The sequence below is a fragment of the Streptomyces sp. NPDC005931 genome, from assembly GCF_042871235.1.
Classification (GTDB): Bacteria; Actinomycetota; Actinomycetes; order Streptomycetales; family Streptomycetaceae; genus Streptomyces.
In genome coordinates, this window is the sequence record NZ_JBIAIG010000009.1 from 57,672 (window position 1) to 115,342 (window position 57,671).

The 57,671-nt window shown below is 72.4% G+C and carries 50 protein-coding genes and 1 riboswitch (1 of these 51 only partly in view); of the genes, 10 read left to right on the plus strand and 40 right to left on the minus strand.

Translation table 11 applies throughout. The features are described from left to right. On the plus strand, positions 1-155 hold the final stretch of the coding sequence (locus ACFYOV_RS21185) for a glycoside hydrolase family 18 protein (RefSeq protein ID WP_389089728.1). Its footprint begins 1,102 nt before the window's first position; the window shows 155 of its 1,257 coding nt (coding positions 1,103-1,257); its start codon lies beyond the left edge, outside the window; the stop codon is at positions 153-155. Here ACFYOV_RS21185 and ACFYOV_RS21190 read toward each other — a convergent pair. The 3 genes from ACFYOV_RS21190 to ACFYOV_RS21200 all read right to left on the minus strand — a co-directional run bounded on the left by ACFYOV_RS21190 (position 148) and on the right by ACFYOV_RS21200 (position 2,638). Then, complete coding sequence (locus ACFYOV_RS21190; RefSeq protein WP_389089730.1) at positions 148-891, minus strand: TetR/AcrR family transcriptional regulator; 744 nt, start codon at positions 889-891, stop codon at positions 148-150. The genes ACFYOV_RS21185 and ACFYOV_RS21190 overlap by 8 nt on opposite strands. 89 nt (positions 892-980) lie before the next feature. Beyond that, on the minus strand, positions 981-1,121 hold the full coding sequence (locus ACFYOV_RS21195; protein WP_389089731.1) for an SCO1431 family membrane protein: 141 nt from the start codon (positions 1,119-1,121) through the stop codon (positions 981-983). Positions 1,122-1,258: 137 nt separating this feature from the next. Then, entirely contained in the window at positions 1,259-2,638 is a 1,380-nt protein-coding gene (locus tag ACFYOV_RS21200; RefSeq protein ID WP_389089733.1) for a peptidase C39 family protein, read from the minus strand. A gap of 277 nt (positions 2,639-2,915) precedes the next feature. On the opposite strand from ACFYOV_RS21200, the gene ACFYOV_RS21205 reads away from it, so the two are divergent. Together ACFYOV_RS21205 and ACFYOV_RS21210 are read left to right on the plus strand one after the other, a co-directional pair. Next, entirely contained in the window at positions 2,916-3,536 is a 621-nt protein-coding gene (locus ACFYOV_RS21205) for a uridine kinase (protein ID WP_389090014.1), read from the plus strand. A 428-nt stretch (positions 3,537-3,964) separates the two neighbouring features. Beyond that, positions 3,965-5,824 carry an AAA family ATPase gene (locus ACFYOV_RS21210; protein ID WP_389089734.1) on the plus strand — a complete coding sequence of 620 codons (1,860 nt, stop codon included), beginning with the start codon at positions 3,965-3,967 and terminating at the stop codon, positions 5,822-5,824. A gap of 471 nt (positions 5,825-6,295) precedes the next feature. On the opposite strand, the gene ACFYOV_RS21215 is transcribed toward ACFYOV_RS21210, so the two are convergent. From ACFYOV_RS21215 to ACFYOV_RS21255, 9 genes are all read right to left on the minus strand, one after another. After that, positions 6,296-7,450, minus strand: a complete 1,155-nt coding sequence (locus tag ACFYOV_RS21215) for a hemolysin family protein (protein WP_389089736.1) — start codon at positions 7,448-7,450, stop codon at positions 6,296-6,298. Continuing rightward, entirely contained in the window at positions 7,447-8,778 is a 1,332-nt protein-coding gene (locus ACFYOV_RS21220) for a hemolysin family protein (protein WP_389089737.1), read from the minus strand. Before ACFYOV_RS21220 ends, ACFYOV_RS21215 begins: the two co-directional genes overlap by 4 nt. A 278-nt stretch (positions 8,779-9,056) precedes the next feature. Further along, positions 9,057-9,527: a PH domain-containing protein gene (locus ACFYOV_RS21225; RefSeq protein WP_389089739.1), complete on the minus strand. Its 471-nt coding sequence runs from the start codon at positions 9,525-9,527 to the stop codon at positions 9,057-9,059. Positions 9,528-9,547: 20 nt separating this feature from the next. Next, a complete protein-coding gene (hisG, locus tag ACFYOV_RS21230) occupies positions 9,548-10,411 on the minus strand; it encodes an ATP phosphoribosyltransferase (protein WP_389089740.1) in 864 nt (287 codons plus the stop codon). Positions 10,412-10,466: 55 nt separating this feature from the next. Next, the gene (locus tag ACFYOV_RS21235) at positions 10,467-10,739 is read right to left on the minus strand and encodes a phosphoribosyl-ATP diphosphatase (RefSeq protein ID WP_004990764.1); all 273 of its coding nucleotides are present in this window, start codon (positions 10,737-10,739) and stop codon (positions 10,467-10,469) included. 34 nt (positions 10,740-10,773) lie between these two features. After that, a complete protein-coding gene (ribH, locus tag ACFYOV_RS21240) occupies positions 10,774-11,259 on the minus strand; it encodes a 6,7-dimethyl-8-ribityllumazine synthase (protein WP_389089741.1) in 486 nt (161 codons plus the stop codon). 20 nt (positions 11,260-11,279) lie between these two features. Next, positions 11,280-12,569: a bifunctional 3,4-dihydroxy-2-butanone-4-phosphate synthase/GTP cyclohydrolase II gene (locus tag ACFYOV_RS21245; RefSeq protein WP_389089743.1), complete on the minus strand. Its 1,290-nt coding sequence runs from the start codon at positions 12,567-12,569 to the stop codon at positions 11,280-11,282. Further along, positions 12,566-13,207: a nicotinamide riboside transporter PnuC gene (locus ACFYOV_RS21250; protein WP_389089744.1), complete on the minus strand. Its 642-nt coding sequence runs from the start codon at positions 13,205-13,207 to the stop codon at positions 12,566-12,568. Before ACFYOV_RS21250 ends, ACFYOV_RS21245 begins: the two co-directional genes overlap by 4 nt. Then, on the minus strand, positions 13,204-13,818 hold the full coding sequence (locus tag ACFYOV_RS21255) for a riboflavin synthase (protein ID WP_389089746.1): 615 nt from the start codon (positions 13,816-13,818) through the stop codon (positions 13,204-13,206). The genes ACFYOV_RS21250 and ACFYOV_RS21255 overlap by 4 nt, the downstream gene beginning before the upstream one ends. A gap of 146 nt (positions 13,819-13,964) precedes the next feature. After that, positions 13,965-14,095, minus strand: a riboswitch (FMN riboswitch). A gap of 229 nt (positions 14,096-14,324) precedes the next feature. Between ACFYOV_RS21255 and ACFYOV_RS21260 the strand changes: the two genes are divergently transcribed. Both ACFYOV_RS21260 and ACFYOV_RS21265 read left to right on the plus strand, forming a co-directional pair. After that, positions 14,325-16,661, plus strand: a complete 2,337-nt coding sequence (locus ACFYOV_RS21260) for a chitinase C-terminal domain-containing protein (protein WP_389089748.1) — start codon at positions 14,325-14,327, stop codon at positions 16,659-16,661. A 322-nt stretch (positions 16,662-16,983) separates the two neighbouring features. Continuing rightward, a complete protein-coding gene (locus ACFYOV_RS21265; protein ID WP_389089749.1) occupies positions 16,984-17,736 on the plus strand; it encodes an SDR family oxidoreductase in 753 nt (250 codons plus the stop codon). A gap of 90 nt (positions 17,737-17,826) precedes the next feature. Here the strand turns inward: ACFYOV_RS21265 and ACFYOV_RS21270 are convergent, their stop codons facing one another. Continuing rightward, a complete protein-coding gene (locus ACFYOV_RS21270; RefSeq protein WP_389089750.1) occupies positions 17,827-19,050 on the minus strand; it encodes an ROK family transcriptional regulator in 1,224 nt (407 codons plus the stop codon). Between the two features lie 128 nt (positions 19,051-19,178). On the opposite strand from ACFYOV_RS21270, the gene ACFYOV_RS21275 reads away from it, so the two are divergent. Then, positions 19,179-20,384 carry an MFS transporter gene (locus tag ACFYOV_RS21275; RefSeq protein WP_389089751.1) on the plus strand — a complete coding sequence of 402 codons (1,206 nt, stop codon included), beginning with the start codon at positions 19,179-19,181 and terminating at the stop codon, positions 20,382-20,384. Here ACFYOV_RS21275 and ACFYOV_RS21280 read toward each other — a convergent pair. Further along, a complete protein-coding gene (locus ACFYOV_RS21280) occupies positions 20,344-20,802 on the minus strand; it encodes an acyl-CoA thioesterase (RefSeq protein ID WP_389089753.1) in 459 nt (152 codons plus the stop codon). The two genes, ACFYOV_RS21275 and ACFYOV_RS21280, sit on opposite strands and share 41 nt — an antisense overlap. Positions 20,803-20,986: 184 nt before the next feature. Between ACFYOV_RS21280 and ACFYOV_RS21285 the strand changes: the two genes are divergently transcribed. Beyond that, on the plus strand, positions 20,987-22,378 hold the full coding sequence (locus ACFYOV_RS21285) for a uracil-xanthine permease family protein (RefSeq protein ID WP_389089754.1): 1,392 nt from the start codon (positions 20,987-20,989) through the stop codon (positions 22,376-22,378). Here the strand turns inward: ACFYOV_RS21285 and ACFYOV_RS21290 are convergent. Further along, entirely contained in the window at positions 22,360-23,484 is a 1,125-nt protein-coding gene (locus ACFYOV_RS21290; RefSeq protein WP_389090015.1) for a glycoside hydrolase family 6 protein, read from the minus strand. The genes ACFYOV_RS21285 and ACFYOV_RS21290 overlap by 19 nt on opposite strands. 173 nt (positions 23,485-23,657) lie before the next feature. Between ACFYOV_RS21290 and ACFYOV_RS21295 the strand changes: the two genes are divergently transcribed. Then, positions 23,658-24,344: a DUF5995 family protein gene (locus ACFYOV_RS21295; RefSeq protein ID WP_389089755.1), complete on the plus strand. Its 687-nt coding sequence runs from the start codon at positions 23,658-23,660 to the stop codon at positions 24,342-24,344. A 289-nt stretch (positions 24,345-24,633) separates the two neighbouring features. Here ACFYOV_RS21295 and ACFYOV_RS21300 read toward each other — a convergent pair whose 3' ends face one another. From ACFYOV_RS21300 to rpe, 9 genes are all read right to left on the minus strand, one after another. Beyond that, positions 24,634-26,331, minus strand: coding sequence for a flavin monoamine oxidase family protein (locus tag ACFYOV_RS21300; RefSeq protein ID WP_389089756.1), 1,698 nt, complete (start codon positions 26,329-26,331; stop codon positions 24,634-24,636). A 49-nt stretch (positions 26,332-26,380) separates the two neighbouring features. Further along, complete coding sequence (locus ACFYOV_RS21305) at positions 26,381-27,169, minus strand: carbon-nitrogen hydrolase family protein (protein WP_389089757.1); 789 nt, start codon at positions 27,167-27,169, stop codon at positions 26,381-26,383. A gap of 303 nt (positions 27,170-27,472) precedes the next feature. Continuing rightward, positions 27,473-28,687 carry an MFS transporter gene (locus ACFYOV_RS21310; protein WP_389089758.1) on the minus strand — a complete coding sequence of 405 codons (1,215 nt, stop codon included), beginning with the start codon at positions 28,685-28,687 and terminating at the stop codon, positions 27,473-27,475. A 176-nt stretch (positions 28,688-28,863) separates the two neighbouring features. Continuing rightward, entirely contained in the window at positions 28,864-29,316 is a 453-nt protein-coding gene (locus ACFYOV_RS21315; RefSeq protein ID WP_095748338.1) for an Lrp/AsnC family transcriptional regulator, read from the minus strand. Between the two features lie 10 nt (positions 29,317-29,326). After that, complete coding sequence (locus ACFYOV_RS21320; RefSeq protein WP_389089760.1) at positions 29,327-30,805, minus strand: amino acid permease; 1,479 nt, start codon at positions 30,803-30,805, stop codon at positions 29,327-29,329. A 534-nt stretch (positions 30,806-31,339) separates the two neighbouring features. Continuing rightward, complete coding sequence (locus ACFYOV_RS21325; protein WP_389089761.1) at positions 31,340-32,782, minus strand: GuaB1 family IMP dehydrogenase-related protein; 1,443 nt, start codon at positions 32,780-32,782, stop codon at positions 31,340-31,342. A 108-nt stretch (positions 32,783-32,890) separates the two neighbouring features. Further along, positions 32,891-33,262, minus strand: coding sequence for a barstar family protein (locus ACFYOV_RS21330; protein WP_389089763.1), 372 nt, complete (start codon positions 33,260-33,262; stop codon positions 32,891-32,893). Between the two features lie 284 nt (positions 33,263-33,546). Further along, positions 33,547-34,590 (minus strand): sugar-binding transcriptional regulator, encoded by a 1,044-nt coding sequence (locus tag ACFYOV_RS21335; RefSeq protein WP_389089765.1) that lies wholly within the window; start codon positions 34,588-34,590, stop codon positions 33,547-33,549. A 78-nt stretch (positions 34,591-34,668) separates the two neighbouring features. Next, a complete protein-coding gene (gene rpe, locus ACFYOV_RS21340; RefSeq protein WP_389089766.1) occupies positions 34,669-35,355 on the minus strand; it encodes a ribulose-phosphate 3-epimerase in 687 nt (228 codons plus the stop codon). A 134-nt stretch (positions 35,356-35,489) separates the two neighbouring features. On the opposite strand from rpe, the gene ACFYOV_RS21345 reads away from it, so the two are divergent. Beyond that, on the plus strand, positions 35,490-37,634 hold the full coding sequence (locus ACFYOV_RS21345) for an MMPL family transporter (RefSeq protein ID WP_389089768.1): 2,145 nt from the start codon (positions 35,490-35,492) through the stop codon (positions 37,632-37,634). On the opposite strand, the gene ACFYOV_RS21350 is transcribed toward ACFYOV_RS21345, so the two are convergent. After that, positions 37,615-39,024, minus strand: a complete 1,410-nt coding sequence (locus tag ACFYOV_RS21350) for an RsmB/NOP family class I SAM-dependent RNA methyltransferase (RefSeq protein WP_389089769.1) — start codon at positions 39,022-39,024, stop codon at positions 37,615-37,617. The genes ACFYOV_RS21345 and ACFYOV_RS21350 overlap by 20 nt on opposite strands. A gap of 78 nt (positions 39,025-39,102) precedes the next feature. Beyond that, complete coding sequence (gene fmt / locus ACFYOV_RS21355) at positions 39,103-40,035, minus strand: methionyl-tRNA formyltransferase (protein WP_389089771.1); 933 nt, start codon at positions 40,033-40,035, stop codon at positions 39,103-39,105. 222 nt (positions 40,036-40,257) lie between these two features. Here fmt and ACFYOV_RS21360 point away from each other — a divergent pair, with 222 nt between their 5' ends. Further along, positions 40,258-40,806 (plus strand): hypothetical protein, encoded by a 549-nt coding sequence (locus ACFYOV_RS21360; protein WP_389089772.1) that lies wholly within the window; start codon positions 40,258-40,260, stop codon positions 40,804-40,806. A gap of 120 nt (positions 40,807-40,926) precedes the next feature. On the opposite strand, the gene ACFYOV_RS21365 is transcribed toward ACFYOV_RS21360, so the two are convergent. The 14 genes from ACFYOV_RS21365 to pyrR all read right to left on the minus strand — a co-directional run bounded on the left by ACFYOV_RS21365 (position 40,927) and on the right by pyrR (position 57,666). Beyond that, complete coding sequence (locus ACFYOV_RS21365) at positions 40,927-43,074, minus strand: primosomal protein N' (RefSeq protein ID WP_389089773.1); 2,148 nt, start codon at positions 43,072-43,074, stop codon at positions 40,927-40,929. Between the two features lie 265 nt (positions 43,075-43,339). Further along, a complete protein-coding gene (gene metK, locus ACFYOV_RS21370; RefSeq protein WP_389089775.1) occupies positions 43,340-44,548 on the minus strand; it encodes a methionine adenosyltransferase in 1,209 nt (402 codons plus the stop codon). Positions 44,549-44,783: 235 nt separating this feature from the next. Then, positions 44,784-45,986 (minus strand): bifunctional phosphopantothenoylcysteine decarboxylase/phosphopantothenate--cysteine ligase CoaBC, encoded by a 1,203-nt coding sequence (gene coaBC, locus ACFYOV_RS21375; protein WP_389089776.1) that lies wholly within the window; start codon positions 45,984-45,986, stop codon positions 44,784-44,786. Positions 45,987-46,116: 130 nt separating this feature from the next. Then, positions 46,117-46,389, minus strand: coding sequence for a DNA-directed RNA polymerase subunit omega (gene rpoZ / locus ACFYOV_RS21380; protein WP_004933985.1), 273 nt, complete (start codon positions 46,387-46,389; stop codon positions 46,117-46,119). Between the two features lie 71 nt (positions 46,390-46,460). Then, entirely contained in the window at positions 46,461-47,018 is a 558-nt protein-coding gene (gene gmk / locus ACFYOV_RS21385) for a guanylate kinase (protein WP_389089778.1), read from the minus strand. A gap of 60 nt (positions 47,019-47,078) precedes the next feature. Next, positions 47,079-47,402, minus strand: coding sequence for an integration host factor (locus ACFYOV_RS21390; protein WP_003977346.1), 324 nt, complete (start codon positions 47,400-47,402; stop codon positions 47,079-47,081). Positions 47,403-47,657: 255 nt separating this feature from the next. After that, positions 47,658-48,503 carry an orotidine-5'-phosphate decarboxylase gene (pyrF, locus tag ACFYOV_RS21395; protein WP_389089779.1) on the minus strand — a complete coding sequence of 282 codons (846 nt, stop codon included), beginning with the start codon at positions 48,501-48,503 and terminating at the stop codon, positions 47,658-47,660. Beyond that, complete coding sequence (locus tag ACFYOV_RS21400) at positions 48,500-49,606, minus strand: quinone-dependent dihydroorotate dehydrogenase (RefSeq protein ID WP_389089781.1); 1,107 nt, start codon at positions 49,604-49,606, stop codon at positions 48,500-48,502. Before ACFYOV_RS21400 ends, pyrF begins: the two co-directional genes overlap by 4 nt. 70 nt (positions 49,607-49,676) lie before the next feature. Further along, a complete protein-coding gene (gene carB, locus ACFYOV_RS21405; protein WP_389089783.1) occupies positions 49,677-52,985 on the minus strand; it encodes a carbamoyl-phosphate synthase large subunit in 3,309 nt (1,102 codons plus the stop codon). Then, positions 52,978-54,132: a glutamine-hydrolyzing carbamoyl-phosphate synthase small subunit gene (carA, locus tag ACFYOV_RS21410; RefSeq protein ID WP_389089784.1), complete on the minus strand. Its 1,155-nt coding sequence runs from the start codon at positions 54,130-54,132 to the stop codon at positions 52,978-52,980. The genes carB and carA overlap by 8 nt, the downstream gene beginning before the upstream one ends. Beyond that, positions 54,129-54,701, minus strand: a complete 573-nt coding sequence (locus tag ACFYOV_RS21415; RefSeq protein ID WP_389089786.1) for a hypothetical protein — start codon at positions 54,699-54,701, stop codon at positions 54,129-54,131. Before ACFYOV_RS21415 ends, carA begins: the two co-directional genes overlap by 4 nt. Next, on the minus strand, positions 54,698-55,984 hold the full coding sequence (locus tag ACFYOV_RS21420) for a dihydroorotase (RefSeq protein ID WP_389089787.1): 1,287 nt from the start codon (positions 55,982-55,984) through the stop codon (positions 54,698-54,700). The genes ACFYOV_RS21415 and ACFYOV_RS21420 overlap by 4 nt, the downstream gene beginning before the upstream one ends. 4 nt (positions 55,985-55,988) lie before the next feature. Further along, a complete protein-coding gene (locus tag ACFYOV_RS21425) occupies positions 55,989-56,969 on the minus strand; it encodes an aspartate carbamoyltransferase catalytic subunit (protein ID WP_389089789.1) in 981 nt (326 codons plus the stop codon). 121 nt (positions 56,970-57,090) lie between these two features. Next, the gene (pyrR, locus tag ACFYOV_RS21430) at positions 57,091-57,666 is read right to left on the minus strand and encodes a bifunctional pyr operon transcriptional regulator/uracil phosphoribosyltransferase PyrR (RefSeq protein WP_389089790.1); all 576 of its coding nucleotides are present in this window, start codon (positions 57,664-57,666) and stop codon (positions 57,091-57,093) included. Positions 57,667-57,671: the final 5 nt, after the last annotated feature.

Sequence of the window (57,671 nt, forward strand, 5' to 3'; positions counted from 1 at the left end):
ACGCCAAGTGCGGCAAAGAATGGTGGAGTTACGACACCCCGTCGACCGTCGCGGACAAGATGACCTACAAGGACCGTCAGGGTCTGGGCGGCACGTTCTTCTGGGAGCTGAGCGGCGACACCGCGAACGGTGAGCTGATCAGGGCGATCAGGTAACGGAACCGGGGGCAGGACGGGGCGGGGGTACCGCGAGGGAGCCTCCGCTCCGCTCGTGCGCTCGGGAACGTCCGCCCGTCTCACACCCGGCGGCGGCCTGCCGCGGGGCCGGGTGGGCGGGGTCCAGTTCCTCTATGGCGCGCATGGCTCCGCCGAGCGTCCTCACCAGCAGATCGCGCATGGCCTCCCGGGGCAGCCCGGGGCGGTCTATCCACGCCAGGGCGGCACCCTCGACGCCGCACACCCAGGAGAGCAGGCCCATGCGGGCCAGGGGCGTGATGTCGCAGCGGCCGTAGGCGCCCTCGGCGATGGTCGCGACGATCGCCTCCCGCACCCCGTCCCGGATGGCGTGCACCTCGGCGTCGAAGCCGACGCCGCCGCTGACGATGGTGCGGTAGGCCGCCTGATTGTGCTCGGCGTAGCGCAGATAACCGTCGATGGTGCGGTGCACCCGCTCCACGGGTGGCAGGTCGACCCCGCTCGCCGCCAGGGTGACCAGATCCGCCACCGAGTCCTGGATGATCGCCAGGTAATAGCCCCGCTTGGAGTGGAAGTAGTAGTAGATCAGCCCCTTGGCGACATGCGCCTGACGCGCGATGTCGTCCATCGAGAGCGCGTCGTAGGACGTATCGGCGAACAACCTCCGCCCGATGGCGATGAGTTCGGCGCGGCGCGCCAGCGAGCGCTCGGTTCCCCTCGCTCGGGGGCGGGCGGCAGGTTGCTGACTGATAGTCAATTTCGACCCTGGTTTCCTGCGGGCGGCGGGACATCCGCAGTATGGCAGGTCACTCCGTGGGGCCGGTCACAGCGGGTGGGCCCGGCGGATCACACCAGACCGAGCTGGGTGACGAGCATCGCGAAGACCACGACGAGGGTCCATCCCATGACGTGTTCCAGGATCTTCGGGCCGTCCTCCCCGGGGCCGCCGGTGCGGACACGGGTGACGGTGGCTGCGTTCGCGGTCATGGCTACTCGCTGGGGTCGGTTGCGGTGGGCTCTGCCTCGGACGCCGTCCACCTTGCCACCGTCTGCGGCATGTGCGGCCGAGAGTTTGGTCACACGCCGTCGGGTCCCGGTGACGGGACCCGACGGCGGGACCGCTCTCAGCGCACGCCGACCGCCGCGAGCGCACGGCGCCGGCGCGCGGTCGAACGCGCGGGGAAGTAGAGGTAGCAGACCCCGCCGGTGCCCGGGACGACCTTGCCCGAGGCGTTGTACCGCTTGGTCCTGAGCCAGATGTTCTCGAACTCGCGCCGCCGGTAGACCCGCCGCACCGCCTCGTTGCTGGGCGAGGCCGGGTCGTTGGCGATCACGTCGCCGTCCCCCGTGAAACCGATCACGGTCATGAGATGGCCGGCGGTGCCGTACCCCGCACCGGTCAGCTCCTCCGCGCGGAAGGACTGGGAGGTGATCACCGGAATGCCCGCCGCGATCAGGGTCTCGACATCAGTGAGCGAGCCGAGCCGGGTGACCACACCCTGGAGGCCGTCGAAAGTGGCCGCGTAGGCCGCGTTGAACGGCCAGTTGCCGCACCCCGCGTACTGGTGGTCGTAGGTGTGGCGGGCGGCGTGGCACACCTGGGGGTCGGCGTAGGACGGGTCGACCCAGGCCAGTTGCTCCTCGGTGAGCCGGCCGCCCCAGTACTCGATGATCATCTGCGAGGAGGTCGGACTGCACCAGGCCTCGCCGCCGTTGTCGTACTCCGGGTACTGGCCCTTGTGGATCTCCTGCGAGTAGCGGGGGACGATCAGCTCCTCGGCGGGACCGGGCCTGGACGCGGGCACGGTGAAGCGGTCGGGGACGTCGGAGCCCATCGCGCCGAGCCGCCACACGGTCGGACTCGCCCCGGTGCCCGGACGGCGGTAGAGGGTCAGGCGCAGCCGGTAGGAGACCAGGCGCAGGCCCGAGGCGGGGTCGTCGACGGCGAGCGTGTCCGTCCATACGGTGCTGCGGCCGTCCCTCTGGTCGTCGACGGAGGTCCGTCGGATGTCCTGGTCGCCGGCCGCCCAGCGGCCCATGACGTACCAGGGCGTGCGGGTCCCGTCGGAATAGGTGGCCTTCAGCTCGACCTGGAGCCAGGTGCCGTCGGGGGTGCGCGCGTTCCAGGAGACGATCGCCTCGGTCGCCGGGACGGTGAGCCGGTGGACCGGGGAGGTCCAGGTGGCGTACTCCCAGGCGGCCGTGCGGCCGGTGTGCGGGTCGGTGTAGTCGGTGGTGCCGACGGCCTTGGCCAGCACCAGGCCCGGGCGTGCGCCGACGACGGCCCGGGTTCCTTCGGCGGTGCCGCCGCGCCAGTCGGCGTACGAGGTCCAGGCGCGGTTGTCGACGAGGCGGGCGGGGGCCGCCCGGCCGGGGGCCGGGGGGTCCGTGGTGTGGGCGCGGCCGCCCGCGGCGGCGGACGCCGGGGTCGCTCCCGACGCGACGGCGGCGGCGACCGCGGCGGCCAGGAGGGTTCTGCGGGACGGCTGTTCGGCTCTGCTCATGGGTGGAAGACCCCCAGGTGTCGGAGTCGGGGCAGGTCCGGTGCACGGTCGGACGAACGCGGGACGCCCACCGGGAGCGGGCGGGCGTGCGCCCACTATGAACGCAGCCGGGTGGCTCCTGCCAGCACCCGGCGGCGTGCCGCGCCGACCAATATGGGACTCGACCAATGGCGGACGCGGGTGGCGGCACCGGCTCCGGCGGCCCGGTCCGGCGGACCGTCGCCGGCAGTCCTAGAGTGCTCCCGAGACAGATGCTCCCCAGCCCCAGGAACCGGCCATTCACGCTCTCGCCTCCCGCATCCGCCGCCTTGCGCCCTCCTGCGGCCCGGTGCGGCTCGTCGGTGTCGACGGACACGCCGGCTCCGGGAAGTCGACGTTCGCCGGGCGGTTGGCCGAGGCGCTGGACGGCGCTCCCGTGCTGCGGCTCGACGACATCGCCAGTCACGACGAGTTGTTCGCGTGGACCGGGCGGCTGCTGGGCGAGGTGATCCGGCCGCTGAGCCGCGGCGAGACCGCGCGCTACTCCGCTTACGACTGGCGGGCCCGCCGTTTCGGGCCGCCGCGCCCGCTGCCGCCCGCCCCGGTGGTGCTCGTGGAGGGCGTCGGCGCGGGGCGGCGGGCGCTGCGCCCGTATCTCGCGCTGCTGCTGTGGATGGACGTGCCGGAGGAGGAGTCCTGGTCCCGTGGGCGCAGACGCGACGGGGAGGAGCAGCGGGAGTTCTGGGACCGCTGGGTCGCGGCGGAGCGCCGGCACTTCGCCGGTGATCCCTCACGCCCCTACGCGCAGCTCCTGGTGCGGCAGTGCGAGACGGGGTATGAGGTGCTCCGCGGACCCGCGGGGACCGCTGGGGCGAACCATGCGATCACGGAGGGTGACGGTCCGTCCGCGGTCGGGTGAAGGCGTGAGGAGCCTCGCCGGCCAACTTCCCGGAGTACTCCAAGTCTGCTTGACCAGGGGCCCGGACAGGACTTACGTTCTCAATGAGCGGCCCGTCGTGGCCGTCGAAGGACACGAAGCCCCCGGTTGTTCCCCCGTGATCGGGGGCTTCGTTCTGCCCTCCTCGCCTTCATCGGGCGCTCTGCGACGCCGGACGCTCACCCTGGGTCACCGTACGCCCGTGCGCCCCCTCGCCTCGCCTCGCCGGACCGCGTGTGCGGCACCCTACGGGGGTCGTGCCGCCGCAGGTACGATGCCCTCGGTGCGACCTTCGGACGCTGCTTCGCGCACCTTGCAACTCCGGCCCGCGGCACGGCGGTTCGACCGAAGACCGCCGTTGGCGAGGGCCGGTCGGCCTACCGACGGGGGCACGGTTCGTGGGGGACGTGATGGACTTCGGCACTGGCCCGGGGGCCCCGGCCGACCTCGCCTGGCTTCGGGGCGTGGACGCGTACACCATGGGCGCCTATCCGCAGGCGGAGGAGGAGTTCCGGACCGCGGTGCGGATCGACCCGGGGATGGCCGACGGCTGGCTCGGGCTGCACGCGCTGCGCGTCGACACGACGAGCGCGTTGTTACGGATGTTCCGGCACCGGGACCGCTTCGGCGAACAGCGCACCCGGCACCGCCGCACCCTCAACTCCTGGTACTGGCTCGGCTGGTGGGTGCAGCCGGTGCTGGAGAGCCCCCGCGATCTGCTGCTGGCGCACGCCTCCCACTGGCTGGACGGCCGCCACGTCCCCGAGCTGGACCGGGCGCTCGCCGGGCTGCCCCCGGTGGACACCGACCGGCAGGTCCGTTTCCTGCACGCCTGCCGTGCCTATCTCGTCAAGGACTGGGAGCAGCTCGTCCGGCACACCGACCCGCTGCTCGACGACCCCGTGCTCGGCATCGAGGCGGGTCTGTTCGGCGGCATGGCGCGAGTGCGGCTGGAGATGTACGGGCAGGCCGAGCCGCTGCTGTCGGCGGCTCTGATGCGGTGCCGCAGCGAGCAGCCGCAGCGCAAGGAGCTGCGCTACTGGCTGGCCCGTGCCCACGAGGGGACGGGCCGCAGTGCCGCCGCGCTTCCCCTGTACCGGGCCGTGCACCGCGTGGACCCGGCGTTCATGGACACCTCGGCCCGGCTCGCCGCGATCGCCGAGGGCGACGGGTACGACGACGGGGCCGACTTCGCCGCGATCACGCTCACGGGTGCCGGGCAGGACGTGATGGACGGCTCCGACACGCTCGACCCGCTGTTCGGCACCGAGGGCCGTGATCTGCGGCTGTCCGAGCCGGAGCCACCGCCCGCGCCCCTGCCGTCGGCCGCCGGCCCGGCGTTCCGGGAGCGGGCGGGCGGGCCGGCCTCGCCGCTGCCGACGGGCCCCACCGACCCGGCCCTTCTGGAGGAGGCGCTCGCCGAACTGGAGCGGATGGTGGGCCTGGAACCGGTGAAGCGCCAGGTCAAGGCGTTGTCGGCGCAGCTGAACATGGCCCGGCTGCGGGCCGGGCAGGGGTTGCCGGTGCAGCCGCCCAAACGGCACTTCGTCTTCTCCGGCCCCTCGGGCACCGGCAAGACCACCGTGGCCCGCATCCTCGGCCGGGTCTTCTACGCCCTGGGTCTGCTCGGCGGGGACCACCTGGTGGAGGCGCAGAGGTCGGACCTGGTCGGCGAGTACCTCGGGCAGACCGCGGTGAAGGCCAACGAGCTGATCGACTCCGCGCTCGGCGGCGTGCTCTTCGTCGACGAGGCCTACTCGCTGTCCAACACCGGCTACGGCAAGGGGGACGCGTACGGCGACGAGGCGCTCCAGGTGCTGCTGAAGCGGGCCGAGGACAACCGGGACCACCTGGTGGTGATCCTGGCCGGCTACCCGGAGGGCATGGACCGGCTGCTCGCCGCCAACCCGGGGCTGTCGTCCCGTTTCACCACCCGCGTCGACTTCCCGTCCTACCGGCCCCTGGAACTCACCGAGATCGGCAGGGTGCTCGCCGCCGAGAACGGTGACATGTGGGACGAGGAGGCGCTGGACGAGCTGCGCTCCATCTCCGGGCACGTGGTCGACCAGGGGTGGATCGACGAGCTGGGCAACGGGCGCTTCCTGCGGACGGTGTACGAGAAGAGCTGCGCGTACCGGGATCTGCGGCTGTCCGGCTTCCCCGGCGCGCTCACCCGCGAGGACCTGGCGACCCTGCGCCTGCCGGACCTGATGCAGGCGTACGGCGAGGTCCTGTCGGGCCGTGGGCCGCAGGACCCGTCCGCGCCCTGACGCCGACCGCCACGGCCGCTGTGGTGCCGGCAGGCCGCGGGCCACAGGATCCGTCGGCGTTGCGGGGCCGGGTCCGAGCGCCGTCGGCACGTAGGCGGAGGGCCACAGGATCCGTCGGCGTCGGGACGGGGTAGGAGGTACGGCCGGCTCCGTGACGCCTTCCCTGCCCAGGACGGGCGCCGGGACCCTGGCCGCCCGGCCCCGGGGCCCCCGTCCGGACCCACGCGCCGCGCCGCACGGCCGATTCGATCCTCCCCCGCCCGCGGCCCCACCGCCCCGGACAGCAACGCTGCCCCGCGGAGACCAGGCGCCGCCAAGGCCCGTTCCTGGGACCGCCGGCCCCGCAGGCACCCACCGAACGCGGTGGCCCCCGTGGCTGGCCTGCCCCGCGGCCCCTCCGAAGCCCGCGCAGGCGATCGGCGGCGGGACCGTCCGGTGGGCCCGTCGGGGGCAGGGCGGCGGGTGTCCGCGTCAGCCGCCGGTCAGTGCCCCTTCCTGTGCACCGCTGCGGGGTTGCGTCGCCCCTTCCTGGGCACCGCTGCGGGGTTCCGTCAGTCTGACGTCCGCCGATCCCTCGCGCCGGGTCCCCGGCCTCGGTTCCGGGGTCCCCCGATGTGCCGGGTCCCGTACCTCACCCACCAGGAGCTCCAGCACGTCCTCCAGCGCCACCAGGCCCAGCACCTTGCCGGACGCGTCGGCCACCTGGGCCAGGTGGGTGGCGGCGCGGCGCATCACGCTCAGGGCGTCGTCCAGCGGAAGCTCGGATCTCAGCGTCGTCATGGGCCGCCAGAGCCGCTGCGGCACCGCACGCTCGGAGTCCTCCAGGTCGAGGACGTCCTTCACGTGCAGGTAACCCATGAAGGCGCCGTTGTCCGCGACGACCGGGAACCGTGAGTACCCCGTGCGGGCGGTGAGCTCCACGATCTGCGCCGGGGTGACCGCGGGACCGACCGTCACCAGTGACTCGCGCCCGAGCAGGACGTCCGTCACCGGGCGGGAGCCCAGCTCCAGCGCGTCCTCGAGGCGCTCGGCCTCCTCGGGGTCGAGCAGACCCGCCTGGCCGGCGTCCTCCACGAGGCGGTTGAGCTGCTCACTGGTGAAGACGGCCTCGACCTCGTCCTTCGGCTCTACGCGGAACAGCCGCAGGACGGCCCGGGCGCAGGCACCGAGCGCCACCGTGACCGGCCGGCACAGCCGGGCGAACCAGACCAGGCCGGGGCTGAGCCACAGCGCGGCCTTCTCAGGGGCCGCCATGGCCAGGTTCTTCGGAAGCATCTCGCCGATGACGAGGTGGCAGAAGACCACCACGGCGAGCGCGATCACATACCCGAGCGGGTGGATCATGCCGTGCGGCAGGTGCACCCACGCGAAGACCGGCTCCAGCAGCCGGGCGACCGTCGGTTCGGCAACCGCGCCGAGCGTCAGCGAGCAGACGGTGATGCCGAACTGGGCGGCGGCCATCATCTGCGGCAGGTGTTCCAGGCCGTACAGGACCTGGCGGGCGCGGGCGGTGCCGAGCGGTTCGATCTGGCTGCGGCGGACCGAGACGAGCGCGAACTCGGCGCCGACGAAGAAACCGTTGGCGAGCACGAGCAGCGCGGCGAAGAGGAGTTGAAGCACGCTCATCCGGCCGCCTCCACGAGAGGCAGCGGCGCCGTCCTGACCAGGCGGACGCGCTCCGCACGGTAGTGGCCGACGCTGCGCACCGACAGCCGCCAGCCGGGCAGTTCGGCGCGGTCGCCGACGGCCGGGATCCGGCCGAGCAGATCGGCGACGAGTCCGGCCACCGTCTCGTAGGGGCCCTCGGGCACCTCCAGGCCGATGCGCAGCAGGGCGTCGACGCGGCAGCTGCCGTCGACGTCCCAGGCGGGGTTGCCGTCCTCCGGCGGGGCCGCGGCGAGTTCGGGGGCGTCCTGTCCGTCGTGCTCGTCGCGGACCTCGCCGACGATCTCCTCGACGATGTCCTCCAGCGTGACGACACCGGCGGTGCCGCCGTACTCGTCGACCACGACCGCGATGGGCTGCTCGCTGCGCAGCCGCGTGAGCAGCGGCCGGACCGGCAGGGTTTCCGGGACGAGCAGCGCCGGGCGGGCGATCCGGCCGACGGGGGTCCGCAGCCGCTCGTGCACGGGCACCGCGAGGGCGTCCTTGAGGTGGGCCATGCCGACGATCTCGTCGATCCGCTCCCGGTAGACCGGGAAGCGGGACAGGCCCGTGGCCCGGGTCAGGTTGACCACGTCCTCGGCGGTCGCGGAGGCCTGGAGGGCGCTGACCTTCACGCGCGGGGTCATGACGTGCTGCGCGGTCAGCTCGCCCAGGGACAGGGTGCGGACGAACAGGTCGGCCGTGTCCTGCTCCAGGGCACCGGCCCGGGCGGAGTGCCGGGCCAGGGAGACGAGTTCGCCGGGGGTGCGGGCGGAGGCCAGTTCCTCGGTGGGCTCCAGGCCCAGGGCGCGCACCAGGCGGTTGGCCACGGTGTTCAGCCCGGCGATGACCGGGCGGAACAGGCGTGCGAAGAGGTACTGCGGGCCCGCGACGAAGCGCGCGACCTGGAGGGGCCGGGACACCGCCCAGTTCTTGGGCACGAGTTCGCCGATCACCATCTGCACGGCCGAGGCCAGCAGCATGCCGACGGCCACCGACACGCCGGGTACGGCGCCGTCGGGGACGCCGATCGCCGTGAACGGGCCGTCGAAGAGCTGGGCGAGGGCCGGTTCGGCGAGCATGCCGACGACGAGCGAGGTGATGGTGATGCCGAGTTGGGTGCCGGAGAGCTGGAAGGACAGCTCCTTGAGCGACTCCACGACCCGGCGGGCGCGGCGGTCGCCGTCGGCGGCGGCCCGCTCGGCGTCCGGTCGCTCGACGGTGATCAGGCCGAACTCGGCGGCGACGAAGAAGCCGTTGGCGAGGATCAGCAGGAACGCGGCTGCGAGGAGCAGCAGGGGTGTGGTCATGAGGCCGCCGCCTCCGCACGGACGCGTCCCGCACGGGTGCGGTCCGCGCTATGTCGGCAGGGGGCGGCGCAGGTACTGCAGGACGATCCGTCCATCGCCGGAGAGGGTCACTCCTCGGGTAGCAGGAGCCCCTGGCTCCCCGGGCGGGGCGGCAGGGGCGGAGGCACGGTCCTCGTGCCTCCGCCCAACAGATTAGTCAAGACGGCGGCGACTGCGGCAGGGTGGACGGCCCGGACAGGTCCCCGAGCCGTCCCCCGATCGGCTCCCGAGACCCCGGTTCAGTCGCGGGGCTGCTCGGGTCCGGCCGTGGAGCGGGCCTCGGCGAGTGCCCGCAGGGCGCGGGCGTCGGCGAGGGCACGCTGCCTGGCGATGCCCGGCTGGATGCCGAGCGCGGGCAGGCTGCTGCCGTCGCTGAGGTTGAGGAACACCCAGGGGTCGCCGGGGCGCAGGTTCACCTGAAGGATCTCCGCCCACTCCAGGCGGCGCCTGCCGGCGATGTTGACGACCGTCACCCCGGCCTCGTCCGCGACGACCTTCGGCCGGGACAGCAGGAGCAGGACGCCGGCCAGCAGGGCGGCGGTGAACACGAAGCTGATCCGCTCGCCCGGGCTGAGCCGCTCCAGCAGCAGCGCCACCACGGTGATCACCGTGAAGATCGCGGCGGCGGCCGTGAGCAGCACCGCGCGGGTGCGGCCCGGCCGGAAGGTGACCGGCAGGGTGGGCAGCTGGTCCGAGGTGGCATCCGACATGGCGTTGCTCCGGATCCCGGTCAGAGGCGGCAGGCGTGGATGGCCGTGGTGAGGATGGCTCGGGCGCCGATGTCGTAGAGGTCGTCCATGACGCGCTGTGCCTCCTTCGACGGGACCATCGCGCGGACGGCGACCCAGCCCTCGTTGTGCAGCGGGGACACGGTCGGGGACTCCAGGCCGGGGGTGAGCGCGACGGCCTTCTCGAGCTGCTCGACCCGGCAGTCGTAGTCCATCATCACGTACGTCCGCGCGACCAGGACGCCCTGGAGGCGGCGCAGGAACTGCTGGACCTTGGGCTCGACGGTCTCGTCGGCGTCGGCTGCCACACCGGTGCGGCGGATGACGACCGCCTCGGACTTCATGATCGGCTCGCCGATGACCTCGAGGCCCGCGTTGCGCAGGGAGGTGCCGGTCTCGACGACGTCGGCGATGACCTCGGCGACGCCGAGCTCGATGGCGGTCTCGACGGCGCCGTCGAGGTGGACGACGGAGGCGTCGATACCGTGGTCGGCGAGGTGCTTGGCCACGATGCCCTCGTAGGAGGTGGCGACCGTCATGCCGCCGAGGTCGGCGACCCCGCTCGCCGTGCCCGGCTTGGTGGCGTAGCGGAAGGTGGAGCGGGCGAAGCCGAGCGGCAGGATCTCCTCGGCCCTGGCGCCGGAGTCGACGAGCAGGTCGCGGCCGGTGATGCCGATGTCGAGTCGGCCGGAGGAGACGTAGATCGCGATGTCGCGGGGGCGGAGGTAGAAGAACTCGACCTCGTTCTCCGGGTCCACGATCCGCAGTTCCTTGGACTCGCGGCGCTGCTGGTAGCCGGCCTCATGCAGCATCTCCGCCGCAGGGCCGGACAGTGAACCCTTGTTGGGGACGGCGATGCGCAGCATGAGGTCGGCTTCCTTCGTGTGGAGGGGTGTTTGGCGGTTTCCCGCGGGTCCGGACTTACAGGTGGGCGTAGACGTCGTCGAGGGAGATGCCGCGGGCGACCATCATCACCTGGACGTGGTACAGCAGCTGCGAGATCTCCTCGGCGGCCGCCTCCTTGCCCTCGTACTCGGCGGCCATCCAGACCTCGGCGGCCTCCTCGACGACCTTCTTGCCGATGGCATGGACACCCTTGTCCACCAGCTCGGCGGTGCGGGAGGTGGCGGGGTCGCCGTGGGCGGCCTTGTGCTGGAGCTCGGTGAAGAGCTCCTCGAACGTCTTCTTGGACATGGTGGTCCTTACCCTACGCGGTGACGGGGACTGCTCACCGCCAGGGTTCGGATACCGAACGCAGTGTGGCCGCGGTGGCGACCGCTGCGGTGACCGCCTCGTGCCCCTTGTCCTCGCCGGAGCCGGGCAGCCCGGCCCGGTCCAGGGCCTGCTCCTCGGTGTCGCAGGTGAGCACGCCGAAGCCGACGGGTACGCCGGTGTCGACCGAGACCTGTGTGAGGCCCTGGGTGACGCCCTGGCACACGTAGTCGAAGTGGGGCGTGCCGCCGCGGATGACGACGCCGAGGGCGACGACCGCGTCGTACCCGCGGCCGGCCAGGACCTTGGCGACGACCGGGAGCTCCCAGCTGCCGGGGACCCGGAGCAGGGTCGGCTCGTCGATGCCGAGGTCGTGCAGGGCGCGCAGGGCGCCGTCCACCAGGCCGTCCATCACCTTTTCGTGCCACTGCGCCGCGACGACGGCGACCCGGAGGTCTCCCACGTCACGTACCGACAGTTCCGGTGCACCCTTGCCGCTCACGTCTCTCCTCAGTGGTTCTCTTACTGGTTGCCGCAGGTGGGCACGGTCGGCGTGTCCAGCCAGGGCAGGTCGTGGCCCATCCGGTCCCGCTTGGTGCGCAGGTAGCGGAGGTTGTGCTCGCCCGCGGTGACCGGCATCGGCTCGCGGCCGGTGACCTCGATGCCGTGGCGGACCAGCGCGTCGGACTTGTCGGGGTTGTTGGTCATCAGGCGGACGCTGCGCACCCCGAGGTCGGCGAGGATCTGCGCGCCGGCGGCGTAGTCGCGGGCGTCGGCGGGCAGCCCGAGTTCGAGGTTGGCGTCGAGGGTGTCGCGTCCGCGCTCCTGGAGTTCGTAGGCGCGCAGCTTGGACATCAGGCCGATGCCCCGCCCCTCGTGACCGCGCAGGTAGACGACCACGCCCCGGCCCTCGCTCTGGATGCGGTCGAGGGAGGCATCGAGCTGGGGGCCGCAGTCGCAGCGCAGGGAGCCGAAGACGTCGCCGGTCAGGCATTCGGAGTGCATGCGCACCAGGACGTCCCGGCCGTCGCCGATCTCGCCGTGGACGAGGGCGACGTGCTCGACGCCATCGACGGTGGAGCGGTAGCCGTGGGCGGTGAAGGTGCCGTGCGAGGTGGGCAGCCGGACCTCGGCCTCGCGGCGGACCGTGGGCTCGGCGCTGCGGCGGTAGGCGATCAGGTCCTCGATGGAGATGATCGTGAGGCCGTGCTTGCGGGCGAAGGGAATCAGCTCGGGCAGGCGCAGCATCGCGCCGTCCTCGCCGGCGATCTCGACGATGGCACCCGCCGGGCGCAGTCCCGCGAGGCGAGCCAGGTCGACGGCGGCCTCGGTGTGGCCGTTGCGCTTCAGCACGCCGCCGGAACGGGCGCGCAGCGGGAAGACGTGGCCGGGGCGGACCAGGTCGCCGGGCTCGGCGGTGCCGCTCGCGAGGAGCTGGAGGGTGGTGGCGCGGTCGGACGCCGAGATGCCGGTGGTCACCCCGTGGGCGGCGGAGGCGTCCACGGACACGGTGAAGGCGGTCTTCATCGACTCGGTGTTGTCCTGGACCATCTGCGGGAGTTCCAGCCGGTCGAGTTCCTCGCCCTCCATGGGGGCGCAGATCAGGCCGCGGCACTCGCTCATCATGAAGGCGACGATCTCGGGGGTGGCCTTCTCGGCGGCGATGACGAGGTCGCCCTCGTTCTCGCGGTCCTCGTCGTCGACGACCACGACCGGGCGGCCGGCGGCGATGTCGGCGATGGCCTGCTCGACCGCGTCGAGGGTGAGGTCCTCGAAGCCGTCGGCGCTGTACAGGACGGGTGCCGCGGTCATGCGGGCGCTCCTTCCAGGGCGGGCCGCGCGTCCTCGCGGGAGCGCAGCCACCAGTCGCGCAGTCCCCACAGGACCAGCGCGCCGTAGATGATGTAGACGAAGCCGGAGAAGGCGTAGCCGTTGGCGAAGTTGAGCGGGACGCCGACGAGGTCGACGAGCAGCCAGGCGAACCAGAACTCGACCATGCCGCGGGCCTGGGCGTACATGGCGACGACGGTGCCGACGAAGATGTAGGCGTCGGGCCAGGGGTCCCAGGAGAGCGTCGGGTAGGCCTCGAAGAGCAGGGCCACCGCGACGGTGCCTGCTGCGGCCGCGGCGATCAGCGCGGCGCGTTCGCGCCAGGTGGCGAAGCGCACGGAGATCTGACCGTCACCGGCCCGGTCCCGGCCGCGGTTCCACTGCCACCAGCCGTACAGTGCGACGGCCATGACGACGGCCTGCTTGCCAGCGCTGCCGGTGAGGTGGCCGTAGAAGGCGCCGAAGAGGATCAGGCCGGCCAGGAACTGCACGGGCCAGGTCCACAGGGAGCGGCGCCAGCCGAGGGCGAGCGCGATCAGGCCGAGGACGTTGCCGATCATGTCGGACCAGAGGATGTGCTGGCCGAAGAGGACGAAGGCCTCACTGTTGAGCTGGTTCACCTGCCGGCCCCCTCACCGGCGGCGCGGTCGCCGAGCATGCGCTCGACGTACTTGGCGACGACGTCCACCTCGAGGTTGACCGGGTCGCCGGGCTTTTTGTGGCCGAGCGTGGTCAGGGCGAGGGTGGTGGGGATGAGGCTGACGGTGAAGAAGTCGGGGCCCGCGTCGACGACGGTGAGGCTGATGCCGTCGACGGTGATGGAACCCTTCTCGACGACGTAGCGGGAGAGGCCGGCGGGCAGGGAGATCTTCACGATCTCCCAGTGCTCGGACGGCTCGCGCCCGAGGATCTCGCCGGTGCCGTCGACGTGTCCCTGCACGATGTGCCCGCCGAGGCGGTCGCCCACGGCCATGGGGCGTTCGAGGTTGACGCGGGAGCCGACGGCGAGGGCGCCGAGGCTGGAGCGCTTGAGGGTCTCGGCCATCACGTCGGCGGTGAACTCGTCGCCCTCGTGGTCGACGACGGTGAGGCAGACGCCGTTGACGGCGATGGAGTCGCCGTGCTTGGCGCCCTCGGTGACGACGGGACCGCGCAGCCGGAAGCGACAGGCGTCGTCGAGGGTCTCGACGGCGGTGACCTCGCCCAGCTCTTCGACGATTCCGGTGAACACTTCCCGGGTCCTCCTGCCTCTTCGGGCACGGACTCCGGGGCTGCCGGGAACGGCAGAAGGAACGGGCCGGGACACCGGGGGCGACGCCGGACGAGGCTCGCCCGATACGGCGAACCGGTACGACGGCGCGCATGGATGCCCGCCCGCCGCGCACTGCCTCCCATCCGGACTTTAACCGTCGGTCCAGGAATTTCACCTGGTCAACCGGCCGCTGGAGGCGACCGGGTCGCGGACTGTAACCGCCGGTTCGGACTTTCACCGACCCCGGAGTGCGCTGCTACTGGTACAGGGCCAGTGTGCCACGCCCGGTGGGCTCGCAGACAGGGGAGGGGTGTGGAGTGCCTCACAGGCGGTGACAGGCGGCGCGCCGGACGCGCCACCGGCCGGACGGTCAACTCCGGCGCGGCAACCCGCTCTTGAAATGCCTCGCGATTGGTCCATACCTATTGACGCTCTGGTCTAGTCCTCTCTATGGTCTCGCCAACTTCCGTGGAGAGGAACCCACTGTGCCGTCCCCCTCACGCCCCGGGGCGAGACCTGCCCTGCTCGCCTCCGCCGCCGCCGTCGCGGGCCTGGTGCTCACGGCGCTCCCCGCCACCGTGTCGCACGCCGCCGACCAGGAGTCCTGCCGTCCCGACGGCCTCTACCGGACCCCGGGTGCGGAGGTCCCGTACTGCTCGGTCTACGACTCGGCCGGGCGCGAGAAGATGGGCGCCGATCACCAGCGCCGGGTGATCGGCTACTTCACCGGCTGGCGCACCGGGAAGGACGGCAAGCCCGCGTATCTGGCGTCCGACATCCCGTGGGACAGGATCACCCACATCAACTACGCGTTCGCGCACGTCGACAAGGGCAACAGGATCTCCGTCGGCGCGGCCGGCGCCGCGAACCCGGCGACCGGGATGACCTGGCCCGGCGTGACGGGCGCGGAGATGGACCCGGCGCTGCCCTACAAGGGCCACTTCAACCTGCTGAACAAGTTCAAGAAGCAGCACCCGGACGTCAAGACGCTGATCTCGGTGGGTGGTTGGGCCGAGACCGGCGGTTACTTCGACGACGGCGGCAACCGGGTGGACTCGGGCGGCTTCTACGCGATGGCCACCAACGCCGACGGCTCGGTCAACCAGGCGGGCATCGACACCTTCGCCGACTCGACCGTCGACTTTCTGCGCACGTACGGCTTCAACGGCGTCGACATCGACTACGAGTACCCGACGACCATGAAGGACGCGGGCAACCCGCTCGACTGGCCCTTCGCCAACGCCCGCCGGGCAGGGCTGGTCAAGGGCTACGCGGCACTGATGAAGACGCTGCGCGAGAAGCTCGACCGCGCGGGCGCGGCCGACGGCAGGCACTACCTGCTGACGGTGGCGGCCCCCTCGTCGGGCTATCTGCTGCGCGGCATGGAGACCTTCCAGGTCCAGAGGTACCTGGACTACGTCAACATCATGTCGTACGACCTGCACGGCGCCTGGAACGAGTACGTGGGGCCGAACGCCTCGCTCTTCGACGACGGCAAGGACGCCGAGCTGGCCGCCGCGGGGGTCTACACGACCTCGCAGTACGGTGGTATCGGCTACCTCAACACCGACTGGGCGTACCACTACTTCCGCGGCTCGATGCCCGCGGGCCGCATCAACATCGGTCTGCCGTACTACACGCGCGGGTTCAAGAACGTCACCGGCGGCACCGACGGCCTGTGGGGCAGGGCGCCCTCCAGCACCTGTCCGGCGGGGTCGGGGCTGACCAAGTGCGGCGACGGCGCCTCGGGCATCGACAACCTCTGGCACGATCTGGACAGCAACGGCAAGGAGTCGCCCGCGGGTTCCAACCCGATGTGGCACGCCAAGAACCTGGAGACGGGCGTCGTCGGGGACTACGCCACCGACTACGGCTTCCCCTCGGACACGAAGCTGACCGGCACCTACGCCCGCAAGTACGACTCCACGCTGGTCGCGCCCTGGCTGTGGAACGCCGAGAAGAAGGTGTTCCTGTCGACCGAGGACGAGCAGTCGGTGAAGGCCAAGGCCGACTACGTCGTGGACCGCGGCATCGGCGGCACGATGGTGTGGGAGCTGGCCGGCGACTACGCCTGGAACGCGGCGAAGGGCCAGTACGAGCCGGGCTCCACGCTGACGACCCTGATGTACGACACGTTCAGGTCGGCGACCCCCTATGGCGCGAAGCGCTCGACGATCGATCTGCCGGCCCAGGCGCTCGACCTCGACGTGAGCTTCGGGCAGTTCCCGCTCGGCGACTCCAACTACCCGATCAGCCCCAAGCTGAGGATCACCAACAACACCTCGACGGCGCTGCCCGGCGGCACCGAATTCCGGTTCGACTACGGCACCTCGGCTCCCGGCAACGCCAAGGACCAGTCCGGCTGGGGCACCACGGTGATCCGCTCCGACCACACCGGCGGCAACGTGGGCGGGCTGAAGGGCGACTACCACCGGGTGTCGCTGAAGCTGCCCGCCTGGCAGTCGCTGGCCCCGGGCGCGTCCGTGGAGCTCGACTTCGTGTACTACCTGCCGGTGTCCACGCCCTCCAACTGGACGGTCACGTTCGGCGGGAAGACGTACGCCCTCGCCGGCGACCTGGCGCGCGGGACGACCGTGGGACAGCCCGGCCCGACCCCGACGGATCCCCCGACGGACCCGACGACGCCGCCCGGCGAGCCGGGCACCTGCACGAACCCGGCCTGGGACGCCACCACCGCGTACGGCGGCGGCAGCGTGGTCGCGCACAAGGGACGCACGTGGAAGGCGCAGTGGTGGACCCGGAGCGAGGAGCCCGGAACCACCGGCGAATGGGGGGTCTGGCGGGACCAGGGAGCCTGCTGACCCCTTGAGACCGGCCCGGCGGCGGTGACGACGGCCCTTGCCCGCCGCCGGGCCTCACCAGATCCCGGCCCGGAACCCCGGGCTGTCCTGTCCCGGGACTCCGGGAGCCGCCCGGCGCCGGGACGCCGCGAGCCGATCTCCCGGGTGCGGGCCGGGACCGATGCGGACAAGCTGGATCCCGTACGCCGTCAGCCGGTCAAGGAAACGGTGATCCGCGCGGCCGGTCGCCGGGGCGTTGTCACATGTGGCGGTGCCCGTTCCGTCCTGGCTGACGAGGGGTGCTCCAGCGGGGAGCACCCGGTGTCCGAAGGGGCTGAACAGCATGACCACGATCCTGGTGACCGGCGGTACCGGAACACTCGGCCGACTCGTCACCGAGCGGCTGCGCGCGGCGGGGCACGAGGTGCGGGTGCTCAGCCGGCACAGCCGGCCCTACTCCGTCGACCTGCGTCAGGGCGGTGGCGCGCTGGACTCGGCCGTCACGGGGGTGGAGACGATCGTGCACTGCGCGACCTCCCCCCGTGGTGACGAGCAGGCGGCGCGCAACCTCGTCGCGGCGGCCCGGCGGGCCGGGGTGGAACACCTCGTGTACATCTCGATCGTCGGTGTCGACCGGGTGCCGTTCCCCTACTACCGGACCAAGCTGGCGGTGGAGCGGCTGATCGAGGAGTCGGGGCTCGGCTGGACGGTGCTGCGCACGACCCAGTTCCACGATCTGCTGCTCCGGCTCTTCCGGGGCGTGTCCAGGCTGCCCGTGCTGGTGGTGCCCGCGCGGGTGAAGGACCAGCCGATCGACGTGGCCGAGGTCGCGGACCGCCTGTGCGAGCTGGCCCAGGGAGCACCGGCGGGGCGCGCCGAGGACATGGGCGGCCCGGAGGTCCGCACGCTCGAGTCCCTGGCCCGCGCGTACGTCAGGGCCACCGGCCGCCGCCGCGCAGTGGCGAAGGTCCCCCTGCGCGGCGCGGCCTACGACGGCTTCCGCAGTGGCGGCCACCTGACTCCGCAGCGGGCGGTGGGCAGAACCACGTTCGAGGAGTTCCTGGCGGGCCGGTTCGGGCCCGGGGCACGGCGGTGAGCGGGCGCGCCCCGGCCGAGAGCCGAGTGGGCGCGTCGCGGCCGAGGGCGAGCGGGTGTGCCGCGGGCGAAAGCCGAGCGGGTGGCGGCGTCAGCGGTCCGGGGGGCCGAACAGTTCGTCCTGGGCGCGGTCCCTGGCCGTGAGCAGCGCGCCGCGCAGCACCGCGCCACCGCCCAGGGCGCCGGGCCGCACCTCGGTCGGCAGCGGAGACATCCGGGTCATGCGGTCCCGCACGCGGGCGGCGAGTACCTCGCCACCCGCCTGCCCGATCTCCCCGCCCAGCACCACGCACCCGGGGTCCAGCACGGCGGCGACCGAGGCGACGCCCACGGCGACCCGGTCGGCCAGGGCGTCGAGGAAACGGGCCCCCGCGGACGTCGGGCGGGCCAGCCCGGAGCCGGCCGAGGCACCCTCGGTGACCTCCGCGACGGCCGCCCGCACCGCCCCCGCCGCGGCCGGCTCGGTCCCCGCCTCCGCCACCACCCCGTACTCCCCGGCGAGTTCGGCGACCGCCGCCGCCCCGACGAGGGAGTGGAAGCCGCCCGCGCAGTCCGTGGCCGACGGCACGCCGTTCGTGCCCGGGACCGGGAGGAAGCCGATCTCCCCCGTGCCGCCGGAGGCCCCGCGGCGCAGGACGCCGTCCAGGACGACGGCGGCGCCGGTGCCGTGCCCGAGCCACAGCAGGGCGAAGGTGTCCCGGCCGAGGGCGGCGCCGTCGCGCTGCTCGGCGAGGGCCGCGAGGTTGGTCTCGTTCTCCACGCTGACGCGGGCCTCGGGAAGCCGTTCCTGGAGCGCGGCCACCAGGCGGCGGTGCCACTCGGGCAGCCCCGTGGTGTCGCGCAGTTCGCCGCTCGCGGGGTCGATCAGCCCGGGCGCCCCGATCCCGACGGTGTGCAGCCGGTCCGCTCCCGCCTCCTTCGCCGTCCGTTCGACCAGCGCCACCGCCTGCTCCACGGCCGGTCCCGTGCCCGCGTCCTGCGTGATGGGCACCGACGCCTCGGCCAGCACCTCCCCGACAAGGTCGCAGACGACCACGGCGACGCCCTCGGTACGAACGTCCAGCGCGGCCAGGTGCGCCAGGCCGGCGACGATCCCGTACAGCTTCGCGTTGGGCCCGCGCCGTTGCTCACCCGCCTCCCCCACGACCGCGATCAGGCCGGCGGCGGTGAGGCGCTCGACCAGGTCGGCGACGGTCGGGCGGGACAGTCCGGTCAGCTGCTTGAGCTGCGCCGCCGTCAGCGGACCCTCCTGCTGGAGCAGACGCAGGGCGAGCCGGTCGTTGATGGCTCGGGCGGTGCTCGGGGATGCGGCCATGCCGGGATCCTTCCAGATCGACGGAGCGGGTCCGCAACCGAATCCCTTATCTTTCAGGCAGGGTTCCTGATAGTTTACGGCGCCGGACGGTCTCCGGCGACCGGCGAACCATCAGGAGGGGCGGGACCATGAGTGCAGTGGTGCACGGACAGCGCCAGGTGCGGCGGGCACGGTACGCCGTGGCCGCGGTGTTCGCCGTGCACGGCGCCGTCACGGGCTCGTTCGCCACCCGTGTCCCCTGGATCCAGGACCACGCCGGAGTGAGCGCCGGGCAACTGGGCCTCGCGCTCGCCTTCCCCGCGCTCGGCGCGTCCCTCGCGATGCCGCTCGCGGGCGGCGTCAGTCACCGCTTCGGTGCCCGCAACGCCCTGCGCGGCCTGATCGCCCTGTGGACGCTCGCGCTCGTCCTGCCGGCCCTCGCCCCGAACATGCTCACGCTCTGCCTCGCGCTGTTCGTGTTCGGCGCCACGGCCGGCATGTCCGACGTGGCGATGAACGCGCTGGGCGTGGAGGTGGAGAACCGCCTCGACAAGTCGATCATGTCCGGGCTGCACGGCATGTGGAGCGCGGGCGCCCTGCTCGGCTCGGCGGCCGGCACCCTCGCCGCCCACCTGGGGTCGGACGCGCGGCTGCACCACGCCCTGGCGGCCGCCGTACTGACGGTGCTGGGTGTGACCGCCTGCGCCTGGGTGCTCGACCTCCAGCCCGCCGTGGACGAGGAACCGCCGCCGCGGTTCGCGCTGCCGCCCCGCTCCGCTCTGCTGATCGGCGCCATCGGCTTCTGCGCGGTGTTCGCCGAGGGCGCGAGCCTGGACTGGTCCGCCGTCTATCTGCGCGACCAGCTGGACGCCTCCGCCGGGCTCGCGGCCGCGTGCACCACCGGCTTCACGCTCACCATGGCCGTCGCCCGGATGGCCGGCGACCGCGTCGTCGACCGCTACGGCGCGGTGCGCACGGTCCGCGCCGGCGGGGTCCTCGCCGTGCTCGGCGGGCTGATGATCGTCCTGGCACGGCATCCGGCCGTGGCCATGGGCGGTTTCGCGCTCATGGGTCTGGGGATCGCCGTCGTCGTCCCCCTGTGCTTCGCGGCGGCGGGCCGCAGCGGCCCCAACCCCAGCCAGGCCATCGCGGGCGTCGCCACGATCACGTACACCTCCGGGCTGATCGCCCCGAGCGCGATCGGCATGCTGGCGCAGGCGACCAGCCTGATGGTGTCGTTCGTCCTGGTGACGGTGCTGTCGTGCGGCCTCGCGGGCTTCGCTGGTGTGCTGCGCTCCGGCGACCGTGTGAGGATCACGCGTCCGGACGCAGCAGTTCCCGACCCGCGGCCCTGAACGCCTCGCTCCACGGCGCCGGGCGCAGGGTCGCGGCGTCCAGCCGCACCAGCACCCGGGTGCCGTGGGCGTAGGTCGCCGCCCCGTCCTCGGAGCAGAGGCGGAAGCCGTAGGTGAGCCCGGTGGTGCCCAGCCGCTCCAGCCAGAGGTGGACGGCGTAGGTGCCGGGGCGGGTGACCGGTGCCTCGTAGGTGATCCGCAGTTCCTTGACCGCGTTGCAGGCGTCGCCGGCCGCGGCCCAGTCGCCCTCGAAGCGGAAGCCGTGCTCGTGCCACAGCTCGGTCCAGGCCCGCTCCACCATCAGCGGGTAGCGCGCGTTGTGCAGCAGCCCCAGCGCGTCGAGATCGTCGAAGTGGACGGTCACGGGCAGCAGCCGGCCGTAGGACACGGCGGGGGCGGTCGGGGCTTGGGCGGTCACGGTCGGGACTCCTGGGACGTACGGATGGGTGCCGCATACAACGACCAGCGGCGCGCCCTCATCCTAAGCAGATCCAAGCAGGCCCCCGGAGGCCCGTGGGCGGCCCGCGCCCCGGGGCGGGGCACTCCCCGCCGACCCCGACAATGGACCGGACATGCTGCACGTACGACGAAAGCGACCCCCCATGAACCTCGGCGTCCGCTGGACACTCCACGGCGACGGACGCACTCCGGCGCCCGGCGCGGTGGTCCGCCCCGACGAACGGCTGTCCTGGCCCCGCACGGCGGGGCTCGGCGCGCAGCACGTCGTCGCCATGTTCGGCGCGTCGTTCGTCGCCCCGGTGCTCATGGGCCTGGACCCCAACCTCGCGATCATGATGTCGGGCGTCGCGACGATCGTGTTCCTGCTCGCCACCCGCGGTCGGGTGCCCAGCTACCTGGGCTGCTCACTGTCCTTCGTGGGCGTCGCCGCGGTCGTCCGCGCCCAGGGCGGCAGCAGCGCCACGGTCACCGGCGCCGTCCTCGTCGTCGGGGTCGCCCTGTTCCTCGTCGGCCTCGCCGTGCAGCGGTTCGGGGCACGGATCATCCACGCCGCGATGCCGCCGGTGGTCACCGGCGCGGTGGTGATGCTGATCGGTTTCAACCTGGCCCCGGTGACGGCCTCCACGTACTGGCCGCAGGACCAGTGGACCGCCCTGTCGGTGATGCTGTTCACCGGTCTGGCGGTGGTCTGCCTGCGCGGCTTCTGGTCGCGGATCGCGATCTTCCTGGGGCTGGTCTTCGGCTACGCCCTGTCCTGGGGCCTCGACCGGATCTTCGGCCGGATCCACTCGGCGGACGCGAGCGGCAAGGTCACCGACCACTGGCGACTGGACCTGTCGGGCGTGGGCCGGGCGGACTGGATCGGCCTGCCCGACCTGCACGGGCCGTCCTTCGAGTGGTCGGCGATCCTGGTCGCCCTGCCGGTCGTCATCGCCCTGGTCGCCGAGAACGCCGGACACGTCAAGGCCGTCGGCGAGATGACCGGCGACGACCTCGACGACAAGCTCGGCACGGCGATCTCCGCGGACGGTGTCGGCTCGGTGCTGTCCACCGCGGTCGGCGGCCCGCCCACCACCACCTACTCCGAGAACATCGGCGTGATGGCCGCGACCCGCGTCTACTCGACCGCCGCCTACTGGGCCGCCGCCGCGTTCGCCCTGCTGTTCGGGCTGTGCCCCAAGTTCGGCGCCGTGGTCGCCGCCGTCCCGGGCGGCGTCCTGGGCGGCATCACCGTCATCCTGTACGGCATGATCGGCCTGCTCGGCGCCCAGATCTGGATCAACGCCAAGGTGGACCTGCGCAACCCGCTCAACCTGGTGCCGGCCGCCGCGGGCATCGTCATCGGCGTCGGCAACGTCACCATGGAGATCACCGACACCTTCTCGCTCAGCGGTATCGCGCTGGGCACGATCGTCGTCATCACCGGCTACCACACGCTGCGCGCCTTCGCCCCCGCCCACCTCAAGACGCGGGAACCGCTGCTCGACGAGGGCACCAGCTCCTACGACAGCGACGCTCAGCGCGCCAGCTCGTAGGCGTAGGACGCGGTGAAGGTGCCCGGCGCGCCCTTGCAGCCGTCGGACTCGCCGGGCAGCTTCACCCAGAGGTAGCCGTCGATGCCGGCCTCGCCCGTGCTGAGCGTCGGGGTCCGGCCGAGCCTGCGGCCCGCCGGGTCGCACCACTGGCCGTCGGGCGGCGCTCCGGCGCCGTTGCGGCTGGTGTCGATCACCGCGCCGAGACCCGAGCCGCCGAGGGCGTCGAGGACCTGGCGGTCGTAGGCGACCTCGTCGGCCGTGCTGTGGAAATTGGACACGTTGCTGAAGATGCCGTCGGAGGAGTCGGCCGAGGCGGCCCCGGCCTGACGCAGCCAGCCGGCCTGCTTCGCCGGCGCGTTCCACCCGGAGTGCCCGGCGTCGTAGTAGACCCGTGCCCGGGGGTTGGCGTCCTTGATGACGCTTCCGGCACGGGCCAGCGAGGCGAAGCGGTCGGCACGCCGACCGGCGGACAGGCACTCGGCCTGGGCGACCGAGTCCGGCTCCAGGATGACGACGACCTCGCCGCTGCCCAGCCCTGCGGCGAACCGGTCGATCCAGGCGTCGTAGGCGTTCAGATCGGGCGCGCCGCCCTGGGAGTGGCCACCGCAGTCGCGGTCCGGTATCGCGTACGGCACGAGCACGGGCACCCGGCCCTGGGCGGCACCCCCGGCCGCCACTGCCCGCACCCGTGAGGTGATGGTGTCGGGGGCGTACTCGGCGAACCACACGGCGGCCGGCTGCGCGGCGATCCGGGACTCTATGACCGGGCGGCGCGGATCACCGGGGTTGGCCCGCACCCAGTCCAGGACCCGGGACTCGGGATGGCGGTACAGGCTCGCGGAGACGACCGCACTGCGCGGCCGGCTCTGCGTCTTCCGTCTGGTCGCCGACGGCTCGGGGGTCGCTTTCTTCTTCGTGGCGGTGGGCTTAGGCGAGAGCGACGCGGTCGCCGAGGGGGTCGGGGAGGGCACGGCGGGCAGCGGCATCAGACTTGGTGACGAGGAAACCTCGGGGCGGGCCTCGTCCGAGCCGCGGCCGTCGCCGACCGCCGAGATCATCCCGGCCGCGGTGCCGACGGCGACCACCACGGAGGCCGCCGCGACCATCGTTCCGCGCCGGGCGGCGCGGCGGCGCTCGGTCCTTCGCGCGGCCAGACGCCGGGCACGCGAGTCAGACACAGTACTGCTCCCCCTCCCCCGCGACGGGCGCGTTCCCCCGATCCGGGGAAGCGTCGGGCCCGCCGCCACGGGCACCAGCCTAAAGGTGCGACTCTGCGGTCATGGCGCAATGCGAGCAAGTCCTCACGCCCGTGGACGCGGTGGTCGCCCGCATGCGGGCCCTGGACGGCGCCCTTCCGGCGCAGGACGGGGTGGCCGTGTTCAACCGCGTCTACCTCGCCGTCACCGAGGCCGTCGACCGGCGCATCGACATGGGGGGCTTCACCGACGCGCGGGCCGCGATCGCGCTGGACGTGCGGTTCGCGGAGCGCTACCTGGCCGCCGTCGACGCCGAGTTCGGGGAGCGGCGCCCGCCGGCCTGCTGGCGCCCGCTGTTCCAGTTCCGCCGTCACCCCGGGGTACGCCCGTTGCAGTTCGCGCTGGCGGGTATCAATGCGCACATCGGCCACGACCTCGCGCTGGCCGTGGTGGACGCCTGCCGTACGCTCGGCTGCGAACCCGTCGACGTGGAGGACGAGTTCGACCGGGTCGGCGACCTCCTCGTGGAGCTGGAGGAGCGCATCCGAGAGGACCTGATGCCGGGCCCGGACCTGCTCCAGATCGCCGACCCCCTGACCCATCTGCTCGGCGCGTGGAGCCTGGAGCGCGCACGGGACGCCAGCTGGACGGCGGCCCGTGCCCTGTGGGCGCTGCGCCGACTGCCCGACGTCGCAGCGCAGTTCACCGAGCGCCTGGACACGGCGGTGGGGTTCGCGGGGCGGATGCTGCTCACTCCGCTGCCGCGCTGATCGGGCCGGTCCTCCTGCCCGGCGGCCGACGACTCCGCGAACTCTGCACCGGCGTCGTAGGCTGACGGGCCCGACGCCCCACGAAGCACGGCGGCACGACGGCACGGCCGGGGTGCTGCGCGGCCTCCCTTCCAGGGGAGCGGGGACCGGCTCGTCGAGGATCTCGCCGTGTACGCCGGGACCGGCCTCGACGAGATCCTCGTGGACCTCCAGAACTCGATGCGCGTCGCGCGGGAGCTCGGGGACGTCACCGCCGTGCACAGGGAGCCGGCGGCCGGGACGCGAGCGCTCAGTCCTCGGGCAGCTCCACCGGCGCGATCTCGTCGTAGACGTCACCCGGGCCCGGGTTGCTCGGGTCGGTCTCGCCGCCGAGGTGGTGCATGACGCCCCAGACCGCGTTCAGCGCGGTCTGGACGGCGCCCTCGGCCCACCCGGCCGTCCAGGAGATGTCGTCGCCCGCGAGGAAGATGCCGCGCTTGTCCTCGGGCAGCCGGTCCTGCATGAAGTGCGTGAACAGGCGCCGCTGGTAGCGGTAGTGGCCCGGCAGGTTGGCCTTGAACGCGCCCATGAAGTACGGCTCGTTCTCCCAGGAGACGGTCACCGGGTTGCCGATGATGTGCTTCCTGATGTCGACCTTGGGGTAGATCTCGCCGAGCGACTTCAGCATGACCTCCATCCGCTCCTGCGCGGACAGCGGCAGCCACTTCAGGCTGTCGTCGCACCAGGTGTACGACAGACAGATCACGGCGGGCTCGTCCGGCCCGTTGTCCAGGAGGTAGGTGCCGCGCGTCATGCGGTCGGTGAGCGTCATCGACATGACGTCCCGCCCGGTCTCCTCGTCCTTGTCCAGCCAGAACGGCCGGTCGACCGGCACGAAGAGCTTCGAGCTCTCCATGTAGTGGGTGCGCTCGATGGCGGTCCAGTGGTCGATCGGGAACAGCGAGTCGTCGCAGTCGATCTTGGACAGCAGCATCCAGGACTGCGCGGTGAAGATCGCCGACCGGTAGGTGCGGATGTCGCCGTTCGCGTCCGTCACCGTGATCCGGTTGCCCGCGGTGCGGTGCAGCCGGGTGACGGCCGGGCGCGGTTCGCCGTCCAGGTGCAGGGACTTCAGCGAGGTGCCGTAGGGCCAGTGGACGATCTTCTCCGGCTCCCGCTCCCACAGGCGCAGCGGGAGCTGCTGGGAGCCGCCGACGATGCCGCGGTGGTGGTCGTCGGCCTCGGTGTAGACGACCCGCAGGATCTCCAGGATGGAGTTGGGGAAGTCGGTGTCCCAGCCACCGGTGCCGAAGCCTACCTGGCCGAAGATCTCGCGGTGGCGGAAGGACTTGAACGCCTCGGAGTCGCACAGGAAGCCGTAGAAGGTCTGGTTGTCGAGCTTCTCGACCAGCTTCGACCAGATCTCGCGGATGCGCTTGGCGTCCCGGTTGCGCAGGGCGCGGTTCATGTCGGAGAAGTCGGCGCCTTCCTCCAGGCACTTGCCCCAGGCGTCGGCCACGTCCCGGTAGACCTGCGGGAGGTCGTCGAGCGTCTCCGCGTAGTGCGACTCGCCCTTGAGGTCGACGACGGTCGACGGCGTCGTCTCGGCGAGGGGGTTGGGGAAGGGACGGGTCTCGAGGCCCACCAGATCGATGTAGTGCTGGAGCGCGGTGGAGGACGGCGGGAAGCGCATCGCGCCCATCTCCGCGGTCAGACCCGGGTCGCACCCCTCGAAGCCGACGGTCCGCAGCCGGCCGCCGATCTGGTCGGCCTCGTAGACGACGGGCTTGAGGCCCATCTTCATCAGCTCGTAGGCGGCGACGATGCCGGACAGACCGCCGCCGATGACCGCGACCTCGGTGCCGTGCTCGGTCGCGGGTATCTGGCCGAGGCCCGCCGGGTGGGCGAGGAAGTCGTCGTACGCGTACGGGAAGTCCGGGCCGAACATGGTGATCGGCGGCTGCTGCGCGTCGGTGTGCTCGACGGCGTTGGGCACCGTGGACGTCATGGGGTACGGACTCCTTGCGGGAAAGCTGACGGGGAAGGGCTGGAGGGGCTCAGACGAGGGACCCGTAGAGGGCGGGACGCCGGTCGTCCAGGTACGGGTTGTTCGCGCGGGACGCGGCGAGGAACACGGGGTCGGCGTCGGCGAGGACGAGTTCCTCCGCACGTCCGGCCCGGGCGCGGGCGATCCCGTCGGGACCGGCGAGCGTGGACAGCCCGACGAACTCGAACTCGCCCTCGGGACCGACCCGGTTGACGTACGCGACGTACATCTGGTTCTCGAAGGCCCGCACCGGCACCACGGATTCGGCGACGAACTGGAACGGGTGCATCTGGGCGGTGGGCACGAGCAGGAGGTCGGTGCCGGCCAGGGCGTGGGCGCGCACGTTCTCCGGGAACTCGACGTCGTAGCAGATCATCAGGCCGACGGTGAGGCCGTTCACTTCCGCCTGCACGACCTGCCGGTCCCCGGGGGTGAAGTGGTCGCGCTCGAAGCAGCCGAAGAGATGCGTCTTGCGGTAGTTCGCCAGGCGCGTGCCGTCGGCGGAGACGAGCTGGAGGGAGTTGTACACCGTGTCGCCCGCGCGCTCGGGGTAGCCGTAGGCGATGGCGAGGCCGTGCCGGGCGGCCGTCTCGGCGACCGCGTCGGCCGCGTCGCCGTCGGCGGGCTCGGCGAGCCGGGCGATGTCGTCGCCGATCGCGTAGCCCGTGAGGAACATCTCCGACGTGACGAACAGTCCGGCGCCCGCGGCGGCGGCACGGCCTGCGGCCTCGTCGAGCACCTTGAGGTTCTCGACGACGGTTCCGGGCCGTCCGGAGCTCTGGAGCAGGGCGGTGCGCATGCGTGGTCCTCACCGGTACGCGGGGTTCAGGGGGTCGCTTAGACGGTACGGTCGGCCGGCTCGGCCGGACAAGGAGGAGCCGTTGCGCGCCGGTGAGCGGATCGTTGCGTCCGCAGCGGGGTCGGCGGCGATTCGTTGCGCACCCGGGAGACGGCCGCCCTGCGAACGGAGCCGCAGGTCAGCGTCCCTCTCCCCCACCACGCGGCGCAGCCGTGGTCCCGCCCGCGGCGCGGGGTCGGCGGGCGGCGCGCACGGACGGTGGTGGCCGTCCGTTCCGAGCGGGTGGAGCCGGGCTCCGCGAGATCACGGCCGCGCCTTGGCGGCCCGGCCCGCAGCCCGGCTGCGGCCCGCCGTGATCAGGAGCAGGGCCGTCAGCAGGTAGGGCACCGAGAAGACGGCGAAGGCGGTGGCGTGACCGGCGCGGGTGGCGACGACCGCGTAGCCGCCGAACACCGCGAGCGTGGCCAGTTCGGTGCCCAGGCCGGCGACGGAGGTGAGGGTGGCCCGCCCGGTGGCCTCGATGCGCCGCTGGAGCCGGGTGTCGGCCAGCACGGTCGCCGCTTGGAAGCCGCCGAACCCGAGGGCGACCAGGCCCAGTCCGGTGGGAGTGCCCGCGACCGCACCGGCGGCCAGGGCGAGGCCGGAGCCCGTGAGCAGCGCCGCGAGCCCGGTGGTGCCCAGGCGTTCGCCGGCCCCGGCCAGCAGGCTCCCGGCGGTGGCGCCGGCCCAGATCAGCAGCAGGAGATGGGGGACCGTGGTGTCCGCGACACCGGTCTCCCGCACCAGCAGCGGGGTGTACTCGTCCAGGGCGCCCCACACCGCGCCGACGGCGGCGACCAGCAGCAGCGCGCCGCGCACGGAACGGTCGGCGCGCGCCTCGGCGAGCCCGGCGCGCAGGGTCGCGGTCCAGCCGTCGTGCCCGCCCGCCGGGCGGCGGTGCTCGGGGAAGCGGGTGGCCGTGGCCGCCGTCAGCAGGCACACCAGCACACTGGCGGCGCCGACGGCGGTGTGACCGCCCCACGAGAGCACGGGTCCGGCCAGTCCCATCGCCGCCATCACGGCGACCAGTCCGGCCGCACGAGCCCGGCCCATGACGTGGGCGTAACGGCCGGCCGCGTCGAGGCGCTCCAGTTCGTCGTACACCAGGGCCTCCAGCGCGCCGGAGCCGAGCGCTCCGCCGGCCCCCCACAGCACGAAGCCGAGCGCGAAGGCGCCGTAGGACGGCAGCAGGACCCACAGGGCGAAGCCGGTGGCGGTGAGCAGCGGGCCGAGCCACAGCAGCAGCCGGCGGGAGACCGCGTCGGCCCAGGCGCCGGAGGGGACCTCCAGCAGTACGCCGGTGAGCGACCAGAGGGCGAACAGGGAGGAGATCTGCCAGACGGTGAGCCCGGTGTCGCGGAACAGCAGCGCGTACACCGGGTAGAGCAGCACGAAGTCTTCGAGGAACGCGTAGCCGTACAGCGTGGTCGTCAGCCGTCGCACGCGGACGTCGGGCACACGCGTGGGCGTGGAAGTCATGAGGCCATCCCGTAGGGGCGGTTCGGACACCGGACGTGGGGCACGTACGGCGTCCGCGGCGGCCCTCGGGAGGCACGGCGGGTGGATCAATGTCGCCAGGTCATGGCACCGATGGTAGACGGGCCGGAGCGGATCCGGCCCGTCGTTTTCCTCAGCGGAGAGGGAGGGGACGCGGCCTAGGTGGGCGACCCCGACGAGAACCGCCGCAGCAGCGGGGACAGCACCAGGACGGACTTGGTCCGCTCGACGAACGGCTCGCCCGCGATGCGTTCGAGGACCCGCTCGAAATGGCGCATGTCGGAGGCGAAGACCTGGGCGATCGCGTCCGCGTCACCGGTGACGGTGGACGCGGCCACGACCTCCTGGTAGCGCTCGAGCCCCCGCTGGATGGTCTCCGGGGAGGTGTTGCTGCGGCAGTAGATCTCGACGAACCCCTCGGTCTCCCAGCCGAGGGCTGCCGGGTCCACCCGTACGGTGAAGCCGGTGATGGCCCCGGTGGCCCGCAGCCGGTCCACGCGCCGTTTCACGGCGGGCGCGGACAGGCCGACGAGCTGGCCGATGTCCGCGTAGGAGCGGCGGGCGTCCTCGGCAAGGGCGTGCACGATGCGTTCGTCGAGATCGTTCAGCACTGCGGGTGGTTCACTTCGCTTCCGATGTGTCCGGTGCGGCCAGCCGGGAGCGGCGGTAGCCGTACAGGAAGTAGAACACGAGCCCGACGGCCATCCAGACACCGAAGACCACCCAGGTGATGGTGGGCAGGCTGCCCATCATCCACACGCAGAAGGCGAGGCCGAGCGCGGGCAGGAGCGGCGACAGCGGCACCCGGAACGTGCGCGGCATCTCCGGACGCTTCCGGCGCAGCACCACGACGGCCACGTTGACCAGGGCGAAGGCGAAGAGCGTGCCGATGCTGGTGGCGTCGGCGAGCTGGCCGAGCGGAACCGCCGCGGCCAGGACGCCGCAGAACAGGGACACGATCAGGGTGTTGGCGCGCGGCGTGCCGGTCCGGGGGTCGACCTTGGCGAACACCTTGGGCACCAGTCCGTCGCGGGACATGGCGAAGAGGATGCGGGTCTGGCCGTAGAGCACGACCAGCACGACGCTGGCGATGGCGATGACGGCGCAGAAGGCGAGCAGGGTTCCCCAGAAGGTCTGGCCGGTGACCTCGCTCATGATCTGGGCGAGCGCGGCCTCGGAGTCGGTGAAGTCCCGCCACGGCTTGGCGCCGACGGCGACGGCGGCCACGAGCACGTACAGGGCCGTCACGATCACCAGCGACAGCATGATGGCGCGGGGCAGGTCGCGCTGGGCGTTCCGGGCCTCCTCACCGGCGGTGGAGGCGGCGTCGAAGCCGATGTACGAGAAGAACAGGGTCGCCCCGGCGGCGCTGACGCCGGCCATGCCGAGCGGCATGAAGTTCTCGTAGTTGCCGGAGCGGAAGCCCTGGAGGCCGATGGCGCAGAACAGCACCAGCGCGCCGATCTTCACGATCACCATGACGGTGTTGGCGCGGGCGGACTCGCGGGCGCCGCCCATCAGGAAGGCCATCGCGAGCAGGACGACGATCAGCGCCGGCAGGTTGAAGACACCGCCGTCCCCGGGCGGGGCGGACAGCGCGGCGGGGATCGTGACGCCGATGGTGCCGTCGAGCAGTTCGTTGAGGTACTCGCCCCAGCCGACGGCGACGGCGGCGACCGAGACGCCGTACTCCAGCAGCAGGCACCAGCCGCAGACCCAGGCGATCAGCTCGCCCATCGTTGCGTACGCATACGAGTACGAGGAGCCGGAGACGGGGATGGTGCCCGCCAGCTCGGCGTAGGACAGGGCCGAGAACAGAGCGGTCAGACCGGCGATGACGAAGGCCAGGGTGACGGCCGGTCCGGCCTTGGGGACGGCCTCGCCGAGGACGACGAAGATGCCGGTGCCGAGGGTGGCACCGATGCTGATCATGGTGAGCTGCCACAGCCCGAGGGAGCGGCGCAGGGTGCCACCCTCGCCCTGGCCACCTTCCGCGACCAGGCGTTCCACGGGCTTGCGGCGCATCAGGCGGGCACCGACGCCCGGGGCGGGGTGAGCGGTGGGACTGCTGTTGCGCGGGGGTGCGCCTTGGTCGAGCACGCGCTGACTCCTTCGTCACTGCCGGTCTTCCGCGGCAGGGACCGACGAAGTCCCGCGACAGCCGGGACCCGTCGAGCGGGGTCCCCGCCACACCACGTACAGCGGGTAACCCTACGAGGGGTGCGTTGCCCCCGTAATGCAGCAACCTTGCGCACCTCCGCAAGATCTTTGCGTTCCTCGCGGCGGGGCGGGTGTTCGTTGCGCCGGGGCTTTGGTCCGTTGCGTCCGGTCCCGTGGACCGGGTCCCGGACTGCCCGGCGCAGGGCGGTGGTCGACCTTGTCGCTCGACCGGGAGGGGGCACGGATCGGCGCACCCGTGACACGCTCCGGCGGCGTCCCGCCCGGTGGTCCTCCCGCCGGGCGACGAGGCGGGGGAGGTGGCTCCCGGGGAGTCGGTCTACCGGTCCGTGCGGTCCGCGTCGGCTGTCCGGCAGCCGGTGATGCCCGCGGCGCCGGCGGTGCGCACCGGTGTGCGGACGGCCCCCGTTCTCCCGGCGGGCGGGATCACGGCGGCCGTGCGCCCGGGGTCCTTCGTCAGTTCCAGCTGGCGTGCAGCGGCTTGCCCTCGGCGTAGCCGGCGGCGCTCTGGATGCCGACGACGGCCTTCTCGGCGAACTCCTCCAGGGAGGCGGCCCCGGCGTAGGTGCACGAGGAGCGGACGCCCGCGATGATCGAGTCGATCAGGTCTTCGACACCGGGGCGGGCCGGGTCCAGGAACATGCGGGAGGTGGAGATGCCCTCCTCGAACAGCCCCTTGCGGGCCCGGTCGTAGGCGGACTCCTCCGAGGTGCGGTTGCGCACGGCCCGCGAGGAGGCCATGCCGAACGACTCCTTGTAGGGGCGTCCGTCGGCGTCGTGCTGGAGGTCGCCCGGCGACTCGTAGGTCCCGGCGAACCAGGAGCCGACCATCACGTTGGACGCGCCGGCCGCCAGCGCCATCGCCACGTCGCGCGGGTGGCGGACACCGCCGTCGGCCCACACGTGCTTGCCGTACTTCCTCGCCTCGGCCGCGCACTCCAGGACCGCGGAGAACTGCGGCCGGCCGACGCCGGTCATCATGCGGGTGGTGCACATGGCGCCGGGGCCGACGCCGACCTTCACGATGTCCGCGCCGGCCTCGATCAGATCGCGCACACCCGCCGCGGCGACGACGTTGCCCGCGACGATCGGCACCTGCGGGTCGAGGTCGCGGACCAGCTTCAGCGCGCTGATCATCGACTCCTGGTGGCCGTGCGCCGTGTCGATGACGAGCGTGTCGACGCCCGCGTCGAGCAGTTGCCTGGCCTTGCCCGCGACGTCACCGTTGATACCGACGGCAGCGGCGATGCGCAGCCCGCCCCGGGCGTCGGTGGCCGGCGTGTACAGGGTGGCGCGCAGGGCGCCCTTGCGGGTGAGGATGCCGGCGAGGCGGCCGTCGCGGTCCACGGCGGGCGCGTAGCGGCGGTTGGCGCCGTCGAGGGTGTTGAAGGCCTCGCGCGGGTCCATGGCCGCGTCGATGAGCAGCAGGTCGCGGGACATGACCTCGGCGAGCTGCGTGAACCGGTCCACGCCGGACAGGTCGGTGTCGGTGACCACGCCGACCGGCCGGTGGCCGTCGTCCACGACGACGCCCGCGTTGTGGGCACGCTTGGGCAGCAGGGCGAGCGCGTCGGCGACGGTCTGGTGCGGGGCCAGCACGATGGGGGTGTCGAGCACCAGGTGGCGGCTCTTGACCCAGGCGACGACCTCGGTGACGACCTCGATCGGGATGTCCTGGGGGATGACCACGAGCCCGCCGCGGCGGGCCACGGTCTCGGCCATCCGGCGCCCGGCGATGGCGGTCATGTTGGCGACGACGAGCGGGATGGTGGTGCCCGTGCCGTCCGGGGAGCTGAGGTCCACGCCCTGCCGGGAGCCGACCGCGCTGCGGCTCGGGACCATGAAGACGTCGTCGTACGTCAGGTCGTACGCGGGCCGGATGTCATTGAGAAAACGCACGTGCTGCACATCCCAGTCGATCAGAGGCGGCCCCCGGACAGGTCAGCCAGGGGGAAAGAGCACGTACTTCATTCTCCCACGACCCGCGCCCCATCCGGCCCCGGCGGATCATCCAGGCTGGTCAGCGGCCTGTTCGGAGGAACCTCCGAAGCCGAGGGTGACGAACAGGCCGGCTCCGCGGTCCGTCGCCTCGGCGAACACCTCCTCGGCGACCTGCCACTCCTCGGGCCGCGCCCCGGCGTACGCCCGCCACCCCCGCACCACGACGAGCAGACCCCTCTCCACGGCCCCCTCGGGCCACAGGGCGGGGTCGGCCAGACAGTCCGCGAGGGCGTCCCAGTTGCGGCCGAACCACTCGGGCAGCTCCAGGGCGCGGGCGCAGCGCTCCATCAGGCCCGCCTTGTCGGTGACCCCGTCGAGGTCCAGCGTGCGCACGATCCGGCCCGCCGGGTCGGGTGTCGTCGCCGGGTCCTGTGTCATCTCGGTACCGCCCTGAAGCACTCGTCGTGGTCGTCCGTGTCGTGGGTCTCACCGCCGCTGCCGGCCGGATCCGGCGGGCCGCTCGGGTGGCCCGAGCCGGACGGGCGCCGGCGGCGGGTCGCTCGGACGCCCGTACCGTCCGCCGTGCCGTCGCCCCGAGGGGGTGCGGCGGCGCCGGGCGTCGGGCACCCCGCGAGCGGCGCGAGGGCACACCGGAGCCGGGAGGACGTACCGCGGCGCCATGCCGCCGATGCGACCACGGCCCGCCCTCCGGTGACCCGCTGTCAGGCTCCGTCCGGGTCGGCCCGGTTGAGCGCCGGCCTGGGCGTGGGTCCCGCCGTCATCAGGTAGTCCGCGGCCGAGGTGTCCGTCACCAGGCTGGTGACCAGCCCGGAGCGCAGCACCGCGTCGATCGCGGGCCCCTTGCGCTGCCCGCCGGCGATGGCGACAACCTCCGGGATGCGGCGGAGCTGGTCGGCCTTGACCGTGATGCACCGCTCCCCCAGGTCCCGCCCGATCCGGCGGCCCTCGGCGTCGAAGAGGTGGGCGGACATCTCGGCGGCGACCCCGAGCGAGGCGTAGTGCGCCCGCTCCTCGTCGCTGAGCATGTCGTGCACCGTGGAGATGCCCGGCTCCCAGGAGCCGATGGAAACACAGGCGACGGTGACCTTGTCGAAGTACTCGAAGGCCCGCGCGATCCCGGTCTGGTTGCGCAGCGCCGCCGCGGTGGCCGCGTCGGGCAGCAGCATGGGAGCGTAGATGGGGTGGGCGTCGCCGCCCGACACCTGGGCGGCGCGCCGCACGGCCTCCACGGAGCCGCGCTCGGCGGTACCGGCGTCGTACACCCCCGTCAACTGCACGACCGTGCAGGGCGGCAGCCGGTCCAGGGCCGCCGCCATGTGGATGGTGGAACGGCCCCAGGCCAGACCGAGCACGTCCCCTTCGTCGACCAGCTCGCCGAGCAGGTCGGCGGCCACCTCTCCCAGGTTCTCGGGGTCGGGCGTCTCCGCGGCCTCGGCCGGGGACTCGACCACGACGGCGTGCCTGAGGCCGTAGCGGGCGCGGAGCGCGTCGGAGCGCTCCGCGTCCAGTTCGGCCGGCACGCGGATCTCGATCCGTACGAGATCCCGTTCGAGGGCGGTCTCCAGGACCCGGGCCACCTTGAAGCGGCTGACGCCGAACTCCTCGGCGATCTGGATCTTCGATTTGCCCTCGAGGTAGAAGCGGCGGGCCATGGCCGCCGCCTGCACCAGCTCAGCGGGTCCCATCCGCATGGCTGACCGGCCCGCCGACATACCCGACACGGCGATCTCCTCACTGCTGTTCACACTCTGGATTCGCCGTTCATCCTTGCAGATCCGGCGCTCTTGATCAGCCCTGCTGGAAGTCGTTCACGTTCCCTTGGCTCAGTGGTCGCACGCCCAGGATGCCTTGCCCGTGGCGGCCTCTGCCTGGTTGCGCAATGCACGTACCGCTTCGGCCGGGTCCGACGCCCCGTACACGGCGGAACCCGCGACGAAGACGTCGGCGCCGGCGTCGGCGCACCGCTCGATGGTGGACGCCGAGACCCCGCCGTCGACCTGGAGCCAGAGCTCCAGACCGTGCTTGCTGATCAACTCGCGGGTGCGGCGAATCTTCGGAAGCATGATGTCGAGGAAGGCCTGACCCCCGAAGCCCGGTTCGACCGTCATGATCAACAGCATGTCGAGCTCGGGGAGCAGGTCCTCGTACGGCTCGACGGGTGTCGCGGGCTTGAGCGCCATGGAGGCACGGGCGCCCTTGGCCCTGATCTCCCGGGCGAGCCGTACGGGCGCGGCGGCCGCCTCGGCGTGAAAGGTGACGGAACCGGCCCCCGCCTCCACGTACTGGGGCGCCCACCGATCGGGGGCCTCGATCATCAGATGGCAGTCCAGCGGAGTGTCCGTCGCACGGGCGAGCGACTCTACGACCGGCACACCGAGCGTGAGGTTCGGGACGAAATGGTTGTCCATGACGTCGACATGGAGCCAGTCGGCTCCCTCGGCCGCCTTCGCCTCGTCCGCGAGGCGGGCGAAGTCGGCGGACAGGATGCTGGGGTTGATCTGCACGGCCATGACCCAAGCCTGCCATGCCCGGGCGGGGATGTTCGCTCCGGTCCGGACCTCAGTCTTTCATCGGATGGTCCGACACAGCCGCTCGTGGCATTCTGGGCGGCCCATCGGCCCGACGGGCTCCTGCGGGGGTGGTCATGACGGAGAACCGAGGCATCGCGCATCTGGTCTGCGGTCGCCGCACCAAGTGGCTGGTGGTGGTGCTGTGGCTGGTGGTGCTCTTCCTGACGGCACCCCTCGCCCAGAAGCTCACCGACGCCCAGGACAACGACGCGGCGTCCTGGCTGCCGGGGTCGGCGGAGTCGACGCGGGTGCTGCAGATCGCCGAGGACTTCCGGCCCGAGCAGATCCCCGCGATCGTCGTCTACGCCCGCGACGGCGGACTGACGCCGGCGGACCGGGAGCGGATCACCGAGGACGTCGCCGAGCTGAAGCTGCTGAGCGACCACGGCATCAGGGGCGCGGAGACCCGCGGCCCGCTCTACGACCGGCAGACCGATCCGCGCGCGGCGCAGGTTTTCGTACCGATCACGATGGACGAGAAGGGCTGGGAGCGCATCGCGCCCGCGGTCGACTCCATCCGGGAGGACGTCGGCGAGAGCAGCGGCGGGCTCGCCGTGCACATCACCGGCCCCGGCGGCACGTCGGCGGACTTCGCCGAGGCGTTCGAGGGCATCGACTCGACGCTGCTGTTCGCCGCGATGGCCGTTGTCATCGTGATGCTGCTGATCACGTACCGCAGTCCGACGCTGCTGCTGGTGCCGCTGTTCTCGGTGATCGTCGCGCTGTTCACCGCGCAGGCGCTGGTCTATCTGCTGGCCGAGCACGCGGGACTCACCGTCAACGGCCAGAGCGCCGGCATCCTGCTGGTCCTCGTCTTCGGCGCGGGCACCGACTACGCGCTGCTGCTGGTGGCCCGCTACCGGGAGGAACTGCGCCGGCACGAGGACCGGCACGAGGCGATGGCGCTGGCGCTGCACCGCGCGGGTCCGGCGGTCATCGCCTCCGGCGCGACCGTGGTGCTCAGCATGCTGGTGCTACTGGCCGCGGAGATGAACTCCACCAGCGGCCTCGGCCCGGTCGCCGCGATCGGTGTCGCCGTCTCCCTGCTGGCCATGGTCACGCTGTTCCCGGCGCTGCTGGTCGTCTTCGGTCGGTGGATGTTCTGGCCGGTGATCCCGCACCACGGCGCCCCCGACCCGACCGAGCGGGGCGTGTGGGCCCGCACGGGCCGCCGTATCGCCCGCCGCCCGCGGATGGTCTGGGGCGTGACCGCAGCGGTGCTGGCGGCCTGCTCGCTCGGCCTGATCCAGCTGCGCGCCGAGGGCATCGCCAACGCGGACGCGTTCACCGAGAAGCCGGACTCGATCGTCGGCCAGGAGGTGTCCGCGCGCTACTTCCCGGCGGGCAGCGGCGATCCGCTGGTGATCGTCAGCAACCAGGCACAGGCCGAGCGGGTGGGCCGCGCGGTCGCCGCCACGGAGGGGGTCGTGCCGCAGTCCCTCGGCCTGCCCCCCGGCGCGAAACCCTCCTTCGAGGGCAAGGTGCTCTTCGAGGCCACGATGACCGCGCCGGCGGACAGCGAGGCCGCGAAACAGACCGTGGAGCGGGTCCGGGACGCCGTGCACGCGGTGCCGGACGCCGACGCCCGGGTGGGCGGCGGAACGGCGGCCCTGCTGGACATGGACAGGGCGACCACGCGCGACAACGTGGTGATCATCCCGCTGGTGCTGGTCGTGGTCCTGCTGATCCTGTGCGCCCTGCTGCGCGCCCTCCTCGCCCCGCTGCTGCTGATCGCCACCGTGATCCTGTCGTTCACGGCGGCGCTGGGCCTCAGCGCGCTGGCCTTCCGGCACATCTTCGACTATGCGGGCGAGACGACGGACTTCCCGCTCTTCGTCTTCGTCTTCCTGGTGGCCCTGGGCATCGACTACAACATCTTCCTGACCACCCGCATCCGCGAGGAGGCCATGCGTCAGGGCACCCGCCCGGGCGTGATCACGGGCCTGGCCGCCACCGGCGCCGTCATCACCTCGGCCGGCCTGGTGCTGGCAGGCACCTTCGCCGCCCTCGGCACGCTTCCCATGGTGGGCTTCGCCGAGATCGGTTTCGCGGTGGCCCTGGGCGTGCTGCTGGACACCTTCGTCGTGCGGTCGGTGCTGGTCACGTCCCTGTTCCTGGACGTGGGCCCCAAGGTGTGGTGGCCGCACCGGCTGGCCCGGACCGACGGCGGGGGAGAGGTGCGGGAACCGGCGCCGAGCGTCACCCGGTCCGGCGGATGAGCGCCAGGTACATGGCGTCGGTGCCGTGCAGATGCGGCCACAGCTGTACGTCGGGGCCGTCGCCCAGGTCCGGTACGCCGGGCAGCAGCGGCCGGGCGTCGAGGAGATCGGCCTCCGGGAACTGCTTGAGCAGGTCGGCGACCACGGCACGGGTCTCCGCGAGGTGCGGCGAACAGGTGGCGTAGCCGACGACACCGCCGGTGCGCACGGACTCCAGGGCGGTGCGCAGCAGCCCCCGCTGGAGCGGCGCGAAGCCCTCCAGGTCCTCGGGACGGCGCCGCCAGCGCGCCTCGGGCCGGCGGCGCAGCGCCCCGAGGCCGGTGCACGGCACGTCGACCAGCACCCGGTCGAAGCTACCCGGCCGCCACGGCGGCCGCGTCCCGTCGGCGGCCACGACCTGGTACGGCCCCGGGTTCCCGGCCAGCGCCTTCGCCACCAGCCCGGCCCGGTGCGGCTGCTTCTCGGAGGCGAGCAGTACGGCGCCCCGCTCCGCGGCGAGCGCTCCGAGCAGCGCGGCCTTGCCGCCGGGTCCGGCGCAGCCGTCCAGCCACCTCCGGTCCGGCCCCTCGACCGGCGCGTTGGCGAGGGCGAGCGCGACGAGCTGGCTGCCCTCGTCCTGCACCCCGGCCCGGCCCTCGGCCACGGCCGTGACGGCACCCGGCTCACCGCCCTCGGTCAGCCGCACCGCGTAGGGCGACCAGCGCCCGGGCACGGCTGCCTCCTCCCGAAGCAGTTCCTCGGGGGCGGCCCGTCCCGGCCGCGCGACCAGGGTCACCTCGGGCCGCTCGTTGTCCGCCCGCAGCAGTTCCTCGATGCCGGCGCGCCCGCCGCCGAGGGAGTCCCACAGCGCGGAGACCACCCAGCGGGGGTGCGAGTGCACGACGGCCAGGTGGTCCTCGGGGTCGTCGTCGTAGGACGGCGCCACACGCTCCAGCCAGCCGTCGAGGTCGTCCTGGGCGACCTTGCGCAGCACGGCGTTGACGAACTTGGCCCGCCCGTCGCCCAGCACCACCCGCGCGAGCTCGACCGAGGCGGAGACGGCGGCGTGCGTGGGGATGCGCGTGCCGAGCAGCTGGTGGGCGCCGAGGCTCAGCACGTCGAGCACCGGCGGGTCGACCTCGCGCAGCGGCCGGTCCACACAGGCCGCGAGGATCGCGTCGTAGGTGCCCTGCCGACGCAGCGTCCCGTACACCAGCTCGGTGGCGAGCGCCGCGTCCCGTGCGTCGAAGTCACCGCCCTCGCGCGCCTTGCGCAGCAGCGGCGGCAGGACGAGGTTGGCGTACGCGTCCCGCTCGTCCACGGCCCGCAGCGCCTCGAAGGCGAGGATGCGGACGGGATCCTTCTGGGGCCGACGGTAGGGCTTGCGGGGCCGACGGGGCTGGTCGCTCACGAAAAAGGTGCTCCGGGTGTGAGATGAAGTGCGCGCCCCAGCCTACGTCGTCGGGGCGCGCACGGCCGCGGACCGGCCTCAGTGGCCGACGGACTCCCCCGCGGCGATCCGTACCCCGCGCGCCCAGTCCGCCGCGCGCATGGGCTTCTTGCCCTGGGCCTGCACCCAGAGCAGCTCCACGGCGTACGAGCCGGTCCCGACGTACACGTTGTTCTTGCCGGCCGACAGCCGGCCGGGGGCGAGGTCCGTGCGCTCGGGCACGCGGGCGACCTGGATGAGCTTGAGCCGCTCCCCCCGGAACGTGGTCCAGGCGCCCGGTGCCGGAGTGCAGCCCCGCACCACCCGGTCGACCCGCAGCGCCGGTGCGGCCCAGTCGACGTGGGCGTCCTCCACGGTCACCTTCGGGGCGAGGCTGACGCCCTCGGCCGGCTGCGGCACCGCCTTCAGGGTGCCGTCCTCGATGCCGTCCATGGTGGCGGCGAGCAGGCCCGCGCCGGCGAACGCCAGCCGGGTCAGCAGGTCGCCGCTGGTGTCGGTGGGCCGGATCTCCTCGGTGACGGTGCCGTACACGGGACCGGAGTCCAGGCCCTCCTCGATGAGGAAGGTGGAGGCCCCGGTGATCTCGTCGCCCGCCATGACGGCGTGCTGCACGGGAGCGGCGCCGCGCCAGGCGGGCAGCAGCGAGAAGTGCAGGTTGACCCAGCCCCGCGCGGGAATGTCGAGCGCCGCCCTCGGCAGCAGCGCCCCGTAGGCGACGACGGGACAGCAGTCCGGCCCGATCTGCTTCAGCCGCTCCAGGAACTCCGGGTCCCTCGGCTTGCCGGGCTTGAGCACCTCGATCCCGGCCTCCTCGGCCCGTTCGGCCACGGGAGAGGCGATCAGCCTGCGCCCCCGCCCGGCCGGGGCGTCGGGCCGCGTGACGACGGCGGCCACCTCGTGCCGCCCGGAGGCGAGAAGAGCGTCCAGTGCGGGAACGGCGACCTCGGGGGTACCGGCGAAGACGAGCTTCATGGGCTGGTGGGAGCCTCTCGGGCGGGAACGTGCGGGCAGCGCACCAGTCTATGGGCCGCCGCCGGGCCGAGGCGCGCATCGCACCCCGGGGGCGTACAAAAACACCGCCACGCCCCCATCCCGTGACCCGCGGAGCGGTCCCGCGTTGGTCAAGAGAGAGTTGACCACGCCGGGCCCTGACGCGGGCCCATTCCTTTCAACGCCGGTTCGAGAGGCTTGTTCATGGCCGACCACGCAACCCACGACGCCCAGGCTCGGGCCAGCCTGCACTTGCTGGTGCGGGACATCGAGCGGGTCCGCCGGCAGGTGGACGCACTGCGCACGCTCACCGCGCAGTTGGGCAACGTCTACCGCCCGCGCCGCTCCGGCCCCTCCACGGGCTTCGTCGTCTACGGACGGGCCCCCGCCCCGACGGTCCGTCTCGCCCAGGAACTGCGGGACAGCGTCGAGACCCTGGTCACCTCGGCCGTGGACTTCGACCGTTCACTCGGCTTCTCGTGGGACGCGGTGGGCTCCGCACTGGGCGTCACCAAGCAGGCGGTGCACCGCCGTTACGGCGCCCGGCGGGCCACGGCGGCCCAGGCCGCGGCCGCCGAGACGGAGCACGCCCCGGAGCCCTCGGGCACCCGCACGGTCGACGTGGGTACCGGTGTCCCCCCGGTGCCGACGGTCCCCGCGGCCCGCTCCATGCCGACGCAGCCCACGGCGGGCAGCCCGTCCCTGCGCGACGAGTCCCGTCCGACGACGTTCCCGAGCCCTCGCAACGGCTGAACCGGCCCGCCCCCCACCACCGCTGCCCTCCCGGGCGCACCGCCCCCGGGAGGGCAGCGGCACGCGGGCAGCCCCGGCGGACCCGCGCCACCGCGCGGCACCCCTCATCCGCGGCACCCCTCATCCGATGTCGGGCGGATCGATCCGCACCCACACGGCTTCCCCGCCTCCGCGAGCCGTTCGCGCCGCCTGTGCGGCCTTCAATGCGCCGGCCAGCGCGGCTCCCCGCCCCGGCGGAACCCGGACCAGCGCCCGCTCCCAGTGCTCCCCCGGAGGCGGCGCACCCGGCCGGCGCGGGCGTCCAGGGGCGGTGACGGGCAGCGGCACCGGGCCCAGTACCTCGGCCTCCCCTGGGAGTTCCACGGTGCGGAGGAAACCGGCCACCGCCTCCGGCGGCCCGGCCACCGCCGCCATCCGCGACACCGGCGGGAACCCCAGTTCGGCCCGCTCGGCCAGTTCCCGCAGCGCGTGCCCGACCGGATCCCACCGCACCAGCGCCTGCACGGGCCGCAGCGTCGGCTCGGCGACCACCACCACGGTTCCGCCCGCCGACTGCGGCCGTACGAGCGCCGCCGCGCCGATCCACCGGCGCAACGCGTCCTCTCCGGCCCGCAGGTCGGGCCGCCCGAGCATGGCCCAGCCGTCCAGCAGCAGCGCCGCCGCGTACCCGCCCTCGGCGACCGGCTCGGCCCCCGGCGTGCTGACCACCAGTGCGGGCGCCCCCGGCACCGTGTCCAGCACGTGCTCGCGCCCCGAGGTCCGCACGGGGACGGCGGGAAAGGCCCGGCCCAGCTCCTCCGCGGTCCGGCGCGCCCCGATCACCTGGGCCCGCAGCCGGAACCCCCCGCACTCCGGGCAGTGCCAGCCGCCCTCCTCGCGCCCGCACCAACCGCACCGCAGATCGTCCGAGCCCCGCGCCTCCAGCGGCCCCGCGCAGTGCCTGCACCGGGCCGGAGCACGGCAGGCGGCGCACGCCATGCGCGGCACGTAACCGCGCCGTGGGACCTGGACCAGCACCGGGCCGTGCCGCAGTCCCTCCCTGGCGGCCTGCCAGGCGAGGGTCGGGAGCCGGGCGGCGCGGGCGGCCTCGTCCCGGGCCAGGTCGCCGTCCCCGACCGTGCGCACCAGCGGCGCGACGGCCCGCACCCGCTCCCGCCCGGCGACCAACGGTCCGGCCCAGCCGCTCTCCACCAGTTGCGCGGCCTCCACGGTGCAGCTCCAGCCGCCCAGCAGGAAGCCGCACCCGTCCTGGGCCGCCCGCAGCAGCAGGACCTCACGGGCATGCGGCTGCGGCGCGTGCTGCTCGCTGTGGCTGTCGTCACCGTCGTCCCAGACGGCGACCAGTCCGAGGTCCCGCACGGGCGCGAACATGGCGGCGCGGGTTCCGACGACGGCGCGTACCGATCCCCGCCGCACCGCGAGCCACTGGGCGTACCGCTTCTCGGGCCCTGCGTCGGCGGTGAGCACCGCGTGCCGCCCCTCCCCCAGCAGCGCGGTCAGCGCCGCGTCGACGCGGGCGACGGCCCGCCCGTCCGGCAGGACGGCGAGCGCACCGCGCCCGGAGACCAGCGTGGCCGCCATGGCACGGGCGAGCTCGTCACTCCACTGCGGCCCGGGCAGGGCGTTCCACACGGCCCGTGGGGCGCCTCCCGAGGCCAGGGAGTCCAGGAAGGCGGGCCCTTGCTCGTAACGCGCCCAGGAGCCCGGCCCGGGCGCCGGGGGCGGGGGCAGCGGCGCGGGCGAGGGCCGCTGCTCGGCGCGGGCGTTGCGCGGCGGCACGGCGAGCTGGAGGACGTCGGCGAGGCTGCCCGCGTACCGGTCGGCGACGGCACGGGCGAGCCCCAGAAGTTCCTCCCCGAGCACCGGCTCGGGCGAGACGACCTGCGCGAGGGCCGCCAGGGGCCCCGAGTAGTCGGACTCGGCGAGACGCTCGACCAGGAAACCGTCGATCAGTCCCCCGCCCTCGCGCCGCCCGTCGCGCACCCGGTGCCGTCCGGCGCCGAACCGCACGCGCACCCGCACTCCCGGCTGGGCGTCGGCGTCCAGTTCCTCGGGGACGGCGTAGTCGAAGTAGCGGTCCAGATGGAGCACGCCCTTGTCGACGAGGACCCGGGCGACGGGCAGTTCCTTGGCGAGCGCGGCACCCCGCCAGGTGCGTGGCTTGGCCCTGGGCGCCTTCGCCTTGCGCACGCTCTCCCGGATCAGCGCGAGCTGCTCGGGCGGCGCACCCTCCGCACCGCCGTCCGCCTGACCGTTCTCGCCGCTCACGCCTGCATTCTTACCAAACACCACCGACAACGGCGCCGGCCCGGAATCAGGGGGCGCCCGTCGTGCGGGCCGGGATCACCGCACTCCGGGGCGCGCTCCGCCGGACCGACCACGGTCTCCGCGCCGGGGAGGTCACCGGCGCGGGACGCGTCGGGCGCGGTGTGCGGGCGTCCTCCGGGTGCGGCGTCCTCCGGCGGGCCGCGGACGCGCCGAAGCCCGGCGCCCCCGAAGGGGCACCGGGCCTCGGCAGGACGGACGGGTGCCGCTAGAGCCCCGCCGCCTTGCGCAGCGCGTCCACCCGGTCGGTGCGCTCCCAGGTGAAGTCGGGCAGCTCACGGCCGAAGTGGCCGTAGGCGGCGGTCTGGGCGTAGATCGGGCGCAGCAGGTCCAGGTCGCGGATGATGGCGGCCGGGCGCAGGTCGAAGACCTCGTCGATGGCCCTCTCGATCACATCCGTGTCGATCTTGGCGGTGCCGAAGGTCTCCACGAACAGACCCACCGGCTCGGCCTTGCCGATCGCGTACGCCACCTGGACCTCGCAGCGGGTGGCCAGACCCGCGGCGACCACGTTCTTGGCGACCCAGCGCATGGCGTACGCGGCCGAGCGGTCCACCTTCGACGGGTCCTTGCCGGAGAAGGCGCCGCCGCCGTGGCGGGCCATGCCGCCGTAGGTGTCGATGATGATCTTGCGGCCGGTCAGACCGGCGTCACCCATCGGGCCGCCGATCTCGAAGCGGCCGGTGGGGTTGACCAGCAGCCGGTAGTTCTCGGTCTCCAGCTTGATGCCGTCGTCCAGCAGCGCCTTGAGCTCCGGCTCCACGACGAACTCGCGGATGTCGGGGGCGAGCAGCGACTCCAGGTCGATGTCGGAGGCGTGCTGCGAGGAGACGACGACGGTGTCCAGACGGACCGCCTTGTCGCCGTCGTACTCGATGGTGACCTGGGTCTTGCCGTCCGGGCGCAGGTAGGGGATCGTCCCGTTCTTGCGCACGTCGGACAGACGCTTGGACAGGCGGTGCGCGAGGAAGACCGGCAGCGGCATCAGCGTCGGGGTCTCGTCCGTGGCGTAGCCGAACATCAGGCCCTGGTCGCCGGCGCCCTGCCGGTCCAGCTCGTCGTCGTCGCCCTCGACCCGGGCCTCGTAAGCGGCGTCGACGCCCTGCGCGATGTCCGGGGACTGCGCGCCGATCGACACCGAGACACCGCAGGAGGCGCCGTCGAAGCCCTTCTTCGAGGAGTCGTAACCGATCTCGAGGATCTTGTTGCGGACCAGCGTCGCGATGTCCGCGTACGTCTTGGTCGTGACCTCACCGGCGACGTGCACCAGGCCGGTCGTGATCAGGGTCTCGACGGCGACCCGGGAGGTCGGGTCCTCGCGCAGCAGCGCGTCGAGAATGGTGTCGCTGATCTGGTCAGCGATCTTGTCGGGGTGACCCTCGGTCACGGACTCCGAGGTGAACAGGCGACGGGACACAACGCTCCCTGGGGTTGCAGCGGCTGCTGGCTGATCATTGGTGGACGGCGGGGGCTGCACCCGGCGCCGTCCGTGGAACAGTTTATCGGTCGCGGTCCGCCACAGGTCGCCGTGTCTCGCCTCTCGGGAGCCCTGTGACCTGCGGCACGGGCATTCTGCCCAATGCCGGGCGACGTGACCAGAGGCGCCACGCCCCGATACGTACGGTCGAGTGGGGCCGAAGGGACGGAACCGGTCAGTCGAGGCGGTCGGCCACCAGGTCCCACACGGTGTCGGCCAGGGCCTCCTTGGGGCCGTGCGCGACGGGTGTCTCGCTGCCGTCGGCCCCCAGCACCACGGCCTCGTTCTCCTCCGAGCCGAACGTCCTGCGTTCGCCGACCTCGTTGACCACCAGCAGGTCGCAGCCCTTGCGCTTGAGCTTGGCGCGACCGTTGGCGAGGACGTCGTCGGTCTCGGCCGCGAAGCCCACGATCACCTGTCCGGGCCGGGCCCGTTCGGCGGAGATCTCGGCGAGGACGTCCGGATTGCGCACCAGCGTGATCGGCTCGGGCTCCCGGCCCTCCTTCTTCTTGATCTTTCCGGCGGCGTAGGACGCCGGGCGGAAGTCCGCGACCGCCGCGGCCATGACGACCGCGTCGGCGTCGGCGGCCGCCGCGAGCACGGCCTCGCGCAGTTCCACGGCGGTCCCGACGCGGACGACGTCCACGCCCGCCGGGTCGGGCAGGGCGGTGTTGGCCGAGATCAGCGTGACGCGGGCGCCCCGGGCGGCGGCGGTGCGGGCGAGCGCGTAGCCCTGCTTGCCGGAGGAGCGGTTGCCGAGGAAGCGGACGGGGTCGAGGGGCTCGCGGGTGCCGCCGGCGCTCACGACCACGTGGCGGCCCCGGAGGTCGGGTTCGGTGACCCCGCGGGCCAGCACCCGGCGGCAGACCTCGAAGATCTCCGCCGGGTCGGGCAGCCGGCCCTTGCCGGTGTCGACGCCGGTGAGGCGGCCCACGGCCGGTTCGACCACGACCGCGCCCCGGCGGCGCAGGGTCGCCACGTTCTCCTGGGTGGCCGGGTGCTCCCACATCTCGGTGTGCATGGCGGGGGCGAAGACGACGGGACAGCGGGCGGTCAGCAGGGTGTTGGTGAGGAGGTCGTCGGCCAGGCCGTGGGCCGCCCTGGCCAGGGTGTCCGCCGTGGCGGGGGCGACGACGACGAGGTCGGCGTGCTGGCCGATGCGGACGTGCGGCACCTCGTGGACGTCGTCCCAGACCTCGGTGGACACCGGGTTGCCGGACAGCGCGGACCAGGTGGCCGCGCCGACGAAGTGCAGCGCGGACGCGGTGGGGACGACCCGGACGTCGTGACCGGACTCCGTCAGCCGCCTGAGCAGCTCGCAGGCCTTGTACGCGGCGATGCCGCCGCTGACCCCCAGGACGACCTTCGGCTTGTCCACCGTCTCTCCCGCTCTTCCCGGAACTCGGCTCCCGTGCGCCGGGACGGCGCACTCCCCCATCACACACCACAGGCCCGGCAGACGTACTGCCGGGCCTGTGGAAAAGTCAGCCGAAAACGGCTGGTACGACTTACTGACCGGGGCCTTCGACGGCCTCGGAGGTCAGCAGTCCCGCGTTGATCTCGCGCAGGGCGATCGAGAGCGGCTTCTCGTGGACGTGGGTGTCCACGAGGGGACCGACGTACTCGAGCAGACCCTCGCCGAGCTGCGAGTAGTACGCGTTGATCTGGCGGGCCCGCTTGGCCGCGTAGATCACGAGGCTGTACTTCGAGTCCGTGGCCTCGAGGAGCTCGTCGATCGGCGGGTTGATGATGCCCTCGGGCGCGGAGATGGAAGAGGACACGCTCTACCTTCCGATGGATGGGAAAGATGCAGTCGGTGCGGTCGTCCGCACGGTCACTGACGTACTGACGGTCACACGACGTTCATCAAGGCTAGCAGCTCGCGGGCCACGTCCTCGACGGAGGTGTTGACCAGGGTGGTGTCGAACTCCGGCTCGGCCGCCAGCTCGGTCTTCGCCGCGTCGAGGCGGCGCTCGATCACCTCGGCCGACTCGGTGCCACGGCCGGTGAGCCTGCGCACGAGCTCCTCCCAGGAGGGAGGAGCCAGGAACACCAGCTGAGCCTCGGCCATGGACTCACGGACCTGCCGGGCACCCTGGAGATCGATCTCCAGGAGGACGGGCACACCCGCCTCCAGGTGCTCGAGCACGGCCGCGCGGGGCGTGCCGTAGCGGTTGCCGGCGAATTCGGCCCACTCCAGCAGCTCGCCGTTGGCGATCAGTTTGTCCATCTCCTCGTCGGTGACGAAGAAGTAGTGGACTCCGTGCTGCTCGCCGGGGCGGGGCCTGCGGGTCGTCGCCGACACCGAGAGCCAGACCTCGGGGTGTTCCTTGCGCATATGGGCGACGACCGTGCTCTTGCCGACCCCGGAGGGGCCGGAGAGCACGGTCAGCCGCGGACGTTCAGTCATGCAGCGATTATTCCAGGCGTCCCGGGGTGCCCGGGACGCCGGTCCCGGACTGCCGGGACGTCAGGAGCCGGTGCTCCCGAACTCGCGCTCCAGGGAGGCGATCTGGTTGGAGCCGAGACCCCGCACGCGGCGGCTCTCGGAGATGCCCAGACGCTCCATGATCTGCTTGGCGCGGACCTTGCCCACGCCCGGCAGGGACTCGAGCAGGGCGGAGACCTTCATCTTGCCGATGACGTCGTTCTCCTGACCCTGCTTGATGACCTCGTGGAGGGAGGCGCCGGAGTGCTTGAGTCGATTCTTGACCTCGGCCCGCTCCCGGCGAGCCGCGGCGGCCTTTTCGAGCGCGGCTGCGCGCTGTTCAGGGGTAAGGGGCGGAAGAGCCACGCCTACGTCACCTCGGATGTCGAACTGTCGGATACGGACCGGTGAGGAACCTAGTCGCCCCACACCTGGGGAGCCACGAGCAACACACGCTTGCCCGTTCTCTCGTCGGAGACTAGCGGGCAACTCCGCAAGAGTCAGCGAGAACAGCGGAAAAGTCCTGGTCAGCCTCCGTCAGGCCGGACATTGAGGACATACTGCCCCTGATTTGTGGATGTAGCCAGACCCCGGCAGCCCTCCGTCGGCACTTCGGCGGGCTCAGGCGGGCGTCACGGCGGCCCGGACCTCCTCGGCGAAACGGTCCGCGGCGTCACGCAGTGCGACCACATCGGGACCGTGGCGCAACACTCCCCGGCTGACGTTCGGCACGACGTTGCGCACCGCGCTCCCGAACACGGCCGGCAGATCGGCCGCCGTGGCCCCCTGGGCACCGATTCCCGGCGCGAGGAGCGGTCCGTTGATGTCCAGGTCGTACGACGACAGGTCGCCCAGCGTCGCGCCGACCACCGCGCCGAAGGACCCCAGGGGCTCCTCCCCCGCGTTCTCCACGGCCAGGTGACCCAGCATGGTCGCCCCCACGGTCCGCCCGTCGGCGCGCACCGCGTGCTGCACCTCGCCGCCCTCCGGGTTCGAGGTGAGTGCCAGCACGAACAGACCCGTGCCGCTTTCCCGCGCCAGCGCGATCGCCGGGCTCAGCGAGCCGTAGCCGAGATACGGGGAGACGGTCAGGGCGTCCGAGAACAGCGGGGCGTCCCGGTGCAGGAACGACTCGGCGTAGGCGGCCATGGTGGAGCCGATGTCGCCGCGCTTGGCGTCCATCACGACCAGCGCACCGGCCGTGCGTGCCTCCTGGACCGTCTTCTCCAGCACCGCGACACCGCGCGAGCCGAAGCGCTCGAAGAAGGCGCTCTGCGGCTTGAGCACCGCCACCCGGTCGGCCACCGCCTCGACGACCGTGCGGCTGAACCTCTCCAGGCCCGCCACGTCGTCGTTCAGGCCCCACTCGGCGAGCAGCGAGGCGTGCGGGTCGATGCCGACGCACAGCGCACCGCGCTCGTCCATGGCCCGGCGCAGCCGCGCTCCGAACGGTTCCGGACCACTCATGCCGTCTTCCTCACGTCGGCGCCCACCGCGTCGGCGAGCGTGGCGAACGGGCTGGTGCGCAGGCGCGCGGCGAGCCCCTTGTGCATGGCGCGGCCCCAGAAGGGGCCCTCGTAGACGAGGGCGCTGTAGCCCTGGACCAGCGTGGCACCGGCCAGGATGCGCTGCCAGGCGTCCTCGGCGTTCTCGACGCCCCCGACACCCACCAGGGTGATCCGGTCGCCCACGCGCGCGTACAGGCGGCGCAGGACCTCCAGGGAGCGCGTCTTCAGGGGCGCTCCGGACAGGCCGCCGGTCTCCTCGACGACCGCGCGGTCGGACCTCAGGCCCAGGCCCTCGCGGGCGATGGTGGTGTTGGTGGCGATGATCCCGTCCAGGCCGAGTTCCACGGCGAGGTCGGCGACCGCGTCGACGTCCTCGTCGGCCAGGTCGGGGGCGATCTTCACCAGCAGCGGCACGCGGCGGGCGGGCACCGCGCGGTCGGCGGCCTCGCGGACGGCGCTCAGCAGGGGGCGCAGCGCCTCGGTGGCCTGCAGATCGCGCAGGCCGGGGGTGTTGGGGGAGGAGACGTTGACGACGAGGTAGTCGGCGTACGGGGCCAACCGCTCGGCCGACTTCACGTAGTCGGCGACGGCCTCGGTCTCCGGTACGGCCTTGGTCTTGCCGATGTTGACGCCCACCACGGTCCTGAACACCGGCGTGCGGGAGGCCAGGCGGGCGGCCACGGCCAGCGAGCCCTCGTTGTTGAAGCCCATGCGGTTGATCAGCGCCCGGTCGGCGACCAGCCGGAACAGCCGCTGCCGGGGGTTTCCCGGCTGGGCCTCCCCGGTGACCGTGCCGACCTCGACGTGGTCGAAGCCGAGCATCGCCATCCCGTCGATGCCGACGGCGTTCTTGTCGAAGCCGGCGGCCAGCCCGAAGGGGCTGTGCAGGCGCAGCCCGAACGCCTCGGTGCGCAGTTCCTCGTGGCGGGGGGCGAGCGCGGCGGCGACGAAGGTGCGCAGCACGGGGACGCGCGCGACCAGGCGGATCCAGCGGAAGGCCAGGTGGTGGGCCTGCTCCGGGTCCATTCTCGTGAAGATCAGGCGGAAGAAGAGCTTGTACATCGGTGAAGGTGTCCCAGGGGTGCTCATGAAGAGGGGGACACCGTTTCTCCGGTGTCCCCCTCCTCGGCTGCTAGTCGCGGGCCGCGGTCAGGTGTTCCGCGTGTTCCTGGAGCGAACGGACGCCCACGTCGCCGCGGTTGAGGGCGTCGATGCCCTGGACCGCGGCCGCGAGCGCCTGGACCGTCGTCAGGCAGGGCACGGACCGCGCCACGGCGGCCGTACGGATCTCGTAGCCGTCGAGGCGGCCGCCCGTGCCGTACGGGGTGTTGACGATGAGGTCGACCTCGCCGTCGTGGATGAGCTGGACGATCGTCTTCTCGCCGTTCGGGCCGGGGCCCTCGGACTGCTTGCGCACGACGGTGGCACCGATGCCGTTGCGCTTGAGGACCTCGGCGGTGCCGGAGGTGGCGAGCAGCTCGAAGCCGTGGGCGACCAGCTCCCGGGCCGGGAAGATCATCGAACGCTTGTCGCGGTTGGCGACCGAGATGAACGCGCGGCCCTTGGTGGGCAGCGGCCCGTAGGCGCCCGCCTGCGACTTGGCGTACGCCGTGCCGAAGACCGAGTCGATGCCCATGACCTCGCCGGTGGAGCGCATCTCCGGGCCGAGGACGGTGTCGACACCACGGCCGTGGATGTCCCGGAAGCGGGACCACGGCATCACGGCCTCCTTGACGGAGATCGGCGCGTCCAGCGGCAGCTCGCCTCCGTCGCCGGTGGCCGGGAGCAGACCCTCGGCGCGCAGCTCGGCGATGGTCGCGCCCAGCGAGATCCGGGCGGCGGCCTTGGCCAGCGGCACCGCGGTCGCCTTCGAGGTGAAGGGGACGGTGCGCGAGGCGCGCGGGTTGGCCTCCAGAACGTAGAGGATGTCCCCGGCCAGCGCGAACTGGATGTTGATCAGGCCACGCACCCCGACGCCCTTGGCGATCGCCTCGGTGGAGGCGCGCAGGCGCTTGATGTCGAAGCCGCCGAGCGTGATCGGGGGCAGGGCGCACGCCGAGTCGCCGGAGTGGATGCCGGCCTCCTCGATGTGCTCCATGACGCCGCCGAGGTACAGCTCCTCGCCGTCGTAGAGGGCGTCGACGTCGATCTCGATCGCGTCGTCGAGGAAGCGGTCGACGAGGACCGGCCGGGTGGAACTGATCTCGGTCGACTCGGCGATGTACGACTCCAGGCGGGTCTCGTCGTAGACGATCTCCATCCCGCGGCCGCCGAGCACGTAGGAGGGGCGGACGAGGACCGGGTAGCCGATCTCGTCGGCGATGGCCTTGGCCTCGGCGAAGGTGGTGGCGGTGCCGTGCTTGGGGGCCGGGAGGCCGGCCTCCTTCAGGACCCGTCCGAAGGCGCCGCGGTCCTCGGCGGCATGGATGGCCTCCGGGGAGGTGCCCACGATCGGCACGCCGTTGTCCTTGAGCGCCTGCGACAGGCCCAGCGGGGTCTGACCGCCGAGCTGCACGACGACGCCCGCGACCGGTCCGGCCTGCCGCTCGGCGTGGACGATCTCCAGCACGTCCTCCAGGGTGAGCGGCTCGAAGTAGAGCCGGTCGGAGGTGTCGTAGTCGGTGGAGACGGTCTCCGGGTTGCAGTTGACCATCACGGTCTCGTACCCGGCGTCGCTCAGCGCGAAGGAGGCGTGGACGCAGGAGTAGTCGAACTCGATGCCCTGGCCGATGCGGTTGGGGCCGGAGCCCAGGATGATCACGGCGGGCTTCTCGCGCGGCGCGACCTCGGTCTCCTCGTCGTAGGACGAGTAGAAGTACGGCGTCCTGGCGGCGAACTCGGCGGCGCAGGTGTCGACCGTCTTGTAGACCGGGCGGATGCCGAGCGCGTGCCGGACCTCGCGGACGACGTCCTCGCGCAGCCCGCGGATCTCACCGATCTGCTGGTCGGAGAAGCCGTGCCGCTTGGCCTCGGCGAGCAGCTCGCGGGTCAGCTCGGGCGCCTCGGCGAGCTCGTCGGCGATCTCCTTGATGAGGAAGAGCTGGTCGACGAACCAGGGGTCGATCTTCGTGTGCTCGAAGACCTCCTCGGGGGTGGCGCCGGCGCGGATGGCCTGCATGACGGTGTTGATCCGGCCGTCGGTGGGGCGCACCGCCTCGCGCAGCAGCTGCTCCTTGTCGCCGGCCTCGCCGACGAAGGTGAACTGGCTGCCCTTCTTCTCCAGGGAGCGCAAAGCCTTCTGGAACGCCTCGGTGAAGTTGCGGCCGATGGCCATGGCCTCGCCCACCGACTTCATGGTCGTCGTCAGCGTCGAGTCGGCCGAGGGGAACTTCTCGAAGGCGAAGCGCGGGGCCTTCACGACCACGTAGTCGAGCGTGGGCTCGAAGGAGGCGGGGGTCTCCTGCGTGATGTCGTTCGGGATCTCGTCGAGGGTGTAGCCGACGGCGAGCTTGGCGGCGATCTTGGCAATGGGGAAACCGGTCGCCTTGGAGGCCAGCGCCGAGGAGCGCGACACGCGCGGGTTCATCTCGATGACGATCACCCGGCCGTCCTCGGGGTTCACCGCGAACTGGATGTTGCAGCCGCCGGTGTCCACGCCGACCTCGCGGATGACCGCGATGCCGATGTCCCGCAGGATCTGGTACTCGCGGTCGGTGAGCGTCATGGCCGGGGCGACGGTGATGGAGTCGCCGGTGTGCACGCCCATGGGGTCGAAGTTCTCGATGGAGCAGACGACCACCACGTTGTCGTGCTTGTCGCGCATCAGCTCCAGCTCGTACTCCTTCCAGCCGAGGATGGACTCCTCCAGGAGCACCTCGGTGGTCGGCGAGAGGGTGAGGCCCTGGCCGGCGATGCGGCGCAGCTCGTCCTCGTCGTGGGCGAAGCCGGAACCCGCGCCGCCCATGGTGAAGGAGGGGCGGACGACGACGGGGTAGCCGCCGAGCCGCTCGACACCGGCAAGCACCTCGTCCATGGAGTGGCAGATCACCGAGCGGGCGGACTCGCCGTGCCCGATCTTCCTGCGGACCTCCTCCACGACCTCCTTGAACTGGTCGCGGTCCTCGCCCTTGTGGATGGCCTCGACGTTGGCGCCGATCAGCTCGACGCCGTACTTGTCCAGGACACCGTTCTCGTGCAGCGAGATCGCCGTGTTGAGGGCCGTCTGACCGCCCAGGGTGGGCAGCAGGGCGTCGGGGCGCTCCTTGGCGATGATCCTCTCGACGAACTCGGGGGTGATCGGCTCGACGTACGTGGCGTCGGCGATCTCCGGGTCGGTCATGATCGTCGCCGGGTTGGAGTTCACCAGGACGACCCGCAGGCCCTCCGCCTTCAGCACGCGGCACGCCTGGGTGCCGGAGTAGTCGAACTCGGCGGCCTGGCCGATGACGATCGGGCCGGAGCCGATGACCAGGACGGACTGGATATCGGTGCGCTTAGGCACGCTGGCCCTCCATCAGGGAAACGAAGCGGTCGAACAGGTAGGCGGCGTCGTGCGGGCCCGCTGCCGCTTCGGGGTGGTACTGGACGCTGAAGGCCGGCTTGTCGAGCAGTTGCAGGCCCTCCACCACGTTGTCGTTCAGGCACACGTGGGACACCTCGGCGCGGCCGAACGGGGTGTCGGACACCTGGTCGAGCGGGGCGTCGACGGCGAAGCCGTGGTTGTGCGCGGTGACCTCGACCTTTCCGGTCGTGCGGTCCTGAACCGGCTGGTTGATGCCGCGGTGGCCGTACTTCAGCTTGTAGGTGCCGAAGCCGAGGGCGCGGCCGAGGATCTGGTTGCCGAAGCAGATGCCGAACAGCGGGGTGCCGCGCTCCAGGACGCCCTGCATCACGGAGACGGGGTGGTCGGCGGTGGCCGGGTCGCCGGGGCCGTTGGAGAAGAACACGCCGTCGGGGTTCACGGCGTAGACGTCCTCGACGGTCGCGGTGGCGGGCAGGACGTGCACCTCGATGCCGCGCTCGGCCATGCGGTGCGGGGTCATGCCCTTGATGCCGAGGTCGACGGCGGCGACGGTGAACTTCTTCTCGCCGATCGCGGGGACGACGTACGGCTCGGTGGTGGCGACCTCGGCGGACAGGTCGGCGCCCTTCATCTGGGGCGCCTCCTGGACGCGGGCCAGCAGCGCGGCGTCGTCCCGGACGGCGTCGCCGCTGAAGATGCCGACGCGCATGGCGCCCCGCTCGCGCAGGTGCCGGGTCAGGGCGCGGGTGTCGATGCCGCTGATGCCGACGACGCCCTGGGCGGCCAGTTCCTCGTCGAGGGAGCGGCGCGAGCGCCAGTTGGAAGGCACCCGGGCGGGGTCCCGCACCACGTAGCCGGCGACCCAGATGCGCTTCGACTCGGCGTCCTCGTCGTTGATGCCGGTGTTGCCGACGTGCGGGGCGGTCATCACCACGACCTGGCGGTGGTACGAGGGGTCGGTCAGGGTCTCCTGGTAGCCGGTCATGCCGGTGGAGAACACCGCCTCGCCGAAGGTCTCCCCCACCGCCCCGTAGGCACGGCCGCGGAAGACCCGGCCGTCCTCCAGGACGAGTACGGCAGGAAGCACCTTCTCTCGGGAGGTGATTCCCCTGGTGGAGGTTGTCATCGTTCGGCGCCTTCCGTCGTGATGATCGTGTTGCTCATGGAGTTGACGGCCTCCACCCACTCGTGGTGCTCGGCCGCGTGGTCGGAGCGGAAACCGGAGTCGATCAGCCGCTCGCCGTGCGCCCAGGTGACGACGAACAGCCCGCCCTCGGTGAGGACCTTGCCGGCGATGCCCTTGTCCAGCCGGGCGCCGCGCAGCGCGTCGGCGGGGACGAAGAAGTCGCCGGCTCCGGGGCGTACGACGTCCAGCCCCGCGTCGGTGAGGGTGAGCTCGGCCCTGCTGCGGGTGCCCAGGCCGTGCGCCACGATGCGGTCGAGCCACTGGCCCGCGGTGGTGGAGCCGTGGTAACGGCCGCTCATGCGCAGTTTCGCCGGGCCCGGCTCCTCCGGAGTGCTGTGCAGCTCGGGCAGGTCGCCCTGGAGCGTGCCGCGCCACTTCCAGCCCTCGCGCATCAGCCAGTAGACGAGCGCGACGAACAGGGCGAGTCCGACGACCCAGCCGACCCGGGCGGCCCAGTCGGTCACTTCCGCCGATTCCTTCTCGGCGGCCAGCAGGATTACAGGTGTCACGTGAGCTTCCCGTCGACGAGCGTGGCCTTGCCCCGCAGCCACGTGTGCGTCACACGGCCCGGCAGCTCGCGGCCCTCGTACGGGGTGTTGCGGCTGCGCGAGGCGAAGCCCGCGGGGTCCACAGTGCCACGGTATGCCGTGTCGACGAGGGTGAGGTTGGCGGGCTCACCTGCCGAGACGGGACGGCCGTGGCCCTCGGCCCGCCCGATCAGCGCGGGCTTGGCGGACATGCGGTCGGCGACGCCGGCCCAGTCCAGCAGGCCGGTGTCGACCATCGTCGCCTGGACCACCGACAGCGCGGTCTCCAGGCCGACCATGCCCATGGCGGCGGCGGCCCACTCGCAGTCCTTGTCCTCGTGCGGGTGCGGGGCGTGGTCGGTGGCGACGATGTCGATCGTGCCGTCGGCGAGCGCCTCGCGCAGCGCGTGCACGTCCCGCTCGGTGCGCAGCGGCGGGTTGACCTTGTAGACGGGGTTGTAGGTGCGGACCAGCTCGTCGGTGAGGAGCAGGTGGTGCGGGGTGACCTCGGCGGTGACCCGGATGCCGCGGGACTTCGCCCAGCGGACGATCTCGACGCTTCCGGCGGTCGACAGGTGACAGATGTGGACCCGGGACCCGACGTGCTCGGCGAGCAGCACGTCCCGGGCGATGATCGACTCCTCGGCGACGGCCGGCCAGCCCCCGAGGCCGAGTTCGGCGGAGACGACGCCCTCGTTCATCTGGGCGCCCTCGGTCAGCCGCGGCTCCTGCGCGTGCTGGGCGACGACGCCGTCGAAGGCCTTCACGTACTCCAGGGCGCGGCGCATGATCACGGCGTCGTGGACGCACTTGCCGTCGTCGGAGAAGACGGTGACGCCGGCGGCCGACTCGTGCATGGCGCCCAGCTCGGCGAGCTTCTGGCCCTCCAGGCCGACGGTGACGGCGCCGACCGGCCGCACGTCGCAGTAGCCGTGCTCCCTGCCGAGCCGCCAGACCTGCTCGACGACGCCGGCGGTGTCGGCGACCGGGAAGGTGTTGGCCATGGCGAACACGGCGGTGTAGCCGCCGCTCGCCGCGGCCCGGGTGCCGGTCAGCACGGTCTCGGAGTCCTCCCGGCCCGGCTCGCGCAGGTGGGTGTGCAGGTCGACCAGGCCCGGCAGCAGTACCTTGCCGTCGGCCTCGACGACCTCGGCGCCCTCGGCGGACAGCCCGGTGCCCACGGCCGCGACGACCTCGCCGTCGATCAGCACGTCCTGCGGCTCGCCGCCGAGCACCTTCGCACCACGGATCAGGATCTTGCTCATGGTCTTACTTCTCCTCGGTACGGGCGGTCTGGGTGACGGCGGGCTCGTTGCCGCCGAGCAGCAGGTAGAGGACGGCCATGCGGATGGAGACGCCGTTGGCGACCTGCTCGACGACCGTGCAGCGGTCGGAGTCGGCCACCTCCGCGGTGATCTCCATGCCCCGGACCATGGGACCGGGGTGCATCACGACGGCGTGCTCGGGCATCCGCGCCATGCGGTCGCCGTCGAGGCCGTAGCGGCGGGAGTACTCGCGCTCGGTGGGGAAGAACGCGGCGTTCATCCGCTCGCGCTGGACGCGCAGCATCATCACGGCGTCGGACTTGGGCAGCGTGCTGTCCAGGTCGTAGGAGACCTCGCAGGGCCAGGTCTCGATGCCGACCGGCAGCAGGGTCGGCGGGGCGACAAGGGTGACCTCGGCGCCGAGGGTGTGCAGCAGATCGACATTGGAGCGGGCGACGCGGCTGTGCAGGATGTCACCGACGATCGTGATGCGCCGGCCGGACAGGTCATGACCGATCCCGGCGTCCCGGCCGACGAGCCGGCGCCGCATGGTGAAGGCGTCGAGCAGGGCCTGGGTGGGGTGCTGGTGGGTGCCGTCACCGGCGTTGATGACGTGGGCGTCGATCCACCCGGAGGTGGCCAGGCGGTACGGGGCCCCGGAGGCGCCGTGCCGGATGACGACGGCGTCGACGCCCATGGCCTCGAGGGTCTGCGCGGTGTCCTTCAGGGACTCGCCCTTGGACACGCTGGAGCCCTTGGCGGAGAAGTTGATGACGTCCGCGGACAGCCGCTTCTCGGCGGCCTCGAAGGAGATGCGGGTCCTCGTCGAGTCCTCGAAGAAGAGGTTGACGACGGTGCGGCCGCGCAGGGTGGGCAGTTTCTTGATCGGCCGGTCCGCGACCCGGGCCATCTCCTCGGCGGTGTCGAGGATCAGGACGGCGTCGTCGCGGGTGAGGTCGGCGGCCGAGATGAGATGACGCTGCATCTGTCAGGCTCCGTAAGGCAGTTCATTCGGAAGATCGGGAGAATCCGGGCGGCCGGGCACACACCGGGGCATGCCTGGCCGGCGCACACCGGCGCGGGGGCTCCGACGTACGCCCGAATCGCTACTGGGCGGTCCGCTTGGCGCCGAGCAGCACGGTGTCGCGACCGTCCTCCTCGGCGAGCAGGACCTTGACCGTCTCCCGCAACGACGTGGGGAGGTTCTTGCCGACGTAGTCGGCGCGGATGGGCAGTTCGCGGTGGCCGCGGTCGACGAGGACGGCGAGCTGCACCGCGCGGGGGCGCCCGATGTCGTTCAGCGCGTCGAGGGCGGCGCGGATGGTGCGGCCGGAGAAGAGCACGTCGTCGACGAGGACGACGAGGCGGCCGTCGATGCCGTCACCGGGGATCTCGGTGCGGGCCAGCGCCCGCGGCGGGTGCATGCGCAGGTCGTCGCGGTACATGGTGATGTCGAGCGAGCCGACCGGGACCTTGCGCTCGGTGATCTGCTCGAGCTTGGCGGCGAGCCGCTGGGCGAGGAAGACGCCCCGGGTCGGGATGCCGAGGAGCACCACGTCGTCGGCGCCCTTGGCGCGTTCGACGATCTCGTGGGCGATGCGGGTCAGCACCCGCGCGATGTCGGGGCCTTCGAGAACGGCCCGTGCATCGGACTGCGTGTCCTGCGTGTCCTGCGTGTCCATACGAA

Coding starts and splice junctions, on each gene's coding strand:
- ACFYOV_RS21195 (WP_389089731.1), bottom strand. CDS start 1,121: ATGACCGCGAACGCAGCCACCGTCACCCGTGTCCGCACCGGCGGCCCC.
- ACFYOV_RS21200 (WP_389089733.1), bottom strand. CDS start 2,638: ATGAGCAGAGCCGAACAGCCGTCCCGCAGAACCCTCCTGGCCGCCGCG.
- ACFYOV_RS21210 (WP_389089734.1), top strand. CDS start 3,965: ATGGACTTCGGCACTGGCCCGGGGGCCCCGGCCGACCTCGCCTGGCTT.
- ACFYOV_RS21215 (WP_389089736.1), bottom strand. CDS start 7,450: ATGAGCGTGCTTCAACTCCTCTTCGCCGCGCTGCTCGTGCTCGCCAAC.
- ACFYOV_RS21220 (WP_389089737.1), bottom strand. CDS start 8,778: ATGACCACACCCCTGCTGCTCCTCGCAGCCGCGTTCCTGCTGATCCTC.
- ACFYOV_RS21225 (WP_389089739.1), bottom strand. CDS start 9,527: ATGTCGGATGCCACCTCGGACCAGCTGCCCACCCTGCCGGTCACCTTC.
- hisG (WP_389089740.1), bottom strand. CDS start 10,411: ATGCTGCGCATCGCCGTCCCCAACAAGGGTTCACTGTCCGGCCCTGCG.
- ACFYOV_RS21235 (WP_004990764.1), bottom strand. CDS start 10,739: ATGTCCAAGAAGACGTTCGAGGAGCTCTTCACCGAGCTCCAGCACAAG.
- ACFYOV_RS21245 (WP_389089743.1), bottom strand. CDS start 12,569: ATGACCGCGGCACCCGTCCTGTACAGCGCCGACGGCTTCGAGGACCTC.
- ACFYOV_RS21265 (WP_389089749.1), top strand. CDS start 16,984: ATGACCACGATCCTGGTGACCGGCGGTACCGGAACACTCGGCCGACTC.
- ACFYOV_RS21270 (WP_389089750.1), bottom strand. CDS start 19,050: ATGGCCGCATCCCCGAGCACCGCCCGAGCCATCAACGACCGGCTCGCC.
- ACFYOV_RS21275 (WP_389089751.1), top strand. CDS start 19,179: ATGAGTGCAGTGGTGCACGGACAGCGCCAGGTGCGGCGGGCACGGTAC.
- ACFYOV_RS21285 (WP_389089754.1), top strand. CDS start 20,987: ATGAACCTCGGCGTCCGCTGGACACTCCACGGCGACGGACGCACTCCG.
- ACFYOV_RS21290 (WP_389090015.1), bottom strand. CDS start 23,484: ATGGTCGCGGCGGCCTCCGTGGTGGTCGCCGTCGGCACCGCGGCCGGG.
- ACFYOV_RS21295 (WP_389089755.1), top strand. CDS start 23,658: ATGGCGCAATGCGAGCAAGTCCTCACGCCCGTGGACGCGGTGGTCGCC.
- ACFYOV_RS21300 (WP_389089756.1), bottom strand. CDS start 26,331: ATGACGTCCACGGTGCCCAACGCCGTCGAGCACACCGACGCGCAGCAG.
- ACFYOV_RS21305 (WP_389089757.1), bottom strand. CDS start 27,169: ATGCGCACCGCCCTGCTCCAGAGCTCCGGACGGCCCGGAACCGTCGTC.
- ACFYOV_RS21310 (WP_389089758.1), bottom strand. CDS start 28,687: ATGACTTCCACGCCCACGCGTGTGCCCGACGTCCGCGTGCGACGGCTG.
- ACFYOV_RS21330 (WP_389089763.1), bottom strand. CDS start 33,262: ATGACACAGGACCCGGCGACGACACCCGACCCGGCGGGCCGGATCGTG.
- rpe (WP_389089766.1), bottom strand. CDS start 35,355: ATGGCCGTGCAGATCAACCCCAGCATCCTGTCCGCCGACTTCGCCCGC.
- ACFYOV_RS21345 (WP_389089768.1), top strand. CDS start 35,490: ATGACGGAGAACCGAGGCATCGCGCATCTGGTCTGCGGTCGCCGCACC.
- fmt (WP_389089771.1), bottom strand. CDS start 40,035: ATGAAGCTCGTCTTCGCCGGTACCCCCGAGGTCGCCGTTCCCGCACTG.
- ACFYOV_RS21360 (WP_389089772.1), top strand. CDS start 40,258: ATGGCCGACCACGCAACCCACGACGCCCAGGCTCGGGCCAGCCTGCAC.
- gmk (WP_389089778.1), bottom strand. CDS start 47,018: ATGACTGAACGTCCGCGGCTGACCGTGCTCTCCGGCCCCTCCGGGGTC.
- pyrF (WP_389089779.1), bottom strand. CDS start 48,503: ATGAGTGGTCCGGAACCGTTCGGAGCGCGGCTGCGCCGGGCCATGGAC.
- ACFYOV_RS21400 (WP_389089781.1), bottom strand. CDS start 49,606: ATGTACAAGCTCTTCTTCCGCCTGATCTTCACGAGAATGGACCCGGAG.
- carA (WP_389089784.1), bottom strand. CDS start 54,132: ATGACAACCTCCACCAGGGGAATCACCTCCCGAGAGAAGGTGCTTCCT.
- ACFYOV_RS21420 (WP_389089787.1), bottom strand. CDS start 55,984: ATGAGCAAGATCCTGATCCGTGGTGCGAAGGTGCTCGGCGGCGAGCCG.
- ACFYOV_RS21425 (WP_389089789.1), bottom strand. CDS start 56,969: ATGCAGCGTCATCTCATCTCGGCCGCCGACCTCACCCGCGACGACGCC.
- pyrR (WP_389089790.1), bottom strand. CDS start 57,666: ATGGACACGCAGGACACGCAGGACACGCAGTCCGATGCACGGGCCGTT.